This is a genomic window from Burkholderia sp. AU45251 (assembly GCF_030482905.1).
GTDB classification, from domain to species: Bacteria; Pseudomonadota; Gammaproteobacteria; order Burkholderiales; family Burkholderiaceae; genus Burkholderia; species Burkholderia aenigmatica.
On record NZ_JAUJQH010000024.1, the window covers coordinates 56,167 to 113,837 of the forward strand.

The 57,671-nt window shown below is 68.3% G+C and carries 50 protein-coding genes (2 of these 50 only partly in view); 22 read left to right on the top strand and 28 right to left on the bottom strand.

Annotated elements, in window-relative coordinates; translation table 11 throughout:
* Both groL and groES read right to left on the bottom strand, forming a co-directional pair.
* On the bottom strand, positions 1-369 hold the start of the coding sequence (gene groL, locus QZM67_RS31900; protein WP_043181578.1) for a chaperonin GroEL. Its footprint begins 1,272 nt before the window's first position; the window shows 369 of its 1,641 coding nt (coding positions 1-369); the start codon lies at positions 367-369; its stop codon lies off the left edge, out of view.
* A gap of 48 nt (positions 370-417) precedes the next feature.
* The gene (gene groES, locus QZM67_RS31905) at positions 418-711 is read right to left on the bottom strand and encodes a co-chaperone GroES (RefSeq protein ID WP_011351136.1); all 294 of its coding nucleotides are present in this window, start codon (positions 709-711) and stop codon (positions 418-420) included.
* A 680-nt stretch (positions 712-1,391) separates the two neighbouring features.
* On the opposite strand from groES, the gene QZM67_RS31910 reads away from it, so the two are divergent.
* The 6 genes from QZM67_RS31910 (at position 1,392) to QZM67_RS31935 (ending at position 9,143) form a co-directional block, all read left to right on the top strand.
* On the top strand, positions 1,392-2,858 hold the full coding sequence (locus tag QZM67_RS31910) for a carbohydrate porin (protein WP_301809439.1): 1,467 nt from the start codon (positions 1,392-1,394) through the stop codon (positions 2,856-2,858).
* Positions 2,859-2,920: 62 nt separating this feature from the next.
* Entirely contained in the window at positions 2,921-4,054 is a 1,134-nt protein-coding gene (locus QZM67_RS31915) for a hypothetical protein (RefSeq protein WP_043181573.1), read from the top strand.
* A gap of 11 nt (positions 4,055-4,065) precedes the next feature.
* Positions 4,066-5,364 carry an iron uptake transporter deferrochelatase/peroxidase subunit gene (gene efeB / locus QZM67_RS31920; protein ID WP_301809442.1) on the top strand — a complete coding sequence of 433 codons (1,299 nt, stop codon included), beginning with the start codon at positions 4,066-4,068 and terminating at the stop codon, positions 5,362-5,364.
* Between the two features lie 65 nt (positions 5,365-5,429).
* Positions 5,430-6,464, top strand: coding sequence for an iron ABC transporter substrate-binding protein (locus QZM67_RS31925; RefSeq protein WP_043181570.1), 1,035 nt, complete (start codon positions 5,430-5,432; stop codon positions 6,462-6,464).
* Positions 6,465-6,466: 2 nt separating this feature from the next.
* Positions 6,467-8,065 (top strand): iron ABC transporter permease, encoded by a 1,599-nt coding sequence (locus QZM67_RS31930; protein ID WP_043181568.1) that lies wholly within the window; start codon positions 6,467-6,469, stop codon positions 8,063-8,065.
* A gap of 28 nt (positions 8,066-8,093) precedes the next feature.
* Entirely contained in the window at positions 8,094-9,143 is a 1,050-nt protein-coding gene (locus QZM67_RS31935) for an ABC transporter ATP-binding protein (protein ID WP_175021813.1), read from the top strand.
* Positions 9,144-9,189: 46 nt separating this feature from the next.
* On the opposite strand, the gene QZM67_RS31940 is transcribed toward QZM67_RS31935, so the two are convergent.
* From QZM67_RS31940 to QZM67_RS31980, 9 genes are all read right to left on the bottom strand, one after another.
* Positions 9,190-9,705 (bottom strand): SRPBCC family protein, encoded by a 516-nt coding sequence (locus QZM67_RS31940; RefSeq protein ID WP_043181566.1) that lies wholly within the window; start codon positions 9,703-9,705, stop codon positions 9,190-9,192.
* A 44-nt stretch (positions 9,706-9,749) separates the two neighbouring features.
* On the bottom strand, positions 9,750-10,382 hold the full coding sequence (locus QZM67_RS31945) for a DUF1571 domain-containing protein (protein ID WP_301809449.1): 633 nt from the start codon (positions 10,380-10,382) through the stop codon (positions 9,750-9,752).
* A complete protein-coding gene (locus QZM67_RS31950; protein ID WP_175021812.1) occupies positions 10,379-10,810 on the bottom strand; it encodes a quinol oxidase in 432 nt (143 codons plus the stop codon). The genes QZM67_RS31945 and QZM67_RS31950 overlap by 4 nt, the downstream gene beginning before the upstream one ends.
* A 28-nt stretch (positions 10,811-10,838) precedes the next feature.
* Positions 10,839-11,621, bottom strand: a complete 783-nt coding sequence (locus QZM67_RS31955; protein ID WP_301809455.1) for an anti-sigma factor — start codon at positions 11,619-11,621, stop codon at positions 10,839-10,841.
* Entirely contained in the window at positions 11,618-12,133 is a 516-nt protein-coding gene (locus QZM67_RS31960) for a sigma-70 family RNA polymerase sigma factor (RefSeq protein WP_089450011.1), read from the bottom strand. The genes QZM67_RS31955 and QZM67_RS31960 overlap by 4 nt, the downstream gene beginning before the upstream one ends.
* Before the next feature lie 34 nt (positions 12,134-12,167).
* Positions 12,168-12,527 carry a hypothetical protein gene (locus tag QZM67_RS31965; protein ID WP_301809456.1) on the bottom strand — a complete coding sequence of 120 codons (360 nt, stop codon included), beginning with the start codon at positions 12,525-12,527 and terminating at the stop codon, positions 12,168-12,170.
* 285 nt (positions 12,528-12,812) lie between these two features.
* On the bottom strand, positions 12,813-15,413 hold the full coding sequence (locus QZM67_RS31970) for a hypothetical protein (protein WP_301809457.1): 2,601 nt from the start codon (positions 15,411-15,413) through the stop codon (positions 12,813-12,815).
* Between the two features lie 524 nt (positions 15,414-15,937).
* On the bottom strand, positions 15,938-17,182 hold the full coding sequence (locus QZM67_RS31975; protein ID WP_301809459.1) for an FAD-binding oxidoreductase: 1,245 nt from the start codon (positions 17,180-17,182) through the stop codon (positions 15,938-15,940).
* Between the two features lie 67 nt (positions 17,183-17,249).
* Positions 17,250-18,029: an ABC transporter substrate-binding protein gene (locus QZM67_RS31980; protein WP_175021808.1), complete on the bottom strand. Its 780-nt coding sequence runs from the start codon at positions 18,027-18,029 to the stop codon at positions 17,250-17,252.
* 380 nt (positions 18,030-18,409) lie between these two features.
* Between QZM67_RS31980 and QZM67_RS31985 the strand changes: the two genes are divergently transcribed.
* From QZM67_RS31985 to QZM67_RS32005, 5 genes are all read left to right on the top strand, one after another.
* Entirely contained in the window at positions 18,410-19,384 is a 975-nt protein-coding gene (locus tag QZM67_RS31985) for an ornithine cyclodeaminase family protein (RefSeq protein ID WP_301809464.1), read from the top strand.
* A complete protein-coding gene (locus QZM67_RS31990; RefSeq protein WP_301809469.1) occupies positions 19,381-20,175 on the top strand; it encodes a transcriptional regulator in 795 nt (264 codons plus the stop codon). Before QZM67_RS31985 ends, QZM67_RS31990 begins: the two co-directional genes overlap by 4 nt.
* Positions 20,176-20,373: 198 nt before the next feature.
* Positions 20,374-21,105, top strand: a complete 732-nt coding sequence (locus QZM67_RS31995; protein ID WP_301809472.1) for a DsbA family oxidoreductase — start codon at positions 20,374-20,376, stop codon at positions 21,103-21,105.
* Between the two features lie 136 nt (positions 21,106-21,241).
* Positions 21,242-22,678 carry a DHA2 family efflux MFS transporter permease subunit gene (locus tag QZM67_RS32000; protein ID WP_175021804.1) on the top strand — a complete coding sequence of 479 codons (1,437 nt, stop codon included), beginning with the start codon at positions 21,242-21,244 and terminating at the stop codon, positions 22,676-22,678.
* Between the two features lie 314 nt (positions 22,679-22,992).
* Positions 22,993-23,781: a sulfite exporter TauE/SafE family protein gene (locus tag QZM67_RS32005; protein ID WP_175021803.1), complete on the top strand. Its 789-nt coding sequence runs from the start codon at positions 22,993-22,995 to the stop codon at positions 23,779-23,781.
* Positions 23,782-23,893: 112 nt separating this feature from the next.
* On the opposite strand, the gene QZM67_RS32010 is transcribed toward QZM67_RS32005, so the two are convergent.
* From QZM67_RS32010 to QZM67_RS32030, 5 genes are all read right to left on the bottom strand, one after another.
* Positions 23,894-24,331, bottom strand: a complete 438-nt coding sequence (locus QZM67_RS32010; protein WP_301809479.1) for a hypothetical protein — start codon at positions 24,329-24,331, stop codon at positions 23,894-23,896.
* On the bottom strand, positions 24,331-24,888 hold the full coding sequence (locus QZM67_RS32015; protein ID WP_301809481.1) for a nucleotidyltransferase domain-containing protein: 558 nt from the start codon (positions 24,886-24,888) through the stop codon (positions 24,331-24,333). The genes QZM67_RS32010 and QZM67_RS32015 overlap by 1 nt, the downstream gene beginning before the upstream one ends.
* 290 nt (positions 24,889-25,178) lie before the next feature.
* The gene (locus tag QZM67_RS32020) at positions 25,179-27,014 is read right to left on the bottom strand and encodes a S10 family peptidase (protein ID WP_301809485.1); all 1,836 of its coding nucleotides are present in this window, start codon (positions 27,012-27,014) and stop codon (positions 25,179-25,181) included.
* A gap of 614 nt (positions 27,015-27,628) precedes the next feature.
* Positions 27,629-29,719 (bottom strand): D-(-)-3-hydroxybutyrate oligomer hydrolase, encoded by a 2,091-nt coding sequence (locus QZM67_RS32025; protein WP_175021802.1) that lies wholly within the window; start codon positions 29,717-29,719, stop codon positions 27,629-27,631.
* A gap of 136 nt (positions 29,720-29,855) precedes the next feature.
* Positions 29,856-30,221, bottom strand: a complete 366-nt coding sequence (locus tag QZM67_RS32030; protein WP_043189339.1) for a BON domain-containing protein — start codon at positions 30,219-30,221, stop codon at positions 29,856-29,858.
* A gap of 431 nt (positions 30,222-30,652) precedes the next feature.
* Here QZM67_RS32030 and QZM67_RS32035 point away from each other — a divergent pair, with 431 nt between their 5' ends.
* The 3 genes from QZM67_RS32035 to QZM67_RS32045 all read left to right on the top strand — a co-directional run bounded on the left by QZM67_RS32035 (position 30,653) and on the right by QZM67_RS32045 (position 33,847).
* A complete protein-coding gene (locus QZM67_RS32035; protein ID WP_043189342.1) occupies positions 30,653-32,098 on the top strand; it encodes a TAXI family TRAP transporter solute-binding subunit in 1,446 nt (481 codons plus the stop codon).
* Positions 32,099-32,192: 94 nt separating this feature from the next.
* Positions 32,193-32,831, top strand: a complete 639-nt coding sequence (locus QZM67_RS32040; RefSeq protein ID WP_301809487.1) for a DsbA family protein — start codon at positions 32,193-32,195, stop codon at positions 32,829-32,831.
* A 68-nt stretch (positions 32,832-32,899) separates the two neighbouring features.
* Positions 32,900-33,847 (top strand): LysR family transcriptional regulator, encoded by a 948-nt coding sequence (locus QZM67_RS32045; protein ID WP_301809489.1) that lies wholly within the window; start codon positions 32,900-32,902, stop codon positions 33,845-33,847.
* 34 nt (positions 33,848-33,881) lie between these two features.
* On the opposite strand, the gene QZM67_RS32050 is transcribed toward QZM67_RS32045, so the two are convergent.
* The 4 genes from QZM67_RS32050 to xdhA form a co-directional block, all read right to left on the bottom strand.
* Positions 33,882-34,283, bottom strand: a complete 402-nt coding sequence (locus QZM67_RS32050) for a nuclear transport factor 2 family protein (protein ID WP_175021800.1) — start codon at positions 34,281-34,283, stop codon at positions 33,882-33,884.
* Between the two features lie 88 nt (positions 34,284-34,371).
* Positions 34,372-34,989, bottom strand: coding sequence for a xanthine dehydrogenase accessory protein XdhC (xdhC, locus tag QZM67_RS32055; RefSeq protein ID WP_175021799.1), 618 nt, complete (start codon positions 34,987-34,989; stop codon positions 34,372-34,374).
* Between the two features lie 84 nt (positions 34,990-35,073).
* Complete coding sequence (gene xdhB / locus QZM67_RS32060; RefSeq protein WP_205822781.1) at positions 35,074-37,428, bottom strand: xanthine dehydrogenase molybdopterin binding subunit; 2,355 nt, start codon at positions 37,426-37,428, stop codon at positions 35,074-35,076.
* A gap of 18 nt (positions 37,429-37,446) precedes the next feature.
* Positions 37,447-38,991 (bottom strand): xanthine dehydrogenase small subunit, encoded by a 1,545-nt coding sequence (gene xdhA, locus QZM67_RS32065; RefSeq protein ID WP_043189359.1) that lies wholly within the window; start codon positions 38,989-38,991, stop codon positions 37,447-37,449.
* Between the two features lie 338 nt (positions 38,992-39,329).
* Between xdhA and QZM67_RS32070 the strand changes: the two genes are divergently transcribed.
* On the top strand, positions 39,330-40,544 hold the full coding sequence (locus tag QZM67_RS32070) for an MFS transporter (RefSeq protein ID WP_301809495.1): 1,215 nt from the start codon (positions 39,330-39,332) through the stop codon (positions 40,542-40,544).
* Between the two features lie 122 nt (positions 40,545-40,666).
* On the opposite strand, the gene QZM67_RS32075 is transcribed toward QZM67_RS32070, so the two are convergent.
* A complete protein-coding gene (locus tag QZM67_RS32075) occupies positions 40,667-41,557 on the bottom strand; it encodes a DMT family transporter (protein WP_043189370.1) in 891 nt (296 codons plus the stop codon).
* A gap of 136 nt (positions 41,558-41,693) precedes the next feature.
* On the opposite strand from QZM67_RS32075, the gene QZM67_RS32080 reads away from it, so the two are divergent.
* Positions 41,694-42,629 (top strand): AraC family transcriptional regulator, encoded by a 936-nt coding sequence (locus tag QZM67_RS32080; RefSeq protein WP_175021795.1) that lies wholly within the window; start codon positions 41,694-41,696, stop codon positions 42,627-42,629.
* A 27-nt stretch (positions 42,630-42,656) separates the two neighbouring features.
* Here QZM67_RS32080 and QZM67_RS32085 read toward each other — a convergent pair whose 3' ends face one another.
* Positions 42,657-43,868: an alanine--glyoxylate aminotransferase family protein gene (locus QZM67_RS32085; protein ID WP_301809498.1), complete on the bottom strand. Its 1,212-nt coding sequence runs from the start codon at positions 43,866-43,868 to the stop codon at positions 42,657-42,659.
* Between the two features lie 755 nt (positions 43,869-44,623).
* On the opposite strand from QZM67_RS32085, the gene QZM67_RS32090 reads away from it, so the two are divergent.
* The 5 genes from QZM67_RS32090 (at position 44,624) to QZM67_RS32110 (ending at position 50,222) form a co-directional block, all read left to right on the top strand.
* Positions 44,624-45,607: a LysR family transcriptional regulator gene (locus QZM67_RS32090; protein WP_175021794.1), complete on the top strand. Its 984-nt coding sequence runs from the start codon at positions 44,624-44,626 to the stop codon at positions 45,605-45,607.
* Between the two features lie 30 nt (positions 45,608-45,637).
* Complete coding sequence (locus tag QZM67_RS32095) at positions 45,638-46,636, top strand: 2-hydroxyacid dehydrogenase (protein WP_043189380.1); 999 nt, start codon at positions 45,638-45,640, stop codon at positions 46,634-46,636.
* A gap of 180 nt (positions 46,637-46,816) precedes the next feature.
* Positions 46,817-47,560, top strand: coding sequence for a 5,6-dimethylbenzimidazole synthase (gene bluB / locus QZM67_RS32100; protein WP_301809501.1), 744 nt, complete (start codon positions 46,817-46,819; stop codon positions 47,558-47,560).
* A 238-nt stretch (positions 47,561-47,798) separates the two neighbouring features.
* Positions 47,799-48,968, top strand: coding sequence for an MFS transporter (locus QZM67_RS32105; protein ID WP_043189386.1), 1,170 nt, complete (start codon positions 47,799-47,801; stop codon positions 48,966-48,968).
* Positions 48,969-49,061: 93 nt separating this feature from the next.
* Complete coding sequence (locus QZM67_RS32110) at positions 49,062-50,222, top strand: MFS transporter (protein WP_089449992.1); 1,161 nt, start codon at positions 49,062-49,064, stop codon at positions 50,220-50,222.
* 114 nt (positions 50,223-50,336) lie between these two features.
* Here QZM67_RS32110 and fahA read toward each other — a convergent pair whose 3' ends face one another.
* From fahA to QZM67_RS32135, 5 genes are read right to left on the bottom strand one after another with little or no spacing between them, the layout of a single operon-like run.
* Positions 50,337-51,641, bottom strand: a complete 1,305-nt coding sequence (gene fahA, locus QZM67_RS32115) for a fumarylacetoacetase (RefSeq protein ID WP_301809504.1) — start codon at positions 51,639-51,641, stop codon at positions 50,337-50,339.
* Entirely contained in the window at positions 51,638-52,972 is a 1,335-nt protein-coding gene (gene hmgA, locus QZM67_RS32120; RefSeq protein WP_301809508.1) for a homogentisate 1,2-dioxygenase, read from the bottom strand. Before hmgA ends, fahA begins: the two co-directional genes overlap by 4 nt.
* Positions 52,973-52,987: 15 nt before the next feature.
* Positions 52,988-54,349 (bottom strand): MFS transporter, encoded by a 1,362-nt coding sequence (locus QZM67_RS32125; protein ID WP_301809509.1) that lies wholly within the window; start codon positions 54,347-54,349, stop codon positions 52,988-52,990.
* The gene (locus tag QZM67_RS32130) at positions 54,346-54,576 is read right to left on the bottom strand and encodes a DUF2783 domain-containing protein (RefSeq protein ID WP_175021788.1); all 231 of its coding nucleotides are present in this window, start codon (positions 54,574-54,576) and stop codon (positions 54,346-54,348) included. Before QZM67_RS32130 ends, QZM67_RS32125 begins: the two co-directional genes overlap by 4 nt.
* Positions 54,577-54,604: 28 nt before the next feature.
* Positions 54,605-56,266: an FAD-dependent oxidoreductase gene (locus QZM67_RS32135; RefSeq protein ID WP_301809513.1), complete on the bottom strand. Its 1,662-nt coding sequence runs from the start codon at positions 56,264-56,266 to the stop codon at positions 54,605-54,607.
* Between the two features lie 364 nt (positions 56,267-56,630).
* Between QZM67_RS32135 and QZM67_RS32140 the strand changes: the two genes are divergently transcribed.
* On the top strand, positions 56,631-57,434 hold the full coding sequence (locus QZM67_RS32140) for an EAL domain-containing protein (protein WP_043189398.1): 804 nt from the start codon (positions 56,631-56,633) through the stop codon (positions 57,432-57,434).
* Positions 57,435-57,607: 173 nt separating this feature from the next.
* Here the strand turns inward: QZM67_RS32140 and QZM67_RS32145 are convergent, their stop codons facing one another.
* On the bottom strand, positions 57,608-57,671 hold the final stretch of the coding sequence (locus tag QZM67_RS32145; RefSeq protein ID WP_301809515.1) for a GFA family protein. It continues 347 nt past the right edge of the window; 64 of the gene's 411 nt are visible here — the last part of the coding sequence; its start codon lies off the right edge, out of view; it ends in the stop codon at positions 57,608-57,610.

Here is a 57,671-nt window from a genome sequence, read left to right on the forward strand (position 1 = left end):
TGCCTTGTCGATGCCGCGCTTCAGGTCCATCGGGTTCATGCCCGATGCGACGTACTTCATGCCTTCGCGAACGATCGATTGCGCGAGGACGGTTGCCGTCGTCGTGCCGTCGCCTGCGTTGTCGCTGGTCTTGGAAGCAACTTCCTTGACCATTTGCGCGCCCATGTTCTGGAGCTTGTCCTTCAGCTCGATTTCCTTCGCGACCGACACACCGTCCTTGGTGACCGTCGGGCCGCCGAAGCTGCGCTCGAGCACGACGTTGCGGCCCTTCGGACCCAGCGTGACCTTGACTGCGTTGGCGAGAATGTTCACGCCTTCGACCATCTTCGAACGGGCGGAATCGCCGAATACGACGTCTTTAGCTGCCATCTTCTAACTCCTTGAATTCTTGGGAATATGTACCGTCGGTGGACGCGCTTACTTGGCGTTGACCACGGCCATGATGTCTTCTTCGCGCATGACCAGCAGTTCGTTGCCGTCGACCTTCACGGTCTGGCCTGCGTACTTGCCGAACAGGACGCGATCGCCGACCTTCACGTCGAGCGCGATCGGGGCGCCCTTGTCGTCGCGCTTGCCCGGGCCGACGGCCAGGACTTCGCCCTGGTCCGGCTTTTCAGCAGCGGCGTCGGGGATCACGATGCCCGAGGCGGTCTTGGTTTCCTGATCCAGGCGCTTGACGATCACGCGATCGTGCAAAGGACGAAGGTTCATATTCACTCCTCTCTTGACTGAGATTGAAGAACGCTTAGGGAATCTGCCCGGCTTGTCGCCCGGCAGAGAATTGTTAGCACTCTCGTGCAGCGAGTGCTAATTATATGGACGGGTTTTGACAAATTCAAGAAGGGAAACTGGAGGAATTTTCAGTGTGGCGATGCGGCGGGAAAGGCACGCAAAAACAATAAAAAACCCTTTTAAAACAATAATATGACGAACTTTTCCCGGCCTGGCCGGCGGGCCCGCGCGGCCCGCGAATCTCATTCAGCCCCGTTTGGACACCGGGTAAGCACGGAGTTCCTGCGATCGGCGGCATCGCATGAAAAAACCTGTGCGGGCGTCGATTCCGTCCGCCGCGACGCGCCCGTCCCCCTCCACCTCGGCAGTTTCATCCCCCCTCGCGCGGATCCATCGATCCGCATCAAATCATACATTGTCATTACGCAGACATTTACGGTTTGCCTCGTACAAAACACGTGTCAGGCCCCATCCGTAAGGGTTCGGATTACAGACAGTAATTTAGATGCGAATCATTCTCGTTTACATTGACTTTCCCATTTGACACTCCTACGATGCGCCGCGTTGCGTTCATCTTCGTGCCCTGGCCGATCGGTGCCGAGCGTCCGGACAGCGACCGACAAGCAGGATTCCTTACCAAATAAAACCAGGGATTTGATATGACGTTTGCGTCGTTCCAGGGAGACAGCGTCCGTGCCCGGATGCGCCCCGCCGCCTGTGCGGCCGTCCTCGCGTGCGCCGCGTTCGCGAGCGGCGCGGCTTTCGCCGACACGCCCGTCGACGCGCAGCCCGAAGCGCCCGAGGCCGACCTCGCGATCCACGCGAAGCCGACCAACGCGTTGACCGGCATCTGGACGCGCCAGAACCTGCTTGGCGACATGGGCGGCATCCGCCCGTGGCTCGGCAAGTACGGCGCGACGCTGCAGATCACCGAAACCAGCGAATACCTGGCGAACCTGCGCGGCGGCCTGAACCGTGGCGGCGCGTACGACGGACTGACGACGGCCACCTTGACGGTCGACACGCAGAAGGCGATCGGCCTGCCCGGCGGCACGTTCAACGTCAGCGCGCTGCAGATCCACGGCACCAACCTCAGCACGAGAAACCTCGGCACGCTCAACACCGCGAGCGGCATCGAGGCGCAGGGCACGACGCGCCTGTGGGAGCTCTGGTACCAGCAGTCGTTCCTCGACAAGCGCGTCGACGTGAAGATCGGCCAGCAGAGCCTGGACCAGGAATTCATGGTCAGCACGTATGCGAACACGTTCGTCAACACGATGTTCGGCTGGCCCGCGCTGCCGTCGTACGACTTGCCGAACGGCGGCCCCGCGTATCCGCTCGCCGGCCTCGGCGTGCGCGTGCGTGCGCAGATCACGCCGAAGGTCACCGCGCTCGCGGGCGTGTTCGACGGCGATCCGCTCGGCAACAATCCGAGCAACCTGAGCGGCACCAACTTCAACCTGCACAACGGTGCGCTCTACATCGGCGAACTGCAGTACGCGCTGAACCAGCCGTCCGACGGCGAAATGGACACCGGCCACTCGAACGGGCTGCCGGGCACCTACAAGATCGGCGTCTGGTATCACAACGGCCGCTTCGCGGACCAGAACGTCGGCACCGACGGGCTGTCGCTCGCGGACCCCGCATCGAACGGCAACGCGCAGCAGCGTCACGGCAACTACAGCTTCTACGCGGTGGCCGACCAGATGGTCTGGCGTCCCGACCCGACCGGCCCGCGAAGCCTCGGCGTGTTCGCACGCGTGATGGGCGCGCCGGGCGACCGCAACCTGGTGAGCTTCTCGGCCAACGCGGGGATCGTGCTGAAGGCGCCGTTCGAAGGCCGCGACAACGACAGCGTCGGCCTCGGCGTCACGTACATCCAGGTCGGCAACCACGTGACCGACCTCGACCAGACCGCGCGGACGTTCGCAGCCAGCCCGTACGGCGTGCGCACCCGCGAGACGACGCTCGAAGCGACCTACCAGTACCAGGTCAACCCGTGGTGGATCGTCCAGGCCGACGCGCAGTACACGTTCAATGCCGGCGCCGGCCAGAACCCGAGCGACGCGACCCAGCCGCTGCGCAATACGTTCGTGCTCGGCGCCCGTACGACGATCACGTTCTGAGCGACGCGCACGCTGCCCAATTTCGCGCGCCGCCCGGACGGCGCGCTCCCCAGGAGAGTCACATGAATCCATCCGCCCCGCTTCGCCGCCTCGCGACGGGCGCACTGGCTGCCGCCGCACTAACGGCCGCCGCCGGCGCACTCGCCGAGCCGCAAGGTTTCCTCGAGACGCTGCATCGCCACACCACGCTCGTCAACACGGTGCCGGACAACGGCGACCAAAACCCGTACGCGATCGCGGTCGCGCCGGTGTCGGCCGGCACGATCCAGGCGGGCGACGTGCTCGTCGACAACTTCAACAACTCGGCGAACCTGCAAGGTACCGGCAGCACGATCGTCAACTACCGCCCGTCGACGAAGCAGCTGAGCCTGTTCGCATCGATCCCGCGCGACCTGAAGGCGTGCCCGGGCGGCGTCGGCCTGTCGACGGCGATGACGATGCTGAAATCCGGCTGGGTGATCGTCGGCAGCACGCCGAGCAACGACGGCACGACCAACACCAAGGGCGCCGGCTGCCTGATCGTGCTCGATCCGCAAGGCAAGATCGCATCGACGTGGTCGACCCCGAACATCAACGACCCGTGGGGCAACATGGCCGTGGTCGACCGCGGCGACAGCGCGACGCTGTTCGTCAGCATGGCCGGCTTCGGCGTCGGCGGCGCGGACGGCAATCCGCCCGTCTACAAGCAGGCGACCGTGCTGCGTCTCGATCTCGACGTGCCGGCCGGCAAGCCGCCCGTGATCAAGCAGGAAACGGTCGTCGCGAGCGGCCTCGGCGCGCAGGCCGACAAGGGCGTATTCCTGGTCGGCCCGACCGGCCTCGCGCTGTCCGGCGACCAGAAGAAGCTGTACGTGTCGGACGCGATCGGCAACCGCATCGTCGAGATCGACGACCCGCTCACGCGCGACACCAGCGCGGGCGTCGGCCGCCAGATCACCGCCGACGGCTTCCTGCGCCGCCCGCTCGCGCTCGCGACCGCGCCGAACGGCCACCTGCTCGCGACCAACGCGCAGAACGGCCAGGTCGTCGAGATCGACCCGGTCGCCGGCAAGCAGCTCTATGCGCGCTGGATCAATACCGACAAGGCGCAGACGCCCCCCGGCAACGGCAACCTGTTCGGCATCGCGATGACGCCTGAAGGCGACGGCTTCTACTACGTCGCGGACGACGTCAACACGCTGTTGCTCGCGAAGTAATGGAGCCAACCATGGCAGACGATTCCAACCAGCCCCCCCGCCCCGCGCGGCGTGGCTTCCTGAAGGCGGGCGGCGCCGCGGTGGCCGCCGGCCTCGCGGCGGCGTCGATCCCGGCCGCGAAGGCCGCGGATGCGCCCGCCACCGCCCCCGCTTCCGTGCATGACGGCGTCGAGCCGTTCTATGGCAAGCACCAGAGCGGCATCGCGACGCCGCAGCAGCGCCACGCGTATTTCGCGGCGCTCGACCTGACGACCGCGCAGCGCGCGGACGTCATCGCGCTGCTGAAAACCTGGACCGACGCTGCCGCACGCATGACGCGCGGTGATACCGCACTGCCGCTCGCCGCGACGGGCAGCGACGAAGTCGCGCCGGCCGACGGGGGCGACGCGCTCGGCCTCGGCCCTGCGCGCCTGACGATCACGTTCGGCTTCGGCCCCGGCATGTTCGCGCTCGCCGGCAAGGACCGCTACGGCCTCGCGAAGCATCGCCCCGCCGCGCTCGTCGACCTGCCGCGCTTCAATGGCGACCAGTTGCTGCCCGAAAAGACCGGCGGCGACCTGTTCATCCAGGCGTGCGCGGACGACGCGCAGGTCGCGTTCCACGCGGTACGCCAGCTCGTGCGCCTCGGCGCGAAGGCGACGCAGATGCGCTGGGGCCAGGCCGGCTTCACGTCGGGCAAGCCCGGCGAGACGCCGCGCAACCTGATGGGCTTCAAGGACGGCACGATGAATCCGCCGATGTCCGATCCGGCCGCGATGGATGAATTCGTTTGGGCCGGCAGCGAAGGCCCGGCATGGATGAACGGCGGCACCTACACGGTCGTGCGCCGGATCCGCATCACGCTCGAGCACTGGGACAACACGGAGCTCGGGTTCCAGGAGCAGGTGGTCGGCCGTCACAAGTACAGCGGCGCGCCGCTCGGCCAGAAGCACGAGTTCGAGGCACTCGATCTCGACGCGGCCGACAAGGACGGCAACCCGGTGATCCCCGACAACGCGCACGCGCGCCTCGCATCGCCGCAGTTGAACAACGGCGCGCAGATCCTGCGCCGCGCGTACTCGTACAACGACAGCACGAATTTCTACATCGAGCGCTGGCCGCCGTGGCGCCAGCAGACCGAGTACGACGCGGGGCTGATGTTCGTCGCGCACCAGCGCGACCCGCGCAAGGGCTTCATTCCGATCAACGAGAAGCTCGCGAAGCTGGACATCATGAACCAGTTCACCACGCACGTCGGCAGCGCGATCTTCGCGTGCCCGCCGGGCGCGCAACCTGGTTCGTACATCGGCGCCGCGCTGTTCGACGCATGACGACACGCAACGCAAGCCAAGGCACTCCTTCCCGGCCCGGCCGGGAGCAACCTGCTAAACACGACATGAACACTTCACCCGTTAGCCGCCCGCTGCGGCACCTGATTTCCGCGGCCGCCGCCGCACTGATGCTGACCGGCGCACTGCACGCCGCACGCGCGCATGCCGCGACGCTCACGCTGTACAACGCGCAGCACGAGCAGGTCGTCAACCAGCTCGTCAAGGACTTCGAAGCGCAGAGCGGCATCACCGTGAAGGTGCGCTCGGGCGAAGGCCCGGCACTCGCCGCGCAGCTCGCCACGGAAGGCGACCGCACGCCGGCCGACGTGTACTTCACTGAGAACTCGCCGGAGCTCGTGCTGCTCGACCGCAAGGGCCTGCTCGCGAAGACCGACGCCGCCGCGCTGCAGTCGGTGCCCGCGCGCTTCAACCCGGCCGACGGCAACTGGGTCGGCGTGCTCGCGCGCGAGAACGTGCTCGTCTACAACACCGCGAAGATCCAGCCGCAGCAGCTGCCCGCTTCGCTGCTCGATCTCGCGAAGCCCGAGTGGAAGGGCAAGGTCGGCGTCGCGCCGAGCGATGCGGACTTCCTGCCGCTCGTGAGCGCGGTGCTCGCGCTGCACGGCGAAGCCGCGACGCTGCAATGGCTGAAGGGCCTGAAGGCCAACGCGCAGATCTTCGACGACGACGAAGGCGTGACGGCGGCCGTCAACCGCGGCGGCGTGCTGACCGGCATCATCAACAACTACTACTGGGACCGCCTGCACGCCGAGCTTGGCGACAAGTCGACCCGCAGCGCGATCTACCACTTCGGCAAAGGTGACGTCGGCGGTGCCGTCAACGTATCGGGCGCCGCGGTGCTGAAGGCCTCGAAGCACCAGCCGGAAGCGCAGAAGTTCGTCGCGTATCTCGTCAGCGAGCGCGCGCAGAAGCTGATGGCGGGCGGCCATATCAGCTTCGAGTATCCGCTGCATCCGGGCGTCGCGCCCGATCCGATCCTGAAGCCGTTCAACGAACTGAGCCCGCCGGCGCTGACGTTCGAACAGCTCGGCGACGACAGCCAGGCCGGCAAGCTGCTGCGCCAGGCCGGCCTGCTCTGACCATGAGCGACGCCGTGTCCCGCACGGCGCGCACCGCGCGCGACGGCGAGCGCACCGCGACGCGGCGGCGCCCGTCGCGCGCGCTCGTCGCCGCGGCCGCGTGCGGGCCGCTCGCGATCCTGCTGCCGCTCGGCTTCACGCTGTACCGCGCGGCCACCTTCGGTCTCGACGATGCGATCGAGTTGATATGGCGCCCGCTCGTCGGCGAACTGCTGGTCAACACGCTGTCGATCACGCTCGCCGCGACGCTCGCGTGCACGCTGCTCGGCACAGCGGTCGCGTGGTTCATCGAGCGCACCGACCTGCCGGCCCGGCCGCTGTGGACCGCACTCGCGGCGGCGCCACTCGCGGTGCCCCCGTTCATCACGAGCTACGCGTGGGTGTCGCTGAGCCTCGACCTGCAGGATTTTCTCGGCGCGCTGATCGTGCTGACCTCCGCCTACTTCCCGCTGGTCTACCTGCCGGTGGCCGCCGCGCTGCGCGAGCTCGATCCCGCGCTGGAGGAAAGCGCGCGCACGCTCGGCTGCTCGCCGTGGCGCACCTTCTTCCGCGTCGTGCTGCCGCAGTTGCGCCCCGCGCTGTGCGGCGGGATGCTGCTGGTCGCGCTCGGCGTGCTGTCCGAGTTCGGCGCGTTCCAGCTGCTGCGCTTTCGCACCTTCACCACCGAGATCTACGCCGAATACCGCACCGCGTTCGACGGCGGCGGCGCATCGCTGCTCGGCTGCGTGCTGATCGCGCTGTGCCTGCTGTGCCTCGCGATCGAGGCACGCGCACGCGGCCATGCGCGCTACGGTCATACGCACCGCGCCGCGCGCCGCGTCGCGATGCGTTATCCGCTCGGCCATCTGCGCGGCCCCGTCACCGTCGCGTTCGCCGCGCTCGCCGCCGCGACGCTCGGCGTGCCGCTCGCGATGATCGGCTACTGGCTCACGCAACAGGGCGCGGCCGCCGTCACGCCGGCCGACGTGTCGCCCGAGCTGCTGTGGCAGGCCACGCTCGCGTCGTCCGGCTACGGCCTGATGGCGGCAGCCGTCACGACGCTGCTCGCGCTGCCGCTCGCGTTCCTGATGGTCCGCTATCCGGGACGCGTCGCGACGCTCCTCGAGCGCACGGCGATGACCGTGCAGGGCGTGCCGGGCATCGTCGTCGCGCTGGCGATCGTGTCGATCACGGTACGGCTGCTGCAGCCGCTCTACCAGAGCGCACCGGCACTCGTCGCCGCGTACGCGATCCTGTTCCTGCCGCTCGCGGTCGTCAGCGTGCGCGCCGCGCTGTCGCACGTGCCGGCCCGGCTCGAGGAAACCGCGCGTGCGCTCGGTCTCGGCTGGCGCGCCACGCTCACGCGCGTGGTGCTGCCGCTCGCGGCACCCGGCCTCGGCGCAGCCGCGACGATGGTGTTCATCTCGGTCATGACTGAACTCAACGCGACGCTGTTGCTGTCACCGATCGGCACCCGCACGCTCGCGACCCAGGTCTGGAGCGATACGGCAACGCTTGCATTCGCCGCCGCGGCGCCCTACGCGGCGCTGCTCGTCGCGCTGTCGCTCGGCGCGTCGGGACTGCTGTTCGTGCTGCTCGGCCGCGCGTCGGTGCGCGACTGAACACCGCCCTTTTTCCCCGGAACCGCCCATGAGCGAACTACGCATCCACGGCCTGTCCAAATCGTTCGGATCGCATACCGTCCTGCACGACATCGATCTCACGGTGCGGCGCGGCTCGCGCCTCGCGCTGCTTGGCCCGTCCGGCAGCGGCAAGACCACCCTGCTGCGCGTGCTGTGCGGCTTCGAACGCGCCGAGCGCGGCACCGTCGAAATCGACGGACGCCGCGTGGCCGCGCCCGACGTGCACCTGCCGCCCGAACAGCGCCGGATCGGTTACGTGCCGCAGGAAGGCGCACTGTTTCCGCACCTGTCGGTGGCCGACAACATCGCATTCGGGCTGCCGCGCGCGGCGCGGCGGCGCCATCATCGCGTCGATGAACTGCTCGAGATGGTCGGGCTGCCCGCGTCGTATGCGAGCCGTGCGCCGCAGCAACTGTCCGGCGGGCAGCAGCAACGCGTCGCGCTTGCACGCGCGCTCGCACCCGAGCCGTCGCTCGTGATCCTCGACGAACCGTTCTCCGCGCTCGATACGTCGCTGCGCCACGAAACGCGCAGCGCGGTCGCCGATGCGCTCGCCGCGGCGGGCGCGACATCGGTGCTCGTCACGCACGACCAGCCCGAGGCGATGACGCTCGGCGACGAAGTGGCGGTGATGTGGCACGGCCGGCTGGTACAGACGGCCGTGCCGCAGACGCTGTACCGGCAGCCGGTCACGCGCGACATCGCGTCGTTCGTCGGGCAGGCCGTGCTGCTCGCCGGCCGTGTGCGCAACGGGCACATCGCGTGCGCGCTCGGCGAACTGCCGCTCGTCGCGTCGCTGCCCGACGGGCCGGCCGATGCGATGCTGCGTCCCGAGCAGATCGGGATCGTGCCAGTTGCGCAGGCCGATGCGGCGCGCGGCCATACGGCGCGCGTCGAAGCCGCGCAGTTCGCGGGCCAGGACGCCGACGTGCTCGTGCGCCTCGAGGCCGATCTCGACGTGCTCGTGCGCGTACGCGTGCCGGGACACCGGTGTCCGGCCGTCGGCGAACGTGTCGCGCTCGCGGTGGATGGTGCGGTGATGGCGTACGCGCGCTGAGCGGCGCGGTCCGTCGCTCAGCGCTTTCACTCGTATTCACACGCCATCAGGCGTCCGCACAGTCCGCATCCGGCAACGGCCGGAAGGTCCGGCCATCCGTCTCGACCGCCGCACCCAGCAGCCGCGCGAGCCCCTTCGCGCCTTCGCGCATCACGACGTCGTGATTCCATCGGAACAGCGGGCGGGCAAGCGGCTCCAGCCGGTTCATCCAGCGCACGTGCGTACGGATGTGCCAGTCGTAGCGCACGATCGTGCGGGCGCCGTCGGCGGCGAACGTCCAGCATCCGTCGCCTTCGATCGCGCCGCTCGCGCGGCCTTCGAGCCGATGCGGCGGCTCGACGCGTCGCACGCGCATGTCGAAGGCCAGCCGGTACGGCAGCGCCCCCTTCCACGTGTACCGGTGCAGCGCGCCGACGCCGCGCGCATCGCCCGGCTCGATCTCGACGGTGCTCACGGCGCCCTTCCACCAGCCGGGCCAGCGGTCGACCTGATAGATCGCGTCCCACACCACCGCGAGCGGCGCGTCCACGCGCCAGGTCGTCGAGAACCGGTATTCCGCCATGCAGCCTCCGGCCTGCCCGTCAGGGGCATGAGTCAGCGCACCGCTCAGGGTGCGAAGAAGCGTTCGGGAAACGCGATGTCGATCTCGACGTCGTCGAGCGTCACGGTTTCGAGCGGCACGTCGTCATCGTCCGCGAAGCTGACGACCTTCAGCGGAAAGCCGTCCTCGGTGTCCAGCCACAGCCGGTAGCGATGCACGCCATCGACCGCGTGCGCAGGCGCGCCCGTGACCGACACGCGCAGCGCGGTCCGGCCGCCGACGGCCTCCTCGCCTTCGGTCACCGTCGCGCCGCCTTCCTGCAGCGCATGGACGTTGCGCAGCAGTTCGCCGACGTCCGACCGGTCGACCCGGTGGCCGCTGCGGTCGCGCACGAGCGGATTGGACGGCGACAGCGTCAACGCGGGCGGCGCGTGCGCGCCGAACGGGCGCAGCCGCACCTTGCCGTCGCCGGGATCGTATGCGAGCACCGCGCCGTGATGCGGCGACACGAAATCCATCCGGACGAAGCCCGGCTTCAGGTACGCGTAGCGGATTTCGGTGTGCTCGCCGCTGCGCGCCGACGAGCGGATCGTCGCGCGGTACGAGCGGACGTGGTCGAAATGCGCCTGCGCGACGGTCACGGGATCGGCGGTCATGCTCGCTCCTATCAGGCTGGCGGCCAGCAACGCGGCGATCACGGCGCCGCCTCGACATCGAGCACGCCTTCCATCCCGCGCTCGCGATGGCTCCTGAAAAACAGCAGCCGATGCGTGCAATAGTAGGCGAACCGGCCCGGCTGCGTGGGCGTGAAGCGAAACGTCTTCGGCGTCGTGACGAGCTCGGTGTGCACTGCGATGCCGGCCTGCGGTGCATCGATTTCGAAGCTGTGCGGCACCAGGCCGGGTTCGGCCGACACGGTCAGCTCGACCGGCAGGTGTGCCCGCACGATCACGTGGTTCGGCCGGAAGAAATAGCTGCCGCCGACGATCGCCACCCGCTGCACGCCGTCGGCGTCGACGGGCACACGCACCGGCGCGTCGCCGTCCGCCCGCGCAAGCGCGGCGCCCGCGGCGAACACCGCCGGCACCAGCATCAGCACGAGGCCCTTCGTCATCGTCGTCTTCATCGCCTGCTCCGTACCGGTGCCGCGCGCGTCACCCCTTCCACGCGTCGGTCGGGCCGCCGAGCGCACCGCACGCGTCGATCGCGAGTTCGCGCAGGCGCCGTTCGTCGCCCTGGCCGGACAATGCGTAGCCCATCCCGCGATCCGACCAGAAATACGTGTAGCGATCGCCGGCCGACATCGCCTGCGGCGCGAGGCGCCGTGCATCGTAGGCCGTCATGTACAGCGTCACGCGCTCGCCGTCCGCACGCTGGTACATGAGTTGCGCGGCCGGCCCCGCTTCGCCGGGGAGCAGCCGGCCGCCGAGCAGCTCGTAGCCGTATTCGTCGAGCGACGGCGCACGCACGGACCGCCCGAGACGCGCGGACAGCCACGCGACGAGACGTTCAGGGTCGCCTGCACCGACCTCGATCGGATGTTCGCGGTCGGCCACGTAAGTCGCGTACGCGACATCCGCGCGCGCGGCAAACGCCGGTTCGCGGCCGAACGCCATCCAGCCCGCATGCAGCGTGACGCCGATCAGCAGCCCGGCCGCGAGCCCCGCGAACGCATAGGCGATCCCGCGCCGTCGCGGCGCACCGCGCTGAACGAACAGCGCGGGTGCGGCGCCCGGCAACGGAAACAGCGCCTGCAGCGCGTCGCGCTGCGCACGGTAGTGCGCGAATCGTTCGGCTTCCTCCGGATCGGCCAGCACGCGCTCGAGCACCTCGCGGCGCTCATGCCCGGACAGCTCGCCGTCCAGCAACGCGGACAGCAGTTGCGCCGACGCATCGTCGTCCCGCTCGTTCGAAGGCTTGTGCGAATCGTCCATCATGTCTTCCCGATCACCCGTAACGCGGCCGTGCCGTGCGCCGACGGCTCGTCCGACAGCAGCGCGCGCATCTGCCCGCGCGCCCGTGCGAGCCGCGACATCACCGTTCCCACCGGTACGCCGAGTACCTCTGCGGCATCGCGATAGCTCAATTCCTCAAGGGCGACCAGCAGCAGCACCTCGCGCTGCTCGACCGGCAGCCGGTACAGCGCGCGCTGCACGTCGCGCAGCACCAGCCCGCCAATTTCGCCGGCCGGCGCGGCCATCGTCTGCCACGGTGCCGTCGCGTCATCGACTGCGATCTCGTGCCGCGCACGCAACTGGTCGATGAATCGGTGCCGCAGCAGCGTCAGCAGCCACGCGCGCAGGTTGCCGCCATCGCGCGGCGGGCGGTTCAGCGCACGCTCGAGCGTGTCCTGCACGAGATCGTCCGCCCAGGCCCGATCGCCCGTCAACGCACGCGCATAGCGCGTGAGATGCGGCAACCACACCAGCAGATCCGATTCGTAGCTCATCAGGATGCCTCGCGCACCGCCCCACCGCCCGCCGTCATGGACGCGCGACGTGCCACATGCCGCCGATCCCGTCGCCGCCCGCGTCGCCGGGCTTGCGATCCTGCTTCCAGCGATACAGCGGGCGCCCGTGGTACGCCCATTGCTTGCTGCCGTCGTCGCGTGCGACGAGACTCAGCGCGCCCGCGGCCTTGTCGTACGCGTCGGCGCGCGCGGGCGGCCAGCTGGCCGCACACGTGCTGTCGCACGCGCTCTTGCCGGGCGCATCGCGATCGAACACGTACAGCGTCATGTGATCTTCGTCGACCAGTTTCCCGTCGCCGGCCCGGGGCGGTTCCGCGGCGGCCGGCCGCACGATTGCCGCCACCAGCGCGGCGGCGGCGAATATCCGTTTCATGCCCGTTCTCCTTGGCACGGCGTCGCGACAGCACGGCACCGGCCGGGTCGATCGGCTTCGTCACGGCCATTATCCTGCCGGCCGGCGCTGCCGGGATTCGGTAGGTAAACGGATGGAGGCGACCGGTTATTCCACGCCGGCCGACGAGCGTCGACCACGGCCATTCATGCGACGAAAGAAAGGGGGACACAAAAAGACAACGCGGCATGACATCGCTGTCATGCCGCGTTGCGCGACCCGTTGCGCACGGCGGCCGATCCGGCGCCGCCGTGCGTGTCCGGCCGGTTACTTCGGCAGTGCGCCCGTCAGCGACTGGAGCAGCGACGACACCGGTGCGAGCGGGTTGCCCGGCGCGCTGCTGCCCGAATGCGGCGTGACCGACAGGCCCGGCGCGGAGCCGAGCGCCGTACCCACCGTCGTGCCGACTGCGTTGACGACCGTCGCGGTCGAGTTGGCGCCCGTCGACAGCAGCGAGCCGGCCGCGCCCGCCGTGCCGCCGGCCGCGTTCGCGCCCGAGCCGAGCAGGCTGCCGCCCGCCGCTGCCGTCGAACCGGCCGCGCCCGACAGCGCACCGGCCGCCTGCCCGAGGGCCACCGGACCGTTCGCGAGTGCGCCCGTCACCGAACCGAGCGCCCCGGTCAGTGCACCGGCCGGGTTGCTGCCGCCGGTCAGGCCGTTCACGAGGTTCGTGATCGGTGCGATCGGGTTGTTGCCCGCCGCGCCCGACAGCGTACCGACGACCTGGTTCACGACGCCTTGCACCGGCGCCAGCGGGTTCGATCCGCCGAGGTTGCCGAGGGTGCCGACAACCTGGTTGACGACGCCCTGCACCGGCGCCAGCGGGTTCGTGCCGCCGACGTTGCCGAGCGTACCGACAACCTGGTTCACGACACCCTGCACCGGTGCCAGCGGGTTCGACCCGCCGACGTTGCCGAGCGCGCCCACGACGGAGCCGACCGCGTTACCCAGTGCGTTCGTGGCCGTGCCGACCGCATTGCTGTTGCCGAGCGCGCCGACGACCTGGTTCACGACGCCCTGCACCGGCGCCAGCGGGTTCGCCCCGCCGAGGTTGCCGAGCGCGCCCGTCACCGAGCCGAGTGCGCCGGTCAGTGCACCGGCTGGGTTGCCGCCCGTCGGCAGCGCGTTCTGCAGGCCGTTGACGAGGTTCGTGATCGGCGTGATCGGGCTGCCGCCACCTGCGCCGGACAGCGTGCCGACGACCTGGTTGACGGCGCCTTGCACCGGCGCCAGCGGGCTCGACCCGCCGAGCGTGCCCGCGAGTTGCGTGACGACGCCCTGCACCGGCGCCAGCGGGCTCCCTGCGCCGCCGACGTTGCCGAGCGTGCCCGTGATCGTGTTGACCGCGTTGCTCAGCGAGCCGGCCGGGTTGCCGCTGCCGAGCGTACCCGTGACTTGGTCGACGACGCTCTGGATCGGCGCCAGCGGGTTCGCGCCGCCGCCGATGCCACCCAGTGCGCCCGTGACCTGGTTCACCACGCCTTGTACCGGCGCCAGCGGGCTCGAACCGCCACCGATGCCGCCCAGTGCGCCCGTCACCGTGCCGAGTGCGCCGGTCAGTGCGCCTGCCGGGTTGCCGCTACCGAGCGCGCCCGTCACCTGGTTCACCACGCCTTGTACCGGCGCCAGCGGGCTCGAACCGCCGCCGATGCCGCCCAGTGCGCCCGTTGCGGTACCGAGTGCGTTGCTCAACGTCCCGGTCGCCGTGTTCAGTGCGCCCGTCAGCGCACCCGCCGGATTGCCGCCGCTCAAAGCGCCCGTCACCTGATTGACGACGCCCTGGACCGGCGCCAGCGGATTCGCGCCGCCGCCGATAGCGCCCAATGCGCCTAGTGCCCCCGTCACGTTACCGATCGCACCGGTCACCGTGCCTGCCGGATTACCGGCACCGAGCTCACCCGCCACCGTACCGAGTGCACCCGTCAACGCGGTTGCCGGGTTACCGCTATTGAGCGCCGTCGTTACTTGGTTGACGACGCCTTGAACCGCCCCCAGCGGGTACGAACTGCCACCGACATTACCCAGCGCACCGGCCACCGTACCGAGTGCACCCGTCAACGCGCCTGCCGGGTTGCCGCCACCGAGCGCACCCGTTACTTGATTGACGACACCTTGCACCGGCGCCAGCGGGTTCGACCCGCCGCCAACATTGCCCAGTGCACCGGTCACCGTACCGAGTGCACCCGTCAACGCGCCTGCCGGGTTGCCGCCACCGAGCGCACCTGTTACTTGATTGACGACACCTTGCACCGGCGCCAGCGGGTTCGACCCGCCACCGACATTACCCAGCGCACCGGTCACCGTACCGAGTGCACCCGTCAGCGCACCAGCCGGGTTGCCGCCACCGAGCGCCCCCGTCACTTGATTGACGACACCTTGCACCGGCGCCAGCGGGTTCGACCCGCCGCCAACATTGCCCAGTGCCCCCGTTACCGTGCCAACCGCGTTGCTCAGCGTCCCCGTCGCCGTATTCAGCGCGCCGGTCAACGCGCCGGCGGGGTTGCCGCCGCTCAGTGCACCCGTTACCTGATTCACCACGCCCTGTACCGGCGCCAGCGGCTGCACCGAGCCGCCGCCACCGCCGAGTGCACCCGTCACCGCCCCCACGGCGCCCGACAGTGCCTGGCCGGGATCGCCAAGCGACGTCTGGATCGCGCCCGCCCCACCTGCCGCCAAGGTGACCGAGCCGAGCGGCGACGTACCCGTCGCGACCAGCCCGACCGACACGCCGTTCGTCTGCGGGTTGACGATCACTTGCGGAATCGGCAGCGCATCAAGGGCCCCCGCCATCGCGGAACCCGAAGCCAGCACCCCGAACACCGTCGCGACCGACAGCGCCACACCCGTCAATTTAAGATTTTGTCCCATCTTTATTTTCCCCATCTCGGTTGGCACTACGTTGATAAAGCATGGGGACGGACTGCACGAAGCGTGCCAATTCAAAAAAATGGATTCATTCGTCTGTCTATTGCTTGGCAATAACGTTTTTTTAATGGATTTCCGACGAAAACCACGGGATGTGGAGCTCGAATCATCGGACGAAAAAGGCCGACGGAGCGCGGATGTAACGTAACGTTTGCGAGCCCCGTAGTAACGTGTTCCGGTACATCCCACGGGACACCGTAACGGCCGTTCCCGACGGTCCCGCACCTCGTCAGGGCCGGCTGCCCATTGCGTATTTCAGCGAAATGAAAATGCATTGCCGAATCGCGAATTTGCTGATTTTATTTATCTCGCGATTTCTTTCTTATCGATTACGCAGATCATTTCTGATTGCGTAGCCGCCATTAATACGGATAGCAGAATGAAAAACTGTGACGGCCGCAACGCGCCACCGGAGCGCGATGCGGGGCGCGACGATGGCCGGAGCGGCATCGTCGCGCCCCGCGCGTTCAGCCGAAGCGCGCGGGCCGGTACGGATGGGGATCGATATAGGTCGGCGCGCCGGTCATCATTTCGGCGAGCAGGCGCCCGCTCGCGGGGCCGAGCGTGAGCCCGTGGTGACAATGGCCGAACGCGAACCACAGGTGGCGATGGCGCGGTGCGGGCCCGATCACCGGGCGCATGTCGGGCGTGCACGGCCGCATCCCGAGCCACGGCTCGGGATCGAGCCGCTCGCCGATGCCGAACGCGTCGCGCGCCAGCGGTTCGGCGCGCGCGAGTTGCACACCGGTCGGCGGCGCACCGCGCAGCGCGATCTCGACGCCGGTCGTGAGCCGCAGGCGGCCGCCTTCCATCGGCGCGACGACGAAACCTTCCTCGGTATCGCACACGGGCACGTTCAACGGCGTGCGCGTCGGCCGGTAGTGCATGTGGTAGCCGCGCTTCGCCCGCAGCGGAATCCGGTAGCCGAGCGGCTCAAAGACGTGATCGGACCACGGCCCGAGCGCCACCACGGCCGAGCGCGCCGAGATCGGCCCGTGTTCGGTACCGACCTGCCAGCCGTCACCCACCTGCGCGAGCGTCTTGGCGTCGCCGCGCACGAACGTGCCACCGTCGCGCTCGAACAGCCGCGCGTAGGCCTTGGTCAGTCCGCCCGGGCTCGACACGGTCTTCGGGTCCTGCCAGTGGAATGCGCCGCAGAATGCGTCGCTGATACCGGGCTCGCTCGCACGCAGCGCACGCGCATCGAGCACGGTCATCCGCAGCCCGTGCGCGTCGGCCACGCGCTGCTGCGCACGGGTTTCCGCATCGAACAGCGCGGGCGAACGGAACGCCTCGATCCACCCGCCGTCGTGCACGAGCGGCTGCGCATCGGTGCGCGCGAGCAGCGCGTCGTGCTCGACGACGCTCGCCGCGACGAGCGGCAGCAGGTCGCGCGCGGCGGCCGCGAGCCGCTGCGGCGACGATTCGCGCCAGAAGCGCGCGAGCCAGCCCGCATACGCGGGCAGCGCGCGGTAGTCCCAGTAAAGATCGACCGAGCGGTTGCGCGCATAGCGCAGCAGCGTGCCGAGCCGGCGCGGAAACGCGTACGGCACGACCGACGAGCGCTCGATCAGCCCCGCATTGCCGTGGCTCGTTTCCTCGCCGGGCGCACGCCGGTCGACGAGTGCGACGCGCAGCCCGCGATCCTGCAGATGCAGCGCCGACGACACGCCGACGATGCCGGCCCCCAGAACGATGACGTCGAAATCCATGGTTCCCCGTACTGCGTCGAGATTCGATGCGACGCGCGCCGGCGCGGCGGCCGGCGCGCCGCGGTGGTTACTTCGCGACGATGTCGCGCTTGAAGTACTTCTGCGACAGCGCGCTGAGCGTGCCGTCCTTCTTCAGCGCATCGAGCGCGCCGACGATCTTCGCCTGCAGCGCCTTGTCGTTCTTGCGCATCCCGAAGCCCGTGCCTTCGCCGAGCGTCGCCGGATCCTTCAGCGGTTCGCCGACGATCTGGTAGTCGCGGCCGGCCGGCTTGTCGAGGAAACCGTCCTGCGCGGTCTGGGCTTCCTGCACGGCCGCGTCGAGACGACCTGCAACGAGATCGGCATAGATCTGGTCCTGATCCTGGTACGACACGACGGCCACCCCTGCATTGGCCCAGTGCGCCTTCAGGAAATCCTCCTGCGACGAGCCCTGCAGCACGCCGACGTGCTTGCCGCGCAGGCTCGCGACGTCGGGCCGCAGCGGCGAGCCGTGCTTGGCGATCATCACGATCGGCACCACGTAGATCGCCGGCGTGAAGTCGATGCTCTGCCGGCGCTTCGACGTGATGTTCATCGCCGAGTTGATCGCGTCGAACTTGCGCGCCTGCAGTGCCGGGATCAGGCCGTCGAACGAATTCTCGACCCAGACGCATTTCATGTTCAGCTTCGCGCACACCGCATTGCCGATGTCGACGTCGAAACCCTGCAGCTGGCCGGCCGGCGTCTTGCTCTCGAACGGCGGATAGGCGGCTTCGATCCCGAAGCGCAACGTGGTCTGATCCGCGTGGGCCGTGACGGCCGCGCAGGCAAGCGCCGCAGCGGCGCAGAGGGAGAGCTTCCAGTTCATGACGGTCCTTCCGTTCTGGATTGAGGCGATGAGGATCGGTCGCACGACGGCCTCGGCCGGGCGCCGGATCGGCATTCGAAGCAGGCGGCCGCCACGCGGCGACGCGCCGTATCCTGCACGCGAAATATAGACTCAAAGTCTACTATAGACTATAGGGGATACGAGAATCGTGCCCCGATACATCGCATCGAAATGTCACCGACTACTCGGAATGCATTTGATTTATTGATGTTTTTTCAGAACCACGCGGCGAAACGCAGTCTCGAAAAGAAAAATTCTCCTGAATTCGTTTGTCTATATTAGACTTTTCGTCCATCACGAACACCGCCGGACACCGTCGAACGAGACAGTCCTGTCCGGCCCCGACCGGAGATGTCCCTATGACGCAAACCGCCCCGACCCTGCCGCTGACCGTCGACGAAGCCGCGGTGCGCGCGGCCCTGCCGTCGCTCGACGTGCTCGGCACGCTGCGCAGCATGTTCGCGTCGCTCGCCGCGGCGCGCGCGGTGCAGCCGCCGCAAACGCTCACGCTGTTTCCCGACCAGGCCGGCGACTTCATCACGTATCTCGGCGCGCTCGCCGACGCGCAGGTGTTCGGCGCGAAGCTGTCGCCGTATGTCGTGACGGGCGGCAAGCCCGACGGGAGACCGATCGTCACTGCGTGGACCGCGCTGATGTCGATGCGCACGGGCCAGCCGCTGATGTGGTGCGACGCGGGCCTGCTGACCGTCGAGCGCACCGCCGGCACGACCGCGCTCGCGGTCGACTGCCTCGCGCCGCGCGACGCGCGCCATCTCGCGATCGTCGGCGCGGGCGCGGTCGGCCTCGCGCATCTGCGGCACACGGCGGGATTGCGCGACTGGGAAACGATCCGCGTGTACTCGCCCGCGCTCGCCGGCGACGCGGCGCAGCAGGCGACGCTCGCGCAGCTCGATCCGCGCGCCCGCGCCGCCGCGAGCGTCGAAGCCTGCGTGCGCGACGCGGACGTCGTGATGCTGTGCACGTCGTCGGGCACGCCCGTGCTCGGCGACGGGATGCTCACGCGCCCCGCGCTCGTCACGTCGATCAGCACGAACGTCGCGCGCGCACACGAGATTCCGCCCGCGTGGCTGCCCGACATGGACGTGTACTGCGACTACCGGCACACGACGCCCGCGAGCGCCGGCGAGATGCAGATCGCGACGGCGGAATACGGCTGGGACGCCGCGCGGATCGCCGGCGACCTGCCCGCGCTCGTCGCCGGCTCCTGCCCGGCACCGTCGTACGCCCGTCATGCCTTCTTCCGCTCGATCGGCCTCGGGCTCGAGGACATCGCGATCGCACACGCGCTGTACACGCACCTGACGCGCGCATGAGCGGCACGCGCGCGCGGGGCCGATACAATGGCGCAACCGCCGCGGCGGCCGCGCGCGGGCGCACGGGCATGCCGGGCAACGGTGCGCCGGCACGCCGGCCCGATGCGCTGCCCGGCCCCCGCCCACCCGAGATGGCGAACCCGATGCGCAAGAAGCAATCCCCCGTCAAGAACCTGCTGCTCACCCGCTATGCGCCGATCGCCGACGGTATCGCCGCGCTGTTCTTCCCGTACGCGGAAGTCGTGATCCACGACCTGCACGACCAGACCGTGCTGTATCTCGCGAACAACCTGTCGAAGCGCGAGGTCGGCGACGATTCCGCGCTCGAGGAAATCGATCATTCCGCGCGCGAGCGCGTGATCGGCCCGTACGAGAAGCTGAACTGGGACGGCCGGCGGATGCGCTGCGTGAGCAACGTGCTGTTCGACGACGAAGGCCGCCCGGCCGGGATGATGTGCATCAATTTCAACATCGCGGTGTTCGACGAGGTGCGCGCGACGCTCGACCTGTTCATCAAGGGCGCGGGCGTCGTCGCGCAGCCGGACGAGCTGTTCCGCGACGACTGGCAGGAGCGCATCAACACGTTCCTGCACGGCTGGCTGCGCGAACGGCAGGTCGGGCTGAACGGGCTCACGCGCGAGCACCGGCGCGAGCTCGTCGAAGCGCTTTATGCGGAGGGCGCGTTTCGCGGCAAGAGCGCGGCGAACTACGTCGCGAACGTGCTCGGAATGGGCCGCGCGACGGTCTACAAGCACCTCAAGCACCTGAAGGAAACGCAAGGCGACGCGTAAGCGACCCACCCCGCGGGCCGGTTCGCCGCGACGCGCGCCGGCGGCCGGCATCGGCAATCGCTATCGGGACGCCGCTTCCGTGTCTATGCTTCGTGATACGCCGGGCGTCCGTTTCACACGGCCGCCCAGGCAAGCCCAAGCGTCGAAGCACAAAATGATATAGTCCCGGTTACATTTTTTTGCTGCCCGGAACCGCCCATGACGACCGCTCCCGCCCCGACTGCCCGCCCGACCCTGACCGTCGAAATCTGGTCCGACCTGATCTGCCCGTGGTGCTGGATCGGCAAGCGCCGCTTCGACGAGGCGCTCGCCGCGTTCGCGCATGCCGACCGCGTCGACGTCGCGTTGCGCGCGTACCGGCTGATGCCCGGCCAGCCGGTCGAGCCGGTCGAGGCGATGCTCGGCGGCAAGTACCGGATGTCGCCCGCGCAGGTCGACCAGATGCTGCGCCAGGTCACCGACGCAGCCGCGAGCGTCGGGCTGCGCTACGACCTGCCCGGCACGCTCGTCGGCGACACGCTCGACGGCCACCGGCTCGTGAAGCTCGCGGAAGCGACGGGCCGCGCGCACGCACTGACCGAGCGGCTGTACCGCGCGTATTTCTGCGAGCACGGCTCGCTGTTCGATCACGCCGAGCTGACCGAATTCGCGGTCGAAGCCGGACTCGAGCGCTCAGCCGTCGAAGCCGTGGTGCGTAGCGACCTGTACCGCGACGAAGTCGAAGCCGACGCCGCGCGCGCCGCGCAGATCGGCGGTCGCGGCGTGCCGCTGTTCGTGTTCGGCGGCCGCTACGCGGTGTCGGGCGCGCAGCCGGCCGACGCGTTTGCGCAGGCGCTCGACCAGGCATGGCGCGACGGCATCGTCGAACTCGACGGTGACGACGCAGCCGCCTGCGGCCCCGACGGCTGCGCACTGCCGGCGCGCTCGTAACGCCCGTCGCATCCATCGCGCGCGTCCCGCCCGGACGCGCGACTACGCTTCGCTGCTGCCACAAACCGGCAGGAAGCCTGCGCCGATGGGGTCTACAATGCATCCTTTCAAATAACTATCAGAAGGCTGCAAGCCCATGACCCACGGGATTCACGGCGAGAAGCGCTGGTACGCGCTGATCGTCCTCTGCCTCGGCGTGCTGATGATCGTGCTGGACAGCACGATCGTGAACGTTGCGCTGCCGTCGATCAGCACCGACCTCCATTTCACCGAAACCGCCCTCGTGTGGGTCGTCAACGCGTACCTGCTGACGTTCGGCGGCTGCCTGCTGCTCGGCGGCCGGCTCGGCGACCTGTACGGCCAGCGGCGCATGTTCCTCGCGGGCCTCGTCGTGTTCACGCTCGCGTCGCTCGCGTGCGGCCTTGCGCAGTCGCAGACGATGCTGATCGCCGCGCGCGCGGTGCAGGGGATCGGCGGCGCGGTCGTCTCGGCCGTCGCGCTGTCGCTGATCATGAACCTCTTCACCGAGCCCGGCGAACGCGCCCGCGCGATGGGCGTGTACGGCTTCGTCTGCGCAGGTGGCGGCAGTATCGGCGTGCTGCTCGGCGGGCTGCTGACGAGTTCGCTGTCGTGGCACTGGATCTTCCTCGTCAACCTGCCGATCGGCATCGCGGTCTATGCGATGTGCGTCGCGCTGCTGCCGCGCCTGCGCGCGCCGGCCGGTACCGCGCGGCTCGACGTCGCGGGCGCGATCACCGTGACCGCGTCGCTGATGCTGGCCGTCTACGGGATCGTCGGCGGCAACGAAGCCGGCTGGCTGTCGCTGCAGACCGTCGCGCTGATCGGCGCGGCCGTCGCGCTGCTCGCGCTGTTCATTGCGATCGAGGCGCGCGCCGCGCATCCGCTGATGCCGCTCACGCTGTTCGCCGCGCGCAACGTCGCGCTTGCGAACGTGATCGGCGTGCTGTGGGCAGCCGCGATGTTCGCGTGGTTCTTCCTGTCCGCGCTGTACATGCAGCGCGTGCTCGGCTACGGGCCGCTGCAGGTCGGTCTCGCGTTCCTGCCGGCGAACCTGATCATGGCCGCGTTCTCGCTCGGGCTGTCCGCGCGCATCGTGATGCGCTTCGGGATCCGTGGCCCGATCGCGGCCGGCCTGCTGATCGCGGCCTGCGGCCTCGCGCTGTTCTCGCGCGCGCCGGTCGACGGCGGCTTCGTCTGGCACGTGCTGCCCGGCATGACGCTGCTCGGTATCGGCGCGGGCGTCGCGTTCAACCCGATGCTGCTCGCCGCGATGAACGACGTCGATCCGGCCGATTCCGGGCTCGCGTCGGGGATCGTCAACACCGCGTTCATGATGGGCGGCGCGCTCGGCCTCGCCGTGCTCGCGAGCCTCGCGGCCGCCCGCACCGACGTGCTTGCGGCGACGCACGCGCCGCTCGTCGCGCTGAACGGCGGCTACCATGCGGCCTTCGCGTTCGGCGCGGCGTTCGCCGCCGCCGCCGCGCTGATCGGCCTCGCGCTGCGCATCCGGCAGCAGGGTGCGGTCGAAGGCGTCGGCCCCGCGATGCACTGACCGGTGGCTGGCGACTGGCGATGTCCGCCGCCGCCATCGAACCCGGGCGCGCGCAGTCGCGCCCTTTTTACGCGCGGCGGGCTCGGGCACCCGCCCCCGCTTCTCCAGGTCTTTCGGGCCGATCGGCGCGATCGCGCCGGCCACCACGCCCCGCCGCTGTTCAAACGCCTGTTTCACCCCCGCTCCGGACGCCCGCCCCACGGGCTTTCCCCACCGATTTTTAACGCAGTCGTACATCCACGCGCCACTTTTGCGACAATGGCGGACTTTGATCCACGCGCCGCCGCCGAACGCCGCATAACCGTCTGCTTCCGATGTCGCTTCCCCATATCGATCTGCTGTACTCGTTGTCTGGCCTGTTCGTCGGCATCCTCGTCGGCCTGACGGGCGTTGGCGGTGGTTCGTTGATGACGCCGATCCTCGTGCTGCTGTTCGGCGTCCACCCCGCGACGGCGGTCGGTACCGACCTGCTGTACGCCGCTGCGACCAAGGGCACCGGCACGCTCGTCCACGGGCTGAAAGGTTCGATCGACTGGCGCATCACGGGCCGGCTCGCGGCGGGCAGCGTCCCGGCCGCGGCCGTCACGCTGTGGTGGCTGCATACGCACGGGATGAACGCGCCGGGCACCGCGCGGATGATCCAGCTCGTACTCGGCGTCGCGCTGCTGCTCACGTCGCTCGCGCTGATCTTCCGGCCGCAGCTCACCGCGCTCGCCGCGCGCAACCCGCTCGCGCCGAGCCCCGCGCGTACGCTATGGTCGACCGTGCTGACAGGCGCCGTGCTCGGCGTGCTCGTGTCGATGACGTCGGTCGGCGCCGGCGCGATCGGCGTGACCGTGCTCCTGCTGCTGTATCCGGCGCTCGCAACGACCCGCATCGTCGGCTCCGACATCGCGCACGCGGTGCCGCTCACGCTCGTCGCGGGCATGGGGCACTGGCTGCTCGGCTCGGTCGACTGGTCGATGCTGCTGTCGCTGCTGCTCGGCTCGCTGCCCGGCATCGTGCTCGGCAGCCTGCTGTCGGCGCGCGCGCCCGAGCGGCTGCTGCGCAACCTGCTCGCCGCGACGCTCGTCGCGGTTGGCGTGCGGCTCGTGCTCGCGTAAGGGGCGCGGCTGCCGCGCCGTGCATCGACTTCCTCTCGCCCCCTGACTCAACACACCGCCCAGGCTTACGCCCCGGCCGTCGCCCCCGTCCTGGCAGTTGTCCGGACGAGTCTTACGGCGTACCGGTCAGCGTATGCGCCACGGGCAGGTATTTCGTCAGGATGCTCAGCATGGTGGCGGCCTCTGCCTTCGACACCGGCGGAAACGGTGAAACGTACGACGTGCCATTGCGACGCTCGTGCGCCTTCGTGATAAAGGCAAATTCCCGGGGACTCACACCCAAAGAGGCGGACACCCGCTGGATCGCCAGGTTGCGGCCCGCATCTTTGGTTCGCACTTCGTAGAACTCCAGGATCGCCTGTACCACCTGAAAATAGCCTTCGTAGGCCAAGGTGAATACCTGCAGATGCCGGGCCGAATCCAACTCGTCGGCGGTTGCCTTGTAATCCGTGGCATTGCGAAGGAAGCCAGCGATTGCCCCGGGCGTCGGAGCGACCGCATCGAAGGCTTTCGCCTTGATGAGGTTTTCGTATTCAGTCGGGCGCGGCATCACAGTATCCTCAGCGTAGGGCTTTGCGCGATCTGGGCCATGACCGGATCGGCTTCTACCAGCGCAGCCCATTCAGCGGGCTCGTACAAAGAGAAGTTGACGGGACGCAGCAGGTTTTGCTCGACCACGTGCAGGGCTTCAGATAGCTCCAGGAGTGCGACGTTCCCGATGACGATCAGGTCAATGTCACTACGGCTGCTATCGGTACCCTTGGCCACCGAGCCGAACACGAACGCGGTGGAGATGTGCGCTGCAAAGGGCAACAAGGCTTCGGTCAACGGCTCCGCAACGGCAAATGACTTGCGTGCGATGCTGACCAGTTCCGGATAGAGGACGAATTCCGTATTCGCTCGGATGCTTCGTTGTCGACCTCGTCTGGCGTCTTCCTTTAGTACGCCGACCTCGACCAGCCGGTCCACCTGCTTTTGCGCGCTTCCGCGTCCACTGTTTGCCAGACGCAGCAGTTCCTGCAGCGTAAAACTGCGGTCAGGTTGCAGCAGTGTGGCGCCAAGAACCCGTTGCATACCCGGCGTGAAGAGAAAGTCCGCGAGACTCACGACAATCCTCTATATAGGGATGATCGGCCTCATTATGAGGATTTTCTGGCAAATCCTCAACAGAGGGCCAACCATCCCCCTTTTGAGGATTCTGCGACACCTTGATGCTGGCCTCCTGCGTCGACGAATCGCCGCTCGGACAAGACGATGCCCCGGAAGTCCATGACTTGCGGGGCATCTTGGAGAACGCCTGCACTGCCATCACTACACGCCACGTGAAGTGCTGGAGCACGCGGCCAGGCAGCGCAATGACCTCACGCCAGGCAGGCGGCGCGAGCCGCCCACGGCGCTTACTGCCCCTGCTGCTGCAGCTTCTGCTGCTTGAGTTGCTGCGTGCGCATCTGCAGCTTCAGCACGCGCTGCAGCGCGGTGCGGTTGGCCAGGATGCCATCGTAGAAGTTGGCCAGATCGCCCTTCAGCGCGGTCCGCGACGCGTCATTCAGGTAGATCATGTGGCCCGACGGGTAGTTCTTGATCGTCAGGTTCTGCGCCTTGAGCGTCGGATCGAGCGGCATCTGCGCGAGCGTCAGCTCCGTCTGGTGGAACGGCGTGACGGCGTCGAAATAGCCGTTGGCCGACAGCACCTTCAGGTCCGGGTTCACGCTCATCGTCGACGCCAGGTCGCCGGCCGTGTACAGCGTATTGCCGCCGCCCTTGTTCGCGCCGGTCGGGTCAATGTGGCTGAAGTCCCAGTTGTTGAAGACCTGGTCGTTCAGGTCCACGAACGACGACGTCGACGTGTACTTGAGGTCGGTGTTGATGTAGCTGTTCCACAGCACCGTGTACGCACCGCCGACGTTCGTGATCGACGGATCGTTGCTGCCCGAGTTCGGCAGGATGTACGGCGCGATGCCCTTGCCCGTGAAGTTCGCGCGACCGTCGTACTGGCCGATCTGCGTGCCCGGCACGAGCGTCAGGAAGAACGTGTACGGCGGGTTGTCGTCCGACGACGGCACGTTGCCGAGCGCGGCCGGGTTGCCGAACGTCTGGATCAGCGACGTCGGATCCGTGCCGATGTACGAACCCATCTGCTGCGCGGTCTGCAGGTTCAGGTTCAGGCGCACGTTCACGAAGCCGCCGTCCTGCAGGTTCGGCTTCTGCGCGAGCGGCGCGAGCGTGTTGTCCGCGTAGTTGCGGGCCTGGATCATGTACGCGTCGAGATCGGTCGGCGTCGGGTTGAGCGACGTCTTCTTCCAGTAGAACGCGTCGGCCGCGAGCGTCGGGAACGTGCCCGGCGCGGACAGCGCGTTCGCGTAGTCGAGGATCGACGACTGCAGCGTGATCCCGTTCAGGTCGATGCCGTCCTCATGCAGCACCCACGACACGACCGCGCTGCGCGCGGTGCCGTACGACTCGCCGTACAGGAACTTCGGCGAGTTCCAGCGCGAGTACTTGGTCAGATAGCGCTGGATGAAGCGGTCGATCGAGCGGGCATCCTGGTCGGTGCCCCAGAAGTCCTTGTTCTTGGCCGGGGCGATCGCCGCCGAGTAACCGGTGCCGACCGGGTTGATGAACACGAGGTCGGTGCGGTCGAGCAGGCTGTCCGGGTTGTCGAGCAGCTTGTACGGCGCGGGCGGCGTGAAGTTCGGGAACGACGACTGCAGGCGCTTCGGCCCGTACGAGCCGAGCAGCAGGTAGACCGACGACGAGCCGGGGCCGCCGTTGTAGAAGAACGTGACCGGGCGCGGCTTCGACGGATCGGGATTGTCCTGCGTGTACGCGACGTAGAACATCTTCGCGTTCGGCGCCGACGTGGTCGGGTCGATCGTCGTCAGGTGGCCGGTGGTGGCCGTGTAGTTGATGGTCTTGCCGCCGACCGTGACCGTGCGGTGCACGACGGCCGCCCCTTCCGTGGAATCCGTGACCGCGTCGTTCGGCCCGGTGCCGTACACGTCGTTGTCGACGTACGGCTGGTCGGCCGGCGTGGCATTCGTTGCGTTGGTGCTGGCCGACGTGCTGCCGTTGGACGTCGTCGCGGCCGCGTTGGCGGCCGCGGCCGGGCTCGACCCGTCGTCGCCGCCGCACCCCGTGACGAGCAGCGCTGCGGCCGCCGCTGCGGCGAGCGGCACGCTCAGTGTCGTTCCGAATAGCGCGAAACCGTCTTTCAAGGACTTCCGTGTCGTCATTATTGCCTCTCGAACAGAACGATAAATACCGCCGGTCGCAAAGGATCATTTGCGCCGGCGCTCCGCACCAGGAATGCATTCGTTATGCGACGCACTCCGAGTTTTTTACCGGATCGGCAAATACCGATCGGCACCATTTACCCCACCCATATTTTTTTGCGACTGCACAATGAAATCCATTCCACTGCAAACGACCATTCAATAATCCGCAGCAATACGAATTCACTCAACGAATTTGCACTTGCACAAAGTCGACGGCAAAAACATGCCCCGCAAGGCCCGCCCAACAAGGTCGCCTCGCTTCGAACAGACGAACAATCCCCCTCGGCGAGGTGCCGATTAATCGCAAATCTGCAATCAATCGCGACTCGAGCCGATTTAATAAAATCGAAAGGATCGATTAATCAAATGGAAAGAAATGCCTCGTATCTAGAATTTATTAAATTAAGTGAAAATACCGGCGCATATTAGGGCCCCGATTTACCACCGTAAAGTAATAATTTGTTACGGCGCTCGCCATTCCGATAAAAGGCAGTGCGGGACCGATTCCAGGCCACCCAAAAGAAAAAGCCGGACGACTGTCCGGCTTGGTGAGGGCGGCGCGGCGGACGCCGTCAGAGCGGCACGTCGATCGCGCCGGCGCCGACCGTGATCGCGTTCGCACCCGGCGCCGCCGAGATCGGCGGCAGGTTCGCGCTCGTCAGCGCGGGCGCGGCGCCCGGCGTGCCGCCGCGCGGCACCGTGCGGATCACCTGCGACGGCGGCAGCGGCGCGCCGTTCTTCAGGTGCTTCCACATCAGGTTCAGCGCCTGCAGGTTGTAGTAGTGAACCGGCACGAAGCGCGTGTCGAAGCCCGGCACCGGCAGGAACGCGTCGAAATGCTGGCCGTTCGTCACCTCGTAGAACGCGAGCTGGCTGCGCCCGCCTTCGCTGATACCGTTCTGCGCGACGTACGCGCGCGATGCGTGGTTCACGGGCACGAGCGCATCGCTGCGGCCCTGCACGATGATCGCCGGCTTGCCCTGCAGATTCGCGTTCACGCGCACCGCGTCGACGTTCGCGGGCATCCCGAGCATCCCGTTCGTCCACAGCTGGCGCAGGCACAACGCGCCCGCGAAGCTCGCATCGGGCGTCGCGAGCCGGTGGTCGACGCCCGCGCCCGTGTTGAACACGAGGTCGATGCCGGCCGTGGGCGGCACGCCGTTGCCGACGCCGAACACGGCCGGCATCGGCGACGTGGCGGGCGCGGCGACAGCGCCCGTCGCCGGGTTCGTCGTCGCGAAGCTGAAATTGCACAGGTTGTCGGTGACGCGCGAGCGCGTGTACGCGTTCGCGTACGTGACCGCGATCGCCGGCATCGCCTGCGAATCCCACATCGGTGCTTGCAGCAGGTCGGAATCGGCGAGGTAGCCGGCCGCGTGGAGCTGCGCGAGCGCGTCGGCGGCCTGGCTTTGCGTATCGGCGCCCGACACGAGCCCGGCCGCGGCGAGCGTCGCGCAGCGCTGGGTGCGGATCGACTGCGTGGTCGCCACCGGCAGCGCGCTCAGGTACGGCGCGCCGGCGAGCGACGCCGATGCGGCCGCGCACGGCTCCAGCAGGTTCGCGAGCGTCGCGTAATCGGCCAGCGGCCGGCCGAACGACGGCACGGTCTGGCCGCCCGAGCGCACGACCGCATTCGGCGCCATCCGCACGTTGATCTGCGGTTCGCCGACCACGACCGCGGTGATCCAGCCGCGGCTATCCTGCTCGGCCGCCGCGAGCGACGCACCGCCGCCATTGCTGACCGACGCGGCGATCGTCGTGATGTCGCCCGCGCGATAGCGCACGCCGTGATGCGAGCCGTCGATCAGCGGTCCGAACTGCTCGTTGAGCGCCCAGTATGCGAACTCGACCGACTGCAGCGTCACGCGCCCCCAGTCCTGCTCGGGGTTCTGCTGCGAATGCGCGTGCTTGAACGCGTAGCGATTCGGGAAGCGGGAATTGAACGTGGCGAGATCGCCGCTGGTGACGTTCGCGGTGAACAGGCTCGCGGTGCCGGCCAGCACCGCGTTGGCGAGCGTGCCGTCGATCAGCGTGACGGTATCCGACATCAGCTCGTGCGCGCCGTTACCGCCGCCCTTGTCGTTGTAGGCCACCGCGCAGCCGCGCTTGAGCGCCCATTCGCCGGCCGCGGAAATCGCGCCGTACACGCCGCGCGAACCCGACGACGTCGCCGTGACGATGCACGGCTGCGCGGGATTGAAGCTGGCGGGCACCTGCACCAGCAGCGTGACGTTCTTGCTGCCGCTGCCGTCGTCGGAATACGCGAGATATTCGGTGCCGGGGATCTTGCCTTCGCCGAGCGTGTCGTTGCCGTCGAGGTCGACGTTCGGCCCCCAGAAGCGGCCGTAGCCGCCGTTCGCGCTCATGTCGACGAGCGCGCGATAGTTCGACCAGATCGCGAGGCGGCGCAGCTCGGCGCTCGTCGGCCGGGCGGCATTCGCGAAAGCGGGGGCGCTCGCCGAGCCGAGGCCGGTCTTGCCGAGGCCGGCCGTCAGCAGGTCGTCGCTCGCGCCGTCATAGGCCGTCGTGCGTACGCTGCCGGACACGAAACCGGGCAACCGGTTGCGCTCGGCCGACTCGTCGCCGTTACAGGCGCCGAGTATCGCAACCGCGGCCAGCGCCGCGCCGAAAACCATCCGCCTGCCCCACCCGAGTCTCGTCATCGCCGCCCTCTCGATATCGTTATCGGTCCGCCGCCGCTTCATGCGGCTCGCGGCCTCTCAAGCGCAAACGGGCCCCGGCATGCCGGGGCCCGCCTGAACACGGGCGCACACGGCGCTCGCGCGCCGCGGCCCGGCATCACTGCTGCTGAACCGTCAGCTTGTTCGCGACCGACGTCACGCCCTTCACGCCCTTGGCTGCAGCTTCGGCCTTGTCGATCTGATCCTGGGCCGGCATCGTGCCTTCCAGCGTGACCGCGCCACCCTTCGAACGCACGACGAGGTTCGACACGTTCACGCCGGCTTCCTTCGAAATCGCCTTGCGCACCGCGTAGCCGAGCTTGCGGTTCGCCTTCTTCGCGGTCTTCGCGGCGGCCTTCGGCGCGCTGGTCGCGGCCGCGGGCGCTTCCGTTGCCGCCGCATCGCTCGACTGCGCATACACGCTGCCCGACAGACAGGCCGCCACGGCGGCGACGCCCAACGCTCTCAACACGATCGACTTCATGCTATCTCCTTATCACTCCGGAACGGCCGTGCACAGTACGGCCGGATACCCCCAAAAACAGCCGGCCCACGCGCGAACGGGCGGGACAGCCGGTGTTTTCCACGGCGATACGAGAGAGGCGAGACGGGCTGGCGGTCGGCGTACGCGAAAAGCGGGCCGGCCGGGCCGGACAGCCGCCGGCCGAACGCGCCCGGTCTGCTTGCGTGCCGGGTCGCGCGCAAATCGGGCGCGGCTGCGTCGCACAATGTAATCCAGCGCCCGCGGAAGCGCAAAGCTTTTGACGCGGGGCCGCCCGCCACTGTCGCCGCGGTGCCGCGCCAGGCCGCCCCACTCGCGCACGCGCGGCGAAACCGGGTACCATCGCCGCGAGAATCCCCATCGTCCGCGACGACGGTCACCGATCCGTCACGCCAGCGTCATCCGCCGCCGCCATGAAGCCAGCCCGCCCTCGCCCGCCTCGCCGCATCCTCGCCCGCTTCGTCGCGGTGTCGTGGCGCGATCTCGCGCTGTCGATCGGCCCCACCGTGCTGCTCGCCGTCGCGGCCGTCTGGCTCGCGGTCAAGCTGATCCAGCCGGCACCGCCGTCCACGCTCGTGATCTCGTCCGGGCCGCCCGGCAGCACGTACTGGAACGCCGCGCAGAAGTACAAGACGATCCTCGCGAAGAACGGCGTCACGCTCGACGTCCAGTCGTCCGAAGGGTCCGCCCAGAACCTCTCAAGGCTGTCGAACCCGAACGCGCCGGTCGACGTCGGCTTCGTGCAGAGCGGCATCGGCCCGAAGGAGCGCGACGAACACCTCGTGTCGCTCGGCAGCATCGGCTACGTGCCGCTCGCGATCATGTACCGTGGCCCGGTCGTCGCCCGCCTGTCCGACTTCAACGGCAAGCGGCTCGCACTCGGCGCGGAAGGCAGCGGCGCGCGCGAGTTGAGCCTCGCGTTGCTGAAGATGAACGGCATCGTGCCGGGCGGTTCGACCGAGCTGCTGCCCACCGCCGGCGAAGATGCGGCCACCGCGCTGCTCGACGGCAAGATCGACGCGGCGTTCCTGTCCGGCGACTCGACGCAGATCCCGGTGATGGCGAAGCTGTTCCGCGCACCGGGCGTGCATGTGTATTCGTTCACGCAGGCCGAGGCGTACGCGCGCCGCTTTCCGTACCTGACCGCGATCACGCTGCCGATGGGCGTCTACGATCTCGGCCGCAACCTGCCGCCCGCCGACATCCACACGGTTGCGCCGACGATCGAGCTCGTCGCGCGCGACTCGCTGCACCCGGCGCTGTCCGACCTGCTGATCGAGGCCGCCCGCGAGGTGCACGGCCACGCGACGATCCTGCAGCACGCGGGCGAATTCCCGTCGCCGGTCACGCGCGGCTTCCCGCTCTCCGACGACGCCGCGCGCTACTACAAATCGGGCAAGACCTTCCTGTACCGGCGGCTGCCGTTCTGGGTCGCGAGCCTCGTCGACCGGCTGCTCGTCGTGGCCGTGCCGCTGATCGTCGTACTGATCCCCGGGCTGCGGCTCGTGCCGTCGCTGTACGGCTGGCGCGTGCGCTCGCGCATCTACCGCTGGTACGGCGCGCTGATTTCGCTCGAGCGCAGCGCGCTCGGCGAACACACGGCCGAGGAACGCGTGCAGTTGCTCGACGAGCTCGACGACATCGAGGAAGCGGTGAACCGGATGAAGATGCCGCTCGCCTATGCCGGGCAGTTCTACGTGCTGCGCGAGCACATCGGCTTCGTGCGCGAACGGCTCACCGCGCACGACCAGGACCCGACGGCCAACCCGCCCGGTGCCGGTGGACAGCCGCACGCACGTGCCGACACCGCGCCGCCGCAGGCTGGCGATCCCCCCCGGGCGACTCCCGGTTCCGCGTGAGCGGACGATCCGCGATCATTGCCGCATGCACGCGCCGCCGCGTAACATGAAGGCCGCCGCCAGGCGCCGCACGCCCCACCCACTGGAGATCGACATGACAACCGGCCTCGATACCACCCAGCCCGCCTGGTTCTTCGACTTCGTGTCGCCGTTCTCCTACCTGCTGCTCGAACAGCATGACAAGTGGCCCGACGTGCCGTTCGAACCCGTCGCCGTGTCGTTGATCGACCTGCAGCGTCACTGGGGGCAGCGCTCCGGCGCCGACGTGCCGGCCAAGCGCGTGTTCACGTACCGTCACGCGCTGTTTCGCGCGGAGCAGCTCGGCATCCGCTTCAAGATGCCGCCCGCGCACCCGTTCGAATCGGACAAGCTGCTGCGCCTCGCGATCGCGCTGCGCGCCGATATCGCGACCGTGCGGGAGATGTTCCGATTCATCTGGCGCGACGGCAACGATCCGTCGACGCCGGAAGGCTTCGCGGCACTGTGCGAGCGGGTCGGCGTCGGCCACGGCGATGAATTGATCGAGTTCGAGGAGACCACCGCGCAACTGGCCCGCAACAACGCCGACGCGATCGCGCTCGGTGTGTTCGGTGTGCCGACGTTCTGGATGAACCAGCAGCTATTCTGGGGCGAGGACGCGCTGCCGATGGTGCTGTACTGCGCGCGCACGCCGAACTGGCTCGAATCGCGCGAGGTCAAGCGGATCAGCGCGCTGCCGAAGGGCCGTGCGTGATGGCCGGTATCACGCACGCCAACGCGCGGCTGCGGTAAGGTTACGCTTCACCTGAATCACCCCAACCGATGGAAGACGACGACCGTACCGCCTCGCTCGATATCTGGCTCGTGCGTGTGTTGCGCACGCTGCTGCTCGAGCGCAGCGTCACGCAGGCCGCGCTGCGGCTGAACCAGACCCAGCCCGCGATCAGCACCGCGCTGCGCAAGCTGCGCGAGACGCTGAACGACCCGATCCTCGTGCGCGGCAAATCCGGCATGGTGCCGACCGAATACGGCGCGTCGCTGCTCGAGGCCGCGCAGCGCGCGCTGCGCGAGGTCGACTTCATCGCGACGCCGCACGGCGACTTCGATCCGTCGTCCGCGCGGCGCACGTTCCGCGTCGCCGCGCCCGACTACCTGAACGATTTCTTCATGCCGACGCTGATCGAGCGCTTTCGCGACGCGGCGCCGCATGCCCATCTGGAAATCGATTCGCTGAATCCCGCGCTCGATCACGCGGGGGCGCTCGAATCCGGCGCGCTCGATCTCGTGATCGGCAACTGGCCGAAGCCCGACCCGCAGTTCGCGCGCCAGGACCTGTTCTCCGACACGATCGTGTGCCTGATGCGCGACGCGCACCCGCTCGCACGCGTGCCGCTCACGCGTGAAGCGTATGCGTCGGCCGCGCACGTCGCGCCGACGCCGTACACCGGCGACAAGCGCAACGCGATCGAGATCGGCCTCGCGCGCGCACGCCTCACGCGGCGCATCGTGACGACGCTGCCGTATTTCGGGATCGTCCCGCAGGTGCTGCTGCAGTCGGACCTGATCTTCACGACGACGCGCCGCTTCGCGACGCACTATGCGCAGCTGCTGCCGCTCGTGGTCGTCATGCCGCCCGTGCCGTTCCCGCGCATCAAGAGCTACCTGCTCACGCATCCGCAGCCCGACCGCCCGACCGACATCGCGTGGCTGTGCGCGCTGATGCAGAGCGTGTCCGACGAGCTGACGGTTCCCCGCAGCCGCAAGCGCTGAGCCGCAGCGCAAAACGCGGCACGGCCGCTCGAGTTCAGGCCGTGCAGAAGGTTTCCTGCAGATGGGTCCAGCGCACGACGCCCGCCGCGTCGCGCTCGAACACGGCGGTTGCACGGCGCGCGGGCAGTTCGCCCGAAGCCGCGTGCTGCGCTTCGAGATAGGTGAGCGTCGCATGCGACGCGTCGGCCGCAAGTACGCGAGTGTCCGACAGCGTGATGCGCAGCCCCGGCTTCGCGCCGGCGAGCTTTGCGAACAGTGCGCGCGTACCGTCGTGGTCGACCTCGCGGCCGTCGGTCAGGATCATCGTGAAATCGGCGGAAAACGGTGCGAGCATCGCGTCGAGCGCCTCGGGCGCGGTATCGACGCCGGATAGCCAGCGCTCGATGGCGACGAGGCTCGATTCGAGCGTGTCGAGATAAACCTGATGATCGGACATGTCATGTGCACGGTAAGGCGCGGCCCGATGCCGCGCGTCGTCGTGCAGTGTATGCAAAAACGCGCGACCCTGCGCTGGCCGCGCGGCGCTACCGCGCGCAGGACACGTCGTCGCGTGCCCGCCCCGCTGCGGCTGCCTTCGCTTCGGCCACCGGCATGCCCGAGCGCGCCTGCAGCAGCTCCGCGCACACGGCCACCGCGATCGCGCCCGGCGCCTTGTCGACGATGCCCGCGACGCCGATCGGGCACACCATCTCCACGAGCCGCGCCGGATCGACGCCGCGCGCGGCAAGCCGCCGCTCGAACTTCACGCGCTTGGTACGCGAGCCGATCATCCCGAAGTACGCGTAGTCGCGCCGCCGCATGATCTGCGCGGCGAGCGAGAAGTCGAGCGCGTGGTTGTGCGTCATCACGAGGAAGTACGCGCCGGGCGGCGCCGCGTCGACGACGGCCTCCGGCGTGTCGGTTGGCTCCGGCTGCACGTTCGGCGGACATTCGTCCGGGAACAGCTCGTCGCGCGTGTCGACCCACTGCACGACGCACGGCAGCGCGCCGAACAGCGTGACGAGCGCGTGACCGACGTGCCCGGCGCCGAACAGCACGATGTGCATCGGCGCCGGCGTGCCGGTCGCGCGGTTGCGCTGGCCGGTGCCCGGCGCGAACGCCGGGGTCGACGCGGTGCGGAGCGAGCGTGCGGGGCCGTTCATGTCAGCCTCCGCCGGGCCGCCCCAAGGAGGCTGACCGCCCCCACGGGGGGCAGCGAACGAAGAGAACGTGGGGGCCGTTTCATCTCAGCCTGCCTTCGCCGCACGCACTGCGCTGACCGCGCGCAGGATCGACTCGCCGGTAGCCGGCGCATCGAGCGGCGGGTTCACCTTGTAGTCGCCGACCGCGGCCACGGCATCGCGCACCGCGAAGAACACCGAGAACGGCAGCAGCAGCGGCGGCTCGCCGACGGCCTTCGAACGGTGGATGCTGTCCTCGACGTTGCGGTTCTTGAACAGCTGCACGTTGAATTCGGGCGGCGTGTCGTTCACCGTCGGGATCTTGTACGTGGACGGCGCATGCGTCATCAGCTTGCCGCCCTTGTTCCACCACAGCTCCTCGGTCGTGAGCCAGCCCATCCCCTGGATGAACGCGCCTTCGACCTGGCCGATATCGAGCGCCGGGTTCAGCGACGCGCCCACGTCGTGCAGTGCATCGACGCGCAGCGTGCGCATCTCGCCCGTCAGCGTGTCGATCACGACTTCCGACACGGCCGCGCCGTACGAGTAGTAGTAGAACGGCCGGCCCTGCAGCTTCGACTGATCCCAGTACAGCTTAGGCGTCGCGTAGAAACCGTCGGACCACAGCTGCACGCGCGCGAGGTACGCCTTCGCGATCACTTCGCCGAACGGCACGCCGTTGCCGCCGACCCACACGAAGTCGTTGCCGAACTTCACGTCGGCCGCATCGACCTTGCCGTCGCCGAACTGCTTCGCCGCGAACACCGCGAGCCGCTCGCGCAACTGGCGCGCCGCATCCTGCGCGGCCTTGCCGTTCAGGTCCGAGCCCGTCGACGCGGCCGTCGCGGACGTGTTCGCGACCTTGCTGGTGTCGGTCGCCGTCACGCGGATCCGGCCGAAGCGGATGCCGAGCTCATGCGCGACGACCTGCGCGACCTTCGTGTTGAGCCCCTGCCCCATCTCCGTGCCGCCGTGGTTCACGAGCACCGAGCCGTCGGTGTAGATGTGCACCAGCGCGCCGGCCTGGTTGAAGTGCGTGACGTTGAACGCAATGCCGAACTTCACCGGCGTGATCGCGATGCCCTTCTTCAGCACCGTGTTGCGCGCGTTGAATGCGCGCACGCCCGCGCGCCGCGCGCGGTAGTCGCTCGTCGCCTCGAGTTCGCCGAGCAGTTCCTGCAGCACGTTGTCCTCGACCGTCTGCCCGTACGGCGTGACGTTGCGTTCGGTCTTGCCGTACAGGTTCGCGTAACGGACGTCGAGCGGATCGCGATCGAGCGAACGCGCGACGTCGTCGAGGATGTACTCGATCGCGAACGCGCCCTGCGGGCCGCCGAACCCGCGGAACGCGGTGTTCGACTGCGTGTTGGTCTTGCCGCAGTAGCCGGCGATGTTCACGTCGCCCAGCCAGTATGCGTTGTCGAAGTGGCACACCGCGCGCGTCATCACCGGGCCCGACAGGTCGGCCGAGAAGCCGCAGCGCGACGTCATGTCGAGCGCCACGCCGTCGATGCGGCCGTCGTCGTCGTAGCCGACGTCGAAGCGGTAATGGAAATCGTGCCGCTTGCCGGTGATCATCATGTCGTCGTCGCGGTCCGGGCGCAGCTTCACCGGGCACAGCAGCTTCCATGCGGCGAGCGCCGCGCAGCACGCGAACAGGCCCGACTGCGATTCCTTGCCGCCGAACCCGCCGCCCATCCGGCGGCATTCGACGAGCACGTTGTGCGACGCGACGCCGAGCACGTGCGCGACGAGGTGCTGCATCTCGCTCGGGTGCTGCGTCGAGCAGTACACGTGCATCCCGTCGTCGTCCTTCGGCACCGCGTACGCGATCTGCCCTTCGAGGTAGAACTGCTCCTGGCCGCCGAGCAGCATTTCGCCCGACTTGCGGTGCGGCGCGACGGCGAGCCGCGCAGCCGCGTCGCCGCGCGCGAGCTTCAGCGGCGGGATCACGTAGGTTTCGGCCGCGCGCGCTTCCTGCGCGGTGAGGATCGCCGGCAGTTCCTCGTAGTCGACCTGTGCGCGGCGCGCGGCGAGCCGCGCGGTTTCATGCGACGTCGCGACGACGATGAACATCGGCTGACCGACGAACTGCACGATGCCCTTCGCGAGCACCGGGTCGTCGTGGATGATCGGGCCGCAATCGTTGACGCCCGGGATGTCGTCGGCCGTGAACACGGCGACCACGCCCGGCGTCGCGCGCACCGCGTCGAAGTTCATCGACACGATCCGCGCATGCGGCTTCGCCGACAGGCCGAGCGCCGCGTGCAGCGTGCCGGCGACGACCGGGATGTCGTCGGTGTAGGTGGCACGCCCGCTCACGTGCAGGTGCGCGGATTCGTGCGCGCGCGAGACGTGCACCTGCGCGGCGTCGGCTTGCGGGTCGAGGGTGCTCAGGAACGGTTCTGCTTGCTGGTTCATGTTCGGTGTTCTCCGTCTTCAGACGCGCGCCGCGTCGGTGCCGACTTCAGCGGCCACTTCACGCACATTCAGGGCTTGCGGCGGCAGCGGGTCGTGCGGGCGCGTCTCCAGCCAGAATCGGACCATCAGGTTTTTCGCGGTATCGAGGCGATACGTGTTCGTCGCGCGCATGTCGGACAGCGGCTGGTAGTCGCGCTCGAGCGCCTGCATCGCGGCCTGCGCGGTGGCTTCGTGCCACTGCGCGCCGTCGAGCACGGCTTCCGTGTGGGCCGCGCGCTTCGGCGTCGCGGCCATCCCGCCGAACGCGATGCGCGGCTCGCGGATCATGTCGCCGTCCGCGATGAACGCGAACGCCGCGCACACGGCCGAGATGTCGGAGTCGAACCGCTTCGACAGCTTGTAGGTACGGAACTGCAGCTTCTCGCGCGCGCCGGTGCGGGTCGGCACCTTCAGGCCGACGACGAATTCGTGCGGCGCCATGTCCTTCTGCTGGTAGCCCGTATACAGCGCCTCGAGCGGCAGCTCGCGCACCGTGTCGCCGCCGCGCAGCACCACGCGCGCGCCGAGCGCGATCAGGCCCGGCATCGAGTCGCCGATCGGCGAGCCGTTCGCGACGTTGCCGCCGATCGTGCCCGCGTTGCGGATCGGCAGCGACGCGAAGCGCTTCCACATCTCGATCAGCTCCGGATACGTACCAGCCAGCGCCGCATACGCGTTCTCGACCGTCACGCCCGCGCCGATCTCGATCCAGTCGCCGCGTTCCACGAGGCGCTGCAGTTCGGCGATCTGGCCGACGTAGATCAGGTCGTCGAGCCGGCGCATCTGCTTGGTGACCCACAGGCCGATGTCGGTGCTGCCTGCGAGGATGCGCGCGTCCGGCCGCTCGGCCTTCAGCGCGGCCAGCGCGTCGAGCGTGCGCGGCGCCGCGAAGCGCGCGCCGTTGATCGTCGTGTAGTCGAAGGTGTCGTCGCGCTTGAGCGACGCGAGCGTGCGGGCCAGCGCGGCCGTGTCGACCGGCGCCGACGGCGCCGGTGCATCGAACATCTGCACGGCCGCATCGACGATCGGGCGATAGCCGGTGCAGCGGCACAGGTTGCCCGTCAGCGCATCGGCGATCTCGGTGCGCGTCGGCACGTCCTTCGCCTTCGCACACGCGCTGCCGCAGCCTTCGTGGCCGTGCTTCTCGTACAGTGCCCACATCGACATCACGAAGCCGGGCGTGCAGAACCCGCATTGCGAACCATGGCAGTCGACCATCGCCTGCTGCACCGGATGCAGCGAGCCGTCCGGCTGGCGCAGGTCCTCGACCGTCAGCAGCGCCTTGCCGTCGAGCGTCGGCAGGAACTGGATGCATGCGTTGACGGCCTTGAACTCGACCGCGCCGGCGTCGGTCAGCTCGCCGACGACGACCGTGCACGCGCCGCAGTCGCCTTCCGCGCAGCCTTCCTTGGTGCCGGTGCAATGCGCGTCCTCGCGCAGGTATTGCAGCACGGTGCGGGTAACGTCCGCGCCGCTGACTTCGCGGATCGCGTGACGATGGTAGAAGCGGATCGGCTCACTCATGTCTCGATGGTTCTTCAAATGGGGGGCAAGGCGGCCTGCGCAGTGCGCTCGACCGACGTTTTTCTGACAGTTTGCACGCTATCACCATCAAATTCCGCAACCCATAGCCCATCACGCATGGGGCCCATATAACTGCCGCGATATGAGCGCCGGGGCCGCCCGGCGGCCTTTCCACGCGGGGCTCCCAGGCCCTTCCCTGCGCCCCCGCAACCGTCCGTCATCCTCAAAAACAGGTCGCGATTAACTAAATGGTACCTGCGGGAAAACCGGTTCCATGGGAAAATCCCGATTCCCTTTTTCGCCGTCCCCCGTCCGCTTCGTTCATTCGTTCCGACCCCATGTCAACCGATTCCGCCACACCGCCGCGCAGCGGGTTCGCGGTCACGCTGCAAATCGTGTCCGTCGTCTGCTTCACGTTCATCTGCTACCTGACCATCGGCCTGCCGCTCGCGGTGCTGCCGGGCTTCGTCCATGACGATCTCGGCTTTTCCGCGATCGTCGCGGGCGGCGCGATCAGCGTCCAGTATTTCGCGACGCTCGCGTCGCGGCCGCTCGCCGGGCGCCTGGCCGATACGCTCGGCCCGAAGCAGACGGTGTCGCGCGGGCTGGTCGGTTGCGGTGTGTCGGGTGTGCTGCTGCTCGTCGCGCTGCTGCTCGCGCACTGGCCGGTCGCGAGCCTCGTGCTGCTGGTCGCGAGCCGGCTCGTGCTCGGCGTCGGCGAGAGCCTGTGCGGCACCGGCGCGATCCTGTGGGGCATCGGCCGGGTCGGCGTCACACACAACGCGAAGGTGATCTCGTGGAACGGCATCGCGACCTACGGCGCACTCGCGCTCGGCGCGCCGGTCGGTGTCGCGATCGCGCATACGCTGAATCCGGCGCTGATCGGCGTGATCGTGATCGCGCTGGCCGCGACCGGCTTCTACCTCGCGCGCCTGATCGCTTCCGTGCCGCTCGTGCACGGCGAGCGGATGTCCTATGCCAGCGTGTTCACGCGCGTGCTGCCGCACGGCCTCGGCCTGGCGCTCGGCTCGGCCGGCTTCGGCTCGATCGCGACCTTCGTCACGCTGTACTACGCGGCGCGCCACTGGCCGAACGCCGCGCTGTCGCTGACCGTGTTCGGCACGCTGTTCATCGGCGCGCGCCTGCTGTTCGCGAACACGATCAAGACCTACGGCGGCTTCCGCGTCGCGATCGTGTCGTTCGCATTCGAATGCTCGGGCCTCGTGCTGCTGTGGCTCGCGCCCGTGCCGCACGTCGCGCTCGTCGGCGCCGCGCTGACGGGCTTCGGCTTCGCGCTGATCTTCCCGGCGCTCGGCGTCGAGGCCGTCGCGCTCGTGCCGCCCGCAAGCCGCGGCGCAGCGCTGTCCGCGTATTCGGTGTTCCTCGACCTGTCGCTCGGCATCACGGGCCCGCTCGCCGGCTATGTCGCGGGCGCGTTCGGCTACCCGCAGGTGTTCCTGTTCGCGGCGGTGGCGGCCGCCGCGGGCGTGGCACTGTCGATGGTGCTGTACCAGCGGCAGGCGCGGGTCGAGGGGAGCAGCGCGGCGGCCTGAGCGCGTCGCTTGCCGCACGGTGGCCGGTCGCGCGGTTGTCACCGCCGGCCGCCCAAAAGAAAACGCCCGCATCGCGCGGGCGTTTTTGTATCCGGACGGGGCCGGTACGGCGGGCAAGCCGGTCAGGCGGTCCGCAGAAACAACCGCCGCGTCAGGTCGAACGCGACCAGGTTGCCGGCCACGACAAGCAGCAGCCCGACCACCGCGAGCGGCGACCACTGGTAGCCCTCGAACACGGTCGACACGGCCAGCGCGACGATCGGGAACAGCACCGTGCAATACGCGGCACGCTCCGGCCCGATCCGGCCGACCAGGGTCAGATACGCGGTAAAGCCGATCACCGAGCCCGGCACGGCCAGGTAGACGAGCGCGCCGAGATAGCGCGGGCTCGTGTCGAGCGTGAACGGCAACCCGGCCACCGCGCTGCCGACGGTCAGGATCGTGGCGCCGATCAGCATCGCCCAGCCGTTGGTCACGAGCGGGTGCAGCCCCATCGACTGCATCCGGCTCGACAGCAGGTTGCCGGCCGAGAAGCACATCGTGCCCGCGAACGCGATCGCGAGCCCCGTCCAGGTCGCGTGGTCGTCGAGATGGCCGGCCATCTGCTGCCAGAACAGGCATGCGATGCCGGCGAGCCCGAGCAGCGCACCGGCGATCGCCGACGGCCGCAGCGGACGGCCCATGAACAGCCGGCCGTTGATCGAGTTCAACAGCGGCGCGGTCGAGAAAATCACCGCGACGAGGCCGCTCGGCACGACCTGCTCCGAATAGTAGAAGCACAGGAAGTTCAGACAGAACAGCGCGAAGCCTTGCGCCAGCAGAAAGCGCCACGCTTCGCGCGGCGGGCGCACCGGCCGGCGCATCACGCGCAGCAGCGCGAACAGCACGGCGGCCGCGAGCCAGAAGCGCCATGCGATCGACACGGGCGGCGGCACGGAGCCGAGCTGCCACTTGATCGCGATCCAGGTGGTGCCCCAGATCAGCACGGTGACGAAATAAAGCGACAGGTTCATGGCGGCAACGATTCGAAAAAACAGGTGAAACGGATCCCGACTATGCCGCCGCCCGGCGCGCGCCGATTGTCCGGAATTGCGGTCTTTTTCGGGGCGCCGCACGCGGCGCCGCGCACCCGCTTATACTCGGCCCATCATGAGCCTCTCCCTGTCCGCCCCGCCTGTCGATCACCCCGCCGCCCTGGCCGGCGGCGATCTGCCGTTCGGCCTGCAGTCGGTCTGCCGCACGCTCGCCGACGCGAACGCGACGCTCGAGCGCTTCGCGTGGCTCGGCGACCATCTCGCGATCGCCGAATGGACGCGGATCACCGATGAAAGCGAGACGGTCTACGAACAGCCCGGCCACCATACGCTGTCGTGCTACCTCGACGGCGGCTACCGGACGGAACGCCAGCGCGTGCCGCGCTACGGCGCGCCGAGCCTGCTGTGCGCGCTGCCGGGCGACCATGAATCGCGCTGGTGGGTGCGCGGCGAGATGCACTTCATCCACCTGTATTTCCTGCCCGAACACTTCACGCAGCGCGCGATCCGCGAACTCGACCGCGAGCCGCGCGAGCTGAAGCTCGCCGACCGCACCTACTTCGAGGATGCGCGCGTCGCGACGCTGCTGCGCTCGCTCGCGCTGGACGGCTGGGACGATGCCGACGAACGGCTGCGCGTGAACGAGACCGCGCACGAGGTGCTGAGCCTGCTGCTGCGCGGGCAGAGCACGACGCGCACCGACACGTCGTTCCGCGGCGGGCTCGCGCCGGCCGTGCGCCGCCGCGTGCGCGACTACATCGACACCTACCTGACGCAACCGCTGACGCTCGGCGAACTCGCCGACGTCGCCGCGCTGTCCGAATACCACTTCTCGCGGATGTTCCGGCTGTCGTTCGGCCGCGCACCGCACGCGTGGGTGGCCGAGCAACGGCTGGCGCGAGCGCGCGAGTTGCTGCGCACGACGGCGCTGCCGCTCGCGCAGATCGCGGCCGACTGCGGCTATGCGAACGCCGGCCACTTCGGCCATCGCTTTCGCGACGCGCACGGCACGACGCCGAATACGTACCGGCGCGCGATGCAGGGCCGCTGAGCGCGGCCCCTCTCGTCGTTTCGCGGCTTACGCGCCGCGCTGCGACAGTTCCTGTTCAAGCGCCGCGACACCGGCCGGCAGATCGACCGGCACCTTCAGGTCGACCATCGTGCGGCCGAACGCGTGCAGCGTGCGAAACAGGTTGTGTTCGCGGCACTGCTCGCCCATCTGGCCGATCCGCACGATCGGCAACCCGAACGAGCCCGAAATCTCGACCTGGTACTGCTTCGAGATATGGCCGCAGACCATCCCGGGCGTCAGCCCCTCGGGCGTCTCGATCCCGACCACCGAATTGAGCCGGCAGTCCTTCGGCGCATAGAGCTTGAGCCCCATCGCCTCGACGCCCGCCTGCAGCGCGAGCGAGCAGCGCAGGTGGCGTGCGAAGCGGCTTTCGAGCGTTTCCGCGCAAACGAGCCGCAGCGCCTCGTGCAGCGCGAGCACGCCCGACACCGGCGCCGTGTAGTGATAGCCCGCGTTGTGCCAGAAGTTTTCCGCGAGCGCCATGTCGAGGCACCAGTGCGCATTCGGCTCGGGGCGCCGCTTCATCCGGTCCCAGGCGGCGTCGGAGAACGCGATCAGCGACACGCCGGGGATCGACGACAGCCCCTTCTGCCCGCCGGTGATCACCGCGTCGATGCCCCACGCGTCCATTTCGAGCGGCATCGTCGACAGCGTACACACCGCATCGACGACCACCAGCGCACCGGCCGCCTTCGCGAGCGCCGCGATGTCGCGCAGGTCGCGGTTCCACACGGTGTTCGACGTCTCGCCCTGCACGATCGTGACGATCTCGGGCCGCTCGCGGGCGATCGCGTCGGCGATCTCGTCGAGACTCGCGACCGCGCGGTCGGCCACTTCGAGCGTCGAGACGTCGGCGCCGACGCGCGTGGCCATCTCGGCCATCCGCGCGCTGAAGAAGCCGTTGCGGATCGACAGCACGCGCGTCCCGCGCCACGCGAGGTTCGAGATCGCCATTTCCATGGCGGCCGAACCGGGGCCCGCGACGCCGAGCACCCACTTCGTGCGGGTCTGGAAGACATAGCGCGCCATCTCCTTCACCTGCTCGATGATCTTCGCCATCGTCGCGCCGAGGTGGTTGATCACGATCGTGTTCGCCTTCGCGACGGCGGCCGGGATCGGAACCGGGCCGGCCCCCATCATCAGCAGCGGTTCTTCGGGCAGGATCGCGTCGAGCGGCACGACGACGGGACAGGGAATCGGCGAGTAATCGATGGACATGGCTGGTAAAAAGTGAGGAAAGGAAGTGCACGGGCGCCCGCCGCACGACATGGCGAACTGATCGATCATTCCGCGTTCCGCCGCCTCGCGCAAGAGGCACCCGCGGCCGGACAGCGCGACGGTGGCCCGGTCGCCGCACCGGGCCAGCCGGCCGCGCGCGGGTCGCACGCCAATCATCCGGATTGAAAAAAGATTGCCGGCCGGGTTGTGAAACGGTTCCATTCGTGCAGCAAGCACACGATTTACTCCGTCAATAACAGCGCGATTCGCCGAGATCGCCGGTTCAGCGCGACTTTGTATCGAGCGAAATAGACCGGATCCACGATAAAAATCGCCGAACGGAATCCGATACGAAAAATCCACGCACGGGCGAAAAACATCCATTATTCCGGCATGTATTGGGTATCGCTTCCCGTCAATACCGGAACAAGCCTGCCACGCCGGATTGCAACCTATTGATTAACATACGAAATATTCGATCCCTCCATGGTTATTCGAATACCCCGCCGTCTTTGAACGGCAGACGAGCGAGACAGCGCCGGGTTTAACGCGTTACCCCCGAATTCGATTTTTCGCAACCCGCCCCTTTTCTCAGGTTGACGGATATCGCTTCCGTATTGAACAATCGTCTGCGGAATCGAAAAAAGCGATTTTTCGATACGAGGGAGAACTGGGTGTCGCGCGATGCGCTTTCGGGGTTGCGCGACGAAAAACCACAACCATAATCAATCAACCGGGCCAGAAATACGCAAGCCATGAACCAGATTCAGACCATGCGTGTATTCGTCTGCGTCGCCGAGCAGCAGAGCTTCCGGCGCGCGGCGCACCATCTCGGCGTGTCCAATGCACTCGTCACGCGTTCGATCGCGATGCTCGAGGGCCACCTGAACACACGGCTGATCCACCGCACCACGCGCAACCTGTCGCTCACCGAGGCCGGCGTGCGCTACCTCGACGGGTGTCGCGCGCTGCTCGAGGAATTCGACCACCTCGAATCGTCCGTCGCGCATGCCGTGCGCGAACCGGCCGGCACACTGCGCGTCGTCGCGTCGGGCCTGCTGTCGCCGCTTGCGCTGACGCCGCTCGTCAGCAGCTTCCGGCATCGCTACCCCGAATTGCGTGTGCAATTGACCGTCGCAGAGGGGCCGCTCGACGTGCTCGATTCGGGTTACGACGTCGGCATCGTCACCGGCAACCGGCTCGACGGCAACCCGACGCTGGTCGGCCACGCGCTCGCGCCGAACCCGTTCGTCGCGGTCGCGGCGCCGGCCTATCTCGAGCGACGCGGCGAGCCCCGCGTGCCAGACGACCTGCCGGGCCACGACTGGGTCACGCTCGCGCCGCACCAGCATGCGCCCACGTGGCAACTGGTCGGCCACGACGGCATCGCGCATTCCGTCACGGTGCGTCCGGCCTGCACGGTCAACCAGCTCGCGCTCGTCCAGGCAGCCGCCGTGGCCGGTGCCGGCATCGCGGTACTGCCCGAGCCATGCGTCGCCAGCGCGCTCGCAAACGGCACGCTCGTGCGTCTGCTGGCCGGCTACCGGATCGACGATCCCGACACGCAGTTGTCGCTCGTCTACCCGAACCGCCAGTACGTGCCTGCCCGGACGCGCAGCTTCGTCGAGCACGCGCTCGATCACTTCAGCGCGCAGCCGGCCCGCGAACGGACCGACTACGGCTTCCTGCTGCCGCCGCGCGGGCCCGAGCGCGCCGACATCGTCACGGGCCTGCAGTAAACTGCGCGCGTCAGCCATCGGAGGTGCAGCGTGCGCGTGATCCTGTTCAGCAGCCGGCAGTACGACGACGATTCGTTTGCTGCCGCCAACCGGCGGTTCGGCTATCGGCTGCACTTCCAGCCGTCGCACCTCGACGCGGAAACCGCGATCCTCGCGCACGGCTATGACGTCGTCTGCCCGTTCGTCAACGACACCGTCGACGCGGCGGTGCTCGAACGACTGGCGGACGGCGGCACGCGCCTGATCGCGCTGCGCTCGGCGGGCTTCAACCATGTCGACCTGGCCGCCGCCGAGCGGCTCGGCATCACGGTCGTGCGCGTACCCGCCTATTCGCCGCACGCGGTGGCCGAGCACGCGGTCGCGCTGATCCTCGCGCTCAACCGCCGCCTGCCGCGCGCCGTCGCGCGCACCCGCGAAGGTGACTTCTCGCTGAACGGCCTGCTCGGCTTCGACCTGCACGGCAAGACCGTCGGCGTGATCGGCACCGGCATCATCGGCAGCGTGTTCGCGAAGATCATGATGGGCTTCGGGATGCATGTGCTCGCGCACTCGGTGCCGCCTTACAACGACGAGCTGATCGCGTTCGGCGCACGCTATGTCGAGCTCGACGAGTTGCTGCACCACGCCGACATCGTCAGCCTGCACTGCCCGTTGCTGCCGTCGACGCACCATCTGATCAACGAACGGACGCTCGCGCGGATGAAGCACGGCGCGATGCTGATCAACACCGGGCGCGGCGGCCTCGTCGATGCACAGGCGCTGGTCGACGCGCTCAAGAGCGGCCAGCTCGGCCATCTCGGGCTCGACGTGTACGAAGAGGAAAGCGGACTCTTCTTCGAGGATCACTCCGACCTGCCGCTGCAGGACGACGTGCTCGCGCGCCTGCTGACGTTCCCGAACGTGATCGTCACGTCGCACCAGGCATTCTTCACGCGCGAGGCGCTCGCCGAGATCGCGCACACCACATTGCTGAACATCGAGGCGTGGCATGCGGGCACGCCGCAGAACGTCGTGACGGCGAATCGCTGACAAATCGACGAAATCAGCCAATTTCATGGTGACCGACGCCACCGCAATCGTTTGCTTTTGATCAGCACTGAAAATGCGATCTTTTGCATCAACAATTTCGCGCTTTGTTTCGACTGATGTAACGATTCCCGCGCGCCGTCTGCTATCGTTGCGCCGACGTTATCCCGCCCCCGCCTGCTCATGCGTTTCGACGACTCCGACATCGCCGCCGTCTACCGCGCCATTTTCGAACGGCGCGACATGCGCCACTTCACGCCGGCCCCCGTCGATCCGGCCGTGCTCGCACGGTTGCTGCGCGCGGCGCATCACGCACCGAGCGTCGGCTTCATGCAGCCGTGGCGCTTCATCCGCATCACCGATCCCGCGCTGCGGACCGCGATCCATGCGCTGGTCGAGGCCGAGCGCCGCGCGACCGCCGACGCACTCGGCGAGCGCCAGGATGAGTTCATGCGGCTGAAGGTCGAAGGCGTGCGCGAATGCGGCGAGTTGCTGGTCGTCGCGCTCGCCGACGGCCGCGAGCGCCATGTGTTCGGCCGCCGCACGTTGCCGGAGATGGATCTCGCGTCCGCCGCGTGCGCGATCCAGAACATGTGGCTCGCGGCCCGCGCCGAAGGGCTCGGGATGGGCTGGGTATCGCTGTTCGACGTCGACGCGCTGCGCTCGCTGCTGCGGATGCCCGACGGCGCGAAGCCGATCGCCGTGCTGTGCGTCGGACACGTCGATGCGTTCTACGCGAAGCCGATGCTCGAGCAGGAGCGTTGGGCTGCGCGGATGCCGATCGAAGCGTGCCTGTTCGAAAACGGCTGGGACGATCCGGCCGCGAGCGATGCCGCCGGCTCGCCGTCGTCGCCCGTGGATGCCGACGCGGATGCGGCAAGCGCATCGCGCACCCATGTCGACGGATCCCCCGAACGCTCCGCCTGACGACCACCCCGCCGCCGCCGTCACGCCGCCCACGGCGCATTCGCCGCCGCAAACCGCGTCGAATCCCACACTGTGAGCGTCTCGCACACTGCCCCGTCGCACGCCGGCAACATCCGTTTTGGCCCCAAGCATAGGGGTTTTCACTGAAGTAGAATCGCGGCTGTCGTTCGCCTTACCGTCCGCCCGTCCCGCGCATCCCGCGCCCGCCCGAGCGGCGGCTTTTCCCGAGCCTACCGCGATGCCCTTACCTCTTTTCGCCCTCGCCGTCGCCGCATTTGGAATCGGTACCACCGAGTTCGTGATCATGGGGCTGCTGCCCAATGTCGCGCGCGACCTCGGCGTGTCAATCCCGGCCGCCGGGATGCTCGTGTCCGGCTATGCGCTCGGCGTGACGATCGGTGCGCCGATCCTCGCGATCGTCACCGCGAAGATGCCGCGCAAACGTGCGCTGATGGGCCTGATCGGGCTGTTCATCGCGGGCAACCTGTTCTGCGCGATCGCACCGGGCTATGCGGTGCTGATGGCCGCACGCGTCGTCACCGCGTTCTGCCACGGCGCGTTCTTCGGGATCGGCTCGGTGGTCGCGAGCAACCTCGTCGCGCCGAACCGTCGCGCGCAGGCGATCGCGCTGATGTTCACCGGCCTCACCCTTGCAAACGTGCTCGGCGTGCCGCTCGGCACCGCGCTTGGCCAGGCGTTCGGCTGGCGCGCGACGTTCTGGGCCGTCACCGGCATCGGCATTGCCGCGGCCGCCGCGCTCGCCGTCTGCCTGCCGAAGAACCTCGCGATGCCCGACACCAGCATCACGCGCGAATTCAGCGTGCTGAAGCATCCGCAGGTGCTGATGGTGCTCGGCATCAGCGTGCTCGCATCGGCCAGCCTGTTCAGCGTGTTCACGTACATCACGCCGATCCTCGAGGACGTGACGGGCTTCTCGCCACGCCAGGTCACCTATGTGCTGCTGCTGTTCGGCCTCGGCCTGACGGTCGGCGGCACGCTCGGCGGCAAGCTCGCCGACTGGCGCCGGATGCCGTCGCTGATCGCGACGCTCGCCTTGATCGGCGTGATCCTCGCGCTGTTCGCGGGCACGATGCATCTGCCGTTCGCCGCGCTCGCGACGATCTTCGTGTGGGGCATCCTCGCGTTCGCGATCGTGCCGCCGCTGCAGATCCTGATCGTCGACCGCGCCAGCGACGCGCCGAACCTCGCGTCGACGCTGAACCAGGGCGCGTTCAACCTCGGCAACGCAACCGGCGCGTGGCTCGGCGGGATGGCGATCGGCTCCGGCATGTCGCTCGTGAACCTGCCGTGGGTCGGCGTCGCGATGGCCGTCGCAGCACTCGCGCTCACGCTGTGGTCGGCGTCGCTCGAACGCCGCCCGGTGGCCGTGCCGACCGAATACGTGTAACTCAACCCTGTTGAAATCGTTGCGTGCACAACTCCACTCGAAGCTGATGGCCTTCATGGACCTTTCAAGGTCCGAGGTGTAGCATCGCGCCCGATGAAAGCCATTCTTAATCGCGATTTCCTCGCCCTCATTCTGAGCGTCGCGGTCGTCGGTCTCGGCACCGGCGCCACGCTGCCGCTCACCGCGCTCGCGCTGACCGAAGCCGGGCACGGCACCAACGTCGTCGGCATGCTGACGGCCGCGCAGGCCCTCGGCGGCCTTGCGATCGTCCCGTTCGTCACCGCGCTCGCGCGACACATCGGCTCGCGCCGCGCGATCGTCGTATCGGTCGTGCTGCTCGCGGCCGCCACCGCGCTGATGCAGTTCACGTCGAACCTGATTCTGTGGGGCGCGCTGCGCGTGCTGTGCGGCGCGGCGCTGATGCTGCTGTTTACGATCGGCGAAGCGTGGGTCAACCAGCTCGCCGACGATTCGACCCGCGGCCGTGTCGTCGCGATCTACGCGACCAACTTCACGCTGTTCCAGATGGCGGGCCCCGTGCTCGTGAGCCAGATCGCGGGCGCGACGAGCATCCGCTTCGCGCTGTGCGGCGCGCTGTTCCTGCTCGCGCTGCCGACGCTCGCGACGATCCGGCGCGCGCCGCTCGCCGGCGACGACGCGCATCACGCGCAGCACGATCACTGGCTCGCCGTGCTGCCGCGCATGCCCGCGCTGATCATCGGCACCGGCTTCTTCGCGCTGTTCGATACGCTCGCGCTGTCGCTGCTGCCGCTCTACGCGATGGATCACGGCGTCGCGAGTGCCACGGCCGTGCTGCTCGCGTCGATCATGCTATTCGGCGATACCGCGATGCAGTTCCCGATCGGCTGGCTCGCGGACAAGCTCGGCCGCGAACGCGTGCATCTCGGCGCAGGCTGGATCGTGCTCGCGGGCCTGCCGCTGCTGCCGTTCGTGATCGCGAATCCGTGGCTGTGCTGGCCGCTGCTATTCGTGCTCGGCGCGGCGGCCGGCAGCATCTATACGCTGTCGCTCGTCGCGTGCGGCCAACGCTTCCGCGGTGCGGCGCTCGTCACCGCAAGCTCGCTCGTGTCGGCGTCGTGGAGCGCCGCGAGCTTCGGCGGCCCGCTGGTCGCCGGTGCGCTGATGGAGCAACTGGGCAGCAACGCGCTGGTCGGCGTGCTGGTCGTCTGCGTCGCGGCGTTCGTCGCGGCCGCGCTGTGGGAACGTCGCGCCGCATTGCAACGCGCGGTCTGACGCTGGCGCGAGCACGCCACCGCGCTCCGCCCTTTCACTGAATACGCCGACTTCGAAACGACGACGGCCCGCGCAATGCGGGCCGTCTTGCTCATGCTCGCGCCACGTTGCGCGTTACGCCTTCAACGCCGGCAGGATCTTGCCGACACACGTACCGAAGCCGACGCGATAGCCGTCGCCCTGGCACCAGCCGGCGAGCGTGAGCTCGTCGCCGTCCTCGATGAACGCGCGGCTGCCGCCACCGTTCAGCGTGACCGGCTCCTTGCCGTTCCACGTCAGTTCGAGCAGGCTGCCGAACGAATCCTTCGTCGGCCCGCTGATCGTGCCCGAACCCATCAGGTCGCCCACTCGCGTGTTGCAGCCCGCGACCGTGTGATGCGCGAGCTGCTGCGCCATCGTCCAGTACATGTGCTTGAAGTTCGTGCGGCAGATCGAGGTTGCTTCGGCCGCCCCTTCCTCGCGCAGCGTCACTTCGAGCGCGATGTCGAACGCATGCTTGCCTGCGTGCTGCAGGTACGCGAGCGGCTGCGGCGATTGCTCCGGCTGCGCGGTGCGGAACGGTTCGAGCGCGTCGAGCGTGACGATCCACGGCGAGATCGTCGTCGCGAACGTCTTCGCGTTGAACGGGCCGAGCGGCACGTATTCCCACTGCTGGATGTCGCGCGCGCTCCAGTCGTTCAGCAGCACCATCCCGAAGATATGCGCTTCCGCGTCCTCGCACGCGATCGGCTCGCCGAGCGCGTTGCCCTGGCCGACGATGAAGCCCGTCTCGAGTTCGATGTCGAGCTTGCGGCATGCACCGAACACCGGACGCTCCTGGTCGGGCAGCTTCAGTTGCCCGTTCGGACGCCGCACCGACGTGCCGCTCACGACTACCGACGACGCGCGGCCGTTGTAGCCGATCGGCATCTCCGACCAGTTCGGCAGCAATGCATTCTTCGGATCACGGAACATCGAGCCGACGTTGGTCGCGTGCTCCTTCGACGAATAGAAGTCGGTATAGCCGGGAATGTCGACCGGCAGATGCAGCGTCGCGTCGCGCTGCGCGACGAGCACCTGCGCGCGCAGCGCCGTATCGTCGCGCAACCGCGCATTGTCGCGCGAAAACAAATCAGACAGCTGCACGCGCACGCTGCGCCATGCGTCGCGGCCCAGTGCGATGAACGGGTTGAGCGTCGGCGCGGCGAAGGCATCGGCGCCGGCCGGCAGCGTCACGAGGCCCGCGCGCGCGAGCGCCGCGAGATCGACGATCTGGTCGCCGAGTGCCACGCCTGCACGGCGCGACGCTTGCTTCGCATCGCTGAAGATCCCGAACGGCAGGTTCTGGATCGGGAAATCGCAGGCGGAATCGTTCGCCGTCTCGACCCAGCTCTTGCGAGCCGGGTCGAGCGTCGCGCGCCAGTCTTGGGTATCGCTCATCGCTGCTCCGGATTGAAATGTTTCTTGATGCCTTGCCAGCATTCGAAGTAGTCGGCCTGCAGCTGCGCAGTGTCGAGCGCGTAGCGCGTCGGCCGGATCAGCGTGCGGGTTTCGAACATGAACGCCATCGTCGCGTCGACCTTGTGCGGCTTCGTCGTGTCGCTCGCGGACGCCTTCTCGAACGTATCCGCGTCGGGCCCGTGGCCCGACATGCAGTTGTGCAGGCTCGCGCCGCCCGGCACGAAGCCTTCGGCCTTCGCGTCGTACGCGCCGTGCACGAGCCCCATGAACTCGCTCGCGACGTTGCGGTGGAACCAGGGCGGGCGGAACGTATCCTCGGCTGCGAGCCAGCGCGGCGGGAAGATCACGAAGTCGATCGTGTCGACACCCGGCGTATCGCTCTGCGACTGCAGCACCAGGAAGATCGACGGATCGGGATGGTCGTAGCTGATCGAGCCGATCGTGTTGAACAGGCGCAGGTCGTACTTGTACGGCGCGTAGTTGCCGTGCCATGCGACGACGTCGAGCGGCGAATGGCCGATGTCCGCGCGCCACAGGCGGCCGTTCAGCTTCGCGATCAGCTCGAACGCGCCTTCGCGGTCTTCGTAGGCGGCTTGCGGCGTCAGGAAATCGCGCGGATTCGCGAGACCGTTCGAGCCGATCGGGCCGAGATCCGGCAGGCGCAGTTGCGCGCCGAAGTTTTCGCAGATGTAGCCTCGCGCGTCGCCGTCCGGCAGCGCGACGGAAAAACGCACGCCACGCGGGATCACCGCGATCTCGAACGGCTCGACGTCGAGCCGGCCGAATTCGGTCGCGATGAAGAGCCGCCCCTGCTGCGGCACGATCAGCAGTTCGCCGTCCGCGCTGTAGAAGAAGCGATCGTGCATCGAGCGGTTCGCGGCATACAAATGAATCGCGCAACCGTTCATCGCGGCGGCCGAGCCGTTGCCGGCCATCGTCACGAGACCGTCGACGAAATCGGTCGGATCGACCGGCATCGGCAGCGGATCCCAGCGCAGCTGGTTCGGCGACGTCGGCGGCACGTCGACCGAATCGCCAAATTCCGACACGAGCCGCTGCGGGCCAGCGTACGGCTCGAACGGCCGGTGCACGGCCGCCGGGCGGATGCGGTACAGCCACGAGCGGCGGTTGTGGCCGCGCGGCGCGGTGAACGCCGTGCCCGACAATTGCTCCGCATACAGCCCGTACGGCGCGCGCTGCGGCGAGTTGCGGCCGTGCGGCAACGCGCCGGGCAGTGCCTCGGTCGCGAACTCGTTAGCGAAACCGCTCAGGTAACCGGCGGTCGCCGGTTTCGACAGGTCAAGCGTCATCGTTTCCTTTCTCCCTCAATTCATCGCGGCGTTCGGCGCCTGCGCGCCGTTGCGCCGCGTCACACCGGCAAGCCCGAGGACGAACAGCGCCGAGCACAGCACGGGCACTGCGGCCGCGTGGAACAGCGCACCGTTCGACCAGTTGAGCGCAATCAGTTGTCCGCCGACGAGCGGCCCGAGCACCGAGCCGATCCGGCCGATGCCGAGGCTCCAGCCGATGCCCGTCGAGCGCAGCGACGTCGGGTAATACTGGCCTGCGAGCGCGTTGACGGCCGGCTGCCCGCCGACCACGCAGAACCCGCCCGCGAACACCACCACCAGCAGCCACGGCAGCGCATGCGCGACCGAGCCGATCAACCCCACCGACACGGCCGCGCACGCGAAGCATGCGAACAGCACGCGCACGAAGCCGTGGCGTTCGATGAACCAGCCGAGCGACAGCGTGCCGATCACGCCGCCCGTCTGCAGCACCGTGCCGACGATCACCGCCGTGCCGGGCGAATAGCCCGCGTCGCGCATCACGGTCGGCAGCCAGTTCGACAGGAAGTACAGATCGATCAGGTTCATGAAGCTGATCGCCCACAGCAGCAGCGTGACCGGCAGGCGGCCATGGCTGAACAGCTCGGCGACCGGTGCGCCGGTCGCGGCGCGCTCGCGCACGACGAGCCGCGTGTTCGCATCGATGCCGGCCTGCGGCGCGAAATGCGTGAGCCAGTCGCGCGCCTGCGCGACGCGCCCTTTCAGCACCAGGAACTGCAGCGACTCGGGCAGCCGCGCGACCATCGCGACCGTCAGCACGAGCGGCACCGCGCCGCCGACGAAGAACACCGACCGCCAGCCGAGGGCCGGAATCAGCGCGGCGCTGATGAAGCCGCCGAGCGCCGCGCCGAGCGTGAAACCGCACGACACGATCATCATCCGCTTCACGCGATGCGCAGCCGGGCTGAACTCGCCGACCAGCGCCATCGCATTCGGCATGATGCAGCCGAGGCCGAGGCCCGTGACGAAGCGCAGCGCCATCAGCACCGGAATCGAGCCCGCGAACGGCGTCGCGAGCATCGTCACCGCGAAGAACAGCGTCGAGCCGATCAGCACCGGGCGCCGCCCGATCCGGTCGGCCAGCACCGACAGCCCGAGCGCGCCGAGCAGCATCCCGAACAGGCTCGCGCTGAACACGGGCCCAAGCGCCTGCTTCGGCACGCCCCATTCGGCGATCACGCTCGGCGCGACGTAGCCCATCGCCTGCGCATCGAAACCGTCGATCACGAGGCACAGCCCGCACAACACGAGCAACATCCAGTGGAAGCCCGGGCGATGGGTATCGTCGATCACGCACTCGACTTCGAGCACGCGTGCGTCGGTCGGCGCCGCGCTCATTGCGCGACCTCGGCAGCCGGATGCACGGGCGGCGTCACGCCCTGCCGCGCGAGCGTCATCGCTTCGCGCAGCACGTCGGTGTCGCCGATCTGGTTCGCGAGCAGCAGGATCAGCTTCGCGTTGACGAGCTGGCTGTCGGCGTCGGACAGGTCGCGATGCATGTCGATCAGCGCTTCATAGAACGCGTCCGGGTCAGCCAGGCGCGGGCGGGTGTCGAGTGAGGGCATGACGGAGTCTCCGGTGTCTTTATCGTTTTCAGCGTGCACAGGTCGCGCGCGCCAGGGCGTCGGCAAGCGCCTGACGGTCGAGCGTGCGCGTGCGGGCGCAGACATGCTGGTCGGGGCGCAGCAGGTAGAACGTGCCGGGCTTCGCGTCGTAGCGTTGCGCGGCGAAGCCGTCGACGTCCTCCACGACGACGACACCCGCGACCGGCTGCGCGTGCCCGGCCGGCACGACGAGCACGGGCCGCACCGGCAGCGCGAGGCCGTCGAGCGCCTGCGCAAGCGCGGCCGCGTCGCCCGGCAACCCGAACAGCACGCCGGTGAAGCCGCTGCCCAGATGCTGCAGCAACCAGCCTGACGCGCCCTGCGTCCGCACCGGCGCATCGGCTGCCGCGGCACCCGGCCGCATCGCGCCCGCGAAGGCGTCGCCGTGGCGGTCCGGCGTGTTCAGCGGCGAATCGGCCAGCACCGCCGGCACCGACAGGCGGCCGCTGTTCACGAGCTTGCGCGCGAATTCGCAGTCACGCGCGAGCTTCAGCGTCGCGTCGCGGAACACCCGCGACACCGGGCTCTTCGGCGTGATGAAGTCGGTCGAGCGCGTCGAGTTGCGGATGTTCTCGTCGGCCGCGAACTCGCGCTCGCTCGCATACGTGTCGAGCAGGCTGTCGGCGGAGCGGCCGTCGAGCACGAGCTTCAGCTTCCACGCGAGGTTGTCGGCATCCTGCACGCCGCTGTTCGCACCGCGTGCGCCGAACGGCGACACGCCATGCGCGGAATCGCCCGCGAACAGCACGCGGCCGTGACGGAACGACTCCATCCGCTGGCAGCGGAACGTATAGACGCTCACCCATTCGAGCTCGAACTCGACATCCGGCCCGAGCAGCGCGCGCACACGCGGGATCACGCGCTCCGGCTGCTTCTCGGCGACGGGGTCGGCATCCCAGCCGAGCTGGAAGTCGATGCGCCACACGTTGTCGGGCTGGCGATGCAGCAGCACCGACTGATTTGGGTGGAACGGCGGATCGAACCAGAACCAGCGCTCGGTCGGAAACTCCGCCTTCATCTTCACGTCGGCGATCAGGAAGCGGTCCTTGAACGTGCGGCCGTGGCTTTCGAGGCCCATCATCGTGCGCATCGGGCTGCGCGAGCCGTCGGCCGCGATCACGTACTGTGCGCGCAGCGTCGCGACGCCTTCCGGCGTTTCGATCGTCAGCACCGCGTGCTCGGACGACTGGTCGATGCCCGTCACCTTGTGCTTCCAGCGGATGTCGATGTTCGGCAGCTCGAACGCGCGGTCGGCCAGATAGCCTTCGACGTAGTACTGCTGCAGGTTGATGAACGCGGGGCGCGCATGCCCTTCCTCGGGCAGCAGGTCGAACGCGTAGAGCTGCTCGTCCTGCAGGAACACCTTGCCGACGTGCCAGCTCACGCCCTTGTCGACGAAGCGCTCGCCGCAGCCGAGCCGGTCGAAGATCTCGAGCGTGCGCTTCGCGAAGCAGATCGCGCGCGAGCCGGTCGACAGCGTGTCGTCGTCGTCGAGCAGCACGACGGGCACGCCCTGCTGCGCGAGGTCGATCGCGGCCGCGAGGCCCACCGGGCCCGCGCCGACGACGATCACCGGGTGAACGGCGGTGTCCTGCGCACGCGCGCGGTATTCGAACTTCAGCGTCTGGTAATCGATGCTCATGGTCGCCATCCGCCCCTCAACCCTGCCGGGCGCGCGCCAGCCCGCCCGTCATCCCGTCCATCGCCTGCCGGCGCGCCGCGCCGCCCTCCCGCGTGCAATTCCTGTCAACCGCCACGTCTCGCTCCTTGCTTCCTGTTGATTCGTGAACGGCGCCGTTTCGCGGCGCCCGCATGCCGCATTTCTTGATCGGCGACAAATCCTGGATTTACGAATAGTAAAACCAATTACGAATAGTGAAATCAACGTAAACCCTAGGCGAAGCATCGAGGACGGGATAACGATATGAACGAAACGCCAAGCCGAGCTTGGCCGGCGCTGCTAATATCAAGCTACGAGGCGGCCCGTTCGGCCGCCGTTTTTCCTTCTTACGCCGATGATTCCGCCCACCATTCCCGAGCTGGTCGCCCGTGCGGGGCAACTGCCGTATCTGCGGGATCACCTCACGCTCGCCGATGGCGGCACCGCCAGCGCGAACCTGCCCGAGCGCACGCTCGGCAGCGCCTACGAACCGATCTACGACGTGACGATGCCGGGTGTGCCGCAATCGACGTCGTTCGCCGACGCAATCGAGCGCTACGGCGACGAGCTCGGCTTCCAGGCCGTCACCGTCGTCACGGGCGCGCCGCATGATCCGGTCGACTCGGCCGTCGACGACCAGACGCTCGTCGCGATCGACCGCCTGTCGCGCACGTTGCACTCGATAAACTTCTTCGGCGCGCAGCGCCACGGGCTGCTGTTCCTGCGCGTGCACGAGCGGCTGCTGAAGAGCGTGAAGTACGACCACGGCAAGCACTTCTCGTCGGTGCTGCAGCGCTTCGGGCTGCCGAGCGAGCGGATCGTGATCGAGCTGCCGGCGGTCGCGGTCGCGCACAAGACCTTCCTCGGCTACCTGACACGCAGCTACCAGCATCACGGCTTCAAGGTCGCGGACAAGCTGCCCGACCCGGGCCGCATCCTCGCGGTCGAATCGGAGATGGCGCGCCCCGACTACATCAAGATGGATGCGGGCATCGCGTTGCGCGACGGGATGGTCAAGGCGCTCGTCGCGTATGCGCAGCGCGTGCGGATTCCGCTGATCTTCGACGGCGTCGTCGACGAAACGCAGTGCGAACTGCTGCGCCAGCACGACGTGCGGTTCATGCAGGGGCCCGTGTTTGCGAAGGTCGTGACGGCGTGAGTGGATGAGGTGGCCGGCATGCCGGATGTGGGGCGCGGGTGATGTGTCGGGAGGATCGGGTCGTCTGGCGTGACCGGCCGTCCGATGTCCGGCGGGTTGTTGCCGACCTCGCTGAAAGACCGGCTTCGTGGGCGCCCTTCGCTTCCGGCGCCGGCGGTGCCGGCGATTACCGCTTACGCTCGTCCGCCATCGTCGTACTTGGGCAGATCGTCGTCGATCTCGATGCCCGGATAGCGA

Coding starts and splice junctions, on each gene's coding strand:
- xdhC (WP_175021799.1), bottom strand. CDS start 34,989: ATGAACGGCCCCGCACGCTCGCTCCGCACCGCGTCGACCCCGGCGTTC.
- QZM67_RS32040 (WP_301809487.1), top strand. CDS start 32,193: ATGACAACCGGCCTCGATACCACCCAGCCCGCCTGGTTCTTCGACTTC.
- QZM67_RS32075 (WP_043189370.1), bottom strand. CDS start 41,557: ATGAACCTGTCGCTTTATTTCGTCACCGTGCTGATCTGGGGCACCACC.
- QZM67_RS32050 (WP_175021800.1), bottom strand. CDS start 34,283: ATGTCCGATCATCAGGTTTATCTCGACACGCTCGAATCGAGCCTCGTC.
- QZM67_RS31965 (WP_301809456.1), bottom strand. CDS start 12,527: ATGAAACGGATATTCGCCGCCGCCGCGCTGGTGGCGGCAATCGTGCGG.
- bluB (WP_301809501.1), top strand. CDS start 46,817: ATGCGTTTCGACGACTCCGACATCGCCGCCGTCTACCGCGCCATTTTC.
- QZM67_RS31995 (WP_301809472.1), top strand. CDS start 20,374: ATGACGACCGCTCCCGCCCCGACTGCCCGCCCGACCCTGACCGTCGAA.
- QZM67_RS31925 (WP_043181570.1), top strand. CDS start 5,430: ATGAACACTTCACCCGTTAGCCGCCCGCTGCGGCACCTGATTTCCGCG.
- QZM67_RS32130 (WP_175021788.1), bottom strand. CDS start 54,576: ATGCCCTCACTCGACACCCGCCCGCGCCTGGCTGACCCGGACGCGTTC.
- QZM67_RS32140 (WP_043189398.1), top strand. CDS start 56,631: ATGATTCCGCCCACCATTCCCGAGCTGGTCGCCCGTGCGGGGCAACTG.
- groES (WP_011351136.1), bottom strand. CDS start 711: ATGAACCTTCGTCCTTTGCACGATCGCGTGATCGTCAAGCGCCTGGAT.
- QZM67_RS31960 (WP_089450011.1), bottom strand. CDS start 12,133: ATGAGCTACGAATCGGATCTGCTGGTGTGGTTGCCGCATCTCACGCGC.
- QZM67_RS31915 (WP_043181573.1), top strand. CDS start 2,921: ATGAATCCATCCGCCCCGCTTCGCCGCCTCGCGACGGGCGCACTGGCT.
- QZM67_RS32080 (WP_175021795.1), top strand. CDS start 41,694: ATGAGCCTCTCCCTGTCCGCCCCGCCTGTCGATCACCCCGCCGCCCTG.
- QZM67_RS31940 (WP_043181566.1), bottom strand. CDS start 9,705: ATGGCGGAATACCGGTTCTCGACGACCTGGCGCGTGGACGCGCCGCTC.
- QZM67_RS32125 (WP_301809509.1), bottom strand. CDS start 54,349: ATGAGCGCGGCGCCGACCGACGCACGCGTGCTCGAAGTCGAGTGCGTG.
- xdhB (WP_205822781.1), bottom strand. CDS start 37,428: ATGAACCAGCAAGCAGAACCGTTCCTGAGCACCCTCGACCCGCAAGCC.
- QZM67_RS32070 (WP_301809495.1), top strand. CDS start 39,330: ATGTCAACCGATTCCGCCACACCGCCGCGCAGCGGGTTCGCGGTCACG.
- QZM67_RS31970 (WP_301809457.1), bottom strand. CDS start 15,413: ATGGGACAAAATCTTAAATTGACGGGTGTGGCGCTGTCGGTCGCGACG.
- QZM67_RS32090 (WP_175021794.1), top strand. CDS start 44,624: ATGAACCAGATTCAGACCATGCGTGTATTCGTCTGCGTCGCCGAGCAG.
- QZM67_RS32030 (WP_043189339.1), bottom strand. CDS start 30,221: ATGAAGTCGATCGTGTTGAGAGCGTTGGGCGTCGCCGCCGTGGCGGCC.
- QZM67_RS32045 (WP_301809489.1), top strand. CDS start 32,900: ATGGAAGACGACGACCGTACCGCCTCGCTCGATATCTGGCTCGTGCGT.
- QZM67_RS31985 (WP_301809464.1), top strand. CDS start 18,410: ATGACGCAAACCGCCCCGACCCTGCCGCTGACCGTCGACGAAGCCGCG.
- QZM67_RS32035 (WP_043189342.1), top strand. CDS start 30,653: ATGAAGCCAGCCCGCCCTCGCCCGCCTCGCCGCATCCTCGCCCGCTTC.
- efeB (WP_301809442.1), top strand. CDS start 4,066: ATGGCAGACGATTCCAACCAGCCCCCCCGCCCCGCGCGGCGTGGCTTC.
- QZM67_RS32025 (WP_175021802.1), bottom strand. CDS start 29,719: ATGACGAGACTCGGGTGGGGCAGGCGGATGGTTTTCGGCGCGGCGCTG.
- QZM67_RS32020 (WP_301809485.1), bottom strand. CDS start 27,014: ATGACGACACGGAAGTCCTTGAAAGACGGTTTCGCGCTATTCGGAACG.
- QZM67_RS31950 (WP_175021812.1), bottom strand. CDS start 10,810: ATGAAGACGACGATGACGAAGGGCCTCGTGCTGATGCTGGTGCCGGCG.
- QZM67_RS31955 (WP_301809455.1), bottom strand. CDS start 11,621: ATGATGGACGATTCGCACAAGCCTTCGAACGAGCGGGACGACGATGCG.
- QZM67_RS31930 (WP_043181568.1), top strand. CDS start 6,467: ATGAGCGACGCCGTGTCCCGCACGGCGCGCACCGCGCGCGACGGCGAG.
- QZM67_RS31935 (WP_175021813.1), top strand. CDS start 8,094: ATGAGCGAACTACGCATCCACGGCCTGTCCAAATCGTTCGGATCGCAT.
- QZM67_RS32110 (WP_089449992.1), top strand. CDS start 49,062: ATGAAAGCCATTCTTAATCGCGATTTCCTCGCCCTCATTCTGAGCGTC.
- QZM67_RS32005 (WP_175021803.1), top strand. CDS start 22,993: ATGTCGCTTCCCCATATCGATCTGCTGTACTCGTTGTCTGGCCTGTTC.
- QZM67_RS32105 (WP_043189386.1), top strand. CDS start 47,799: ATGCCCTTACCTCTTTTCGCCCTCGCCGTCGCCGCATTTGGAATCGGT.
- QZM67_RS31975 (WP_301809459.1), bottom strand. CDS start 17,182: ATGGATTTCGACGTCATCGTTCTGGGGGCCGGCATCGTCGGCGTGTCG.
- QZM67_RS32010 (WP_301809479.1), bottom strand. CDS start 24,331: ATGCCGCGCCCGACTGAATACGAAAACCTCATCAAGGCGAAAGCCTTC.
- QZM67_RS31910 (WP_301809439.1), top strand. CDS start 1,392: ATGACGTTTGCGTCGTTCCAGGGAGACAGCGTCCGTGCCCGGATGCGC.
- QZM67_RS31980 (WP_175021808.1), bottom strand. CDS start 18,029: ATGAACTGGAAGCTCTCCCTCTGCGCCGCTGCGGCGCTTGCCTGCGCG.
- QZM67_RS32085 (WP_301809498.1), bottom strand. CDS start 43,868: ATGTCCATCGATTACTCGCCGATTCCCTGTCCCGTCGTCGTGCCGCTC.
- QZM67_RS31990 (WP_301809469.1), top strand. CDS start 19,381: ATGAGCGGCACGCGCGCGCGGGGCCGATACAATGGCGCAACCGCCGCG.
- QZM67_RS32000 (WP_175021804.1), top strand. CDS start 21,242: ATGACCCACGGGATTCACGGCGAGAAGCGCTGGTACGCGCTGATCGTC.
- xdhA (WP_043189359.1), bottom strand. CDS start 38,991: ATGAGTGAGCCGATCCGCTTCTACCATCGTCACGCGATCCGCGAAGTC.
- QZM67_RS32135 (WP_301809513.1), bottom strand. CDS start 56,266: ATGGCGACCATGAGCATCGATTACCAGACGCTGAAGTTCGAATACCGC.
- hmgA (WP_301809508.1), bottom strand. CDS start 52,972: ATGACGCTTGACCTGTCGAAACCGGCGACCGCCGGTTACCTGAGCGGT.
- fahA (WP_301809504.1), bottom strand. CDS start 51,641: ATGAGCGATACCCAAGACTGGCGCGCGACGCTCGACCCGGCTCGCAAG.